Here is a 41,130-nt window from a genome sequence, read left to right on the forward strand (position 1 = left end):
TGTCCACAAACCTTTGGAGAACTGGATTTTAGCGGGTTTATGAAGGATATGTTAGGGGAAGCCGCTGTCGCCGTGATTCTGGCTAGCAATTATAACGGCTCCGGTTTGCTACTCAAAACTAAAAAGGAAACGCGCGGATAATTGTCTCATTTTGCGAATGGCATTTCGCTCGGGCCTTTTTCTGCGATGCTGTCAAGGGGGTAAAACAGGAAAACAATTAGGAAATTTGCAAGCATTTCACGCATTATTCCGCTTGCTAGCAAGAAAATAATCGCTGCCAATCCCGCGCGCCGAGATAATACAGGCGATTTAGGCAAACAAAAATGTTAATTTGGGTAATTTGACTGTTATTTTTCCATGAGGAAAGCTTGTCACTCCAAAATGTCTAGGTAAACTGTGGGAACTTTTCCGGATTCTCATTTTGAGTTTTTAATCCCCACTTTAAGGAGAACTAACTATTCCTGAGTAACGGCTGAGGTGTGCGAATCTGATCAAGCCACGCTTTTGTCTCGCCAAGCGTTGGCCCACCTCGCCGCCCCGTGGACAACCTTGTTTAACTTCTCCCTCGGGGAAGTTCCCACCGCTTTAGGTTTGTCCTTACCCAGTTTGACAATTTTTAAGGAGATTTCTTGTGTCCACAGTAGCTTTGTTGATGATGAACATGATGCTAGCCAGCGAACAGCCCCGCACTTATGCCGAGGCTTATCGCCAAACCAATGAAAATGGCAAGCCTCTGGTGGTGTTGGTAGGAACCAAATGGTGCCCCGGTTGCATCAAGATGAAGGAAGAAGTCATTCCACAAATGCAAGAGCATGGAACCCTGTCCAAGGTCAACTTTACAGAGGTCGACGCCGAGACCGACACCGAATTGGCCGGACAATTACTAAACGGCCGCAAATTGCCCCAATTGGTCATGTTTATCAAAACTGATTCCGGCTGGAAAAAAACGCAGATGGTCGGAGCCAAGTCTGAGGCCGAAATCGACGCTTTCTTACAAAATAACATGGCCAAACCAACAGTCCGCTTTAGCAGTGTGCAAACTCCAGCTAGGTAATCGCCCTGTTTAATGTCTCAAAATGCGACTTCCGGAAAAGATGTAGCATTTCTGGTACTGACCAGGACAACTGATTAAAAAAACAAAGAGGAACTGGCCAAAAAAAGCCAGTTCCTCTGTTGTTAATGCCATCGACAAAAAATGTTTGACCGTAACGCCTGCAAACACCCCAAAATAATCCAACGCCTAAGCGTCATGTGGAAATTAAATTCTGGAGGGAAAAACCAACTCTGGGGCGACAGGCGGTCTTTTAATCAAGCGTTTACACTAAATCCAGCTTGCGCTTTCTTTGCTTTGAGATTCGGCATTCCAAGCAAACACCCGTGATAATCCAGCGGTGGCCGCTTACACGAAACTGGTACTGCTTGGCGACTGATTCCCTCAATTCCTGTAGTTCGGAACTTTGGAATTCAATTAATTTATCACAATCCGTGCAGTGGAGATGATCATGTTGGGGGTAGCCGTAGTCATGCTCATAGACGGCCCGCCCATTCAAGGTCATCTTGCGTAAGAGCCCGGCATCGACCATTTCCGAAAGTGTCCGATAGACAGTGGGCCGGCTGACATGTTCCTTATGTTCTGTTTGCAATAAGTCCGCCAAGAGTTGATCCGCGTCAAAATGCTCATGTCGCGCAGCGACCTGTTGCACGATGATTCTTCGCTGCTGGGTGACTCGTTTTCCACGACTTTGCAAAAACTCTTCAAAACGAGCCAAAGGTGTCAACGCAACCTGCACCGTTTCTAATTTGTATTCTGTCGTCATAATAATCCTAACTATCTGTTAAATATAGAGTTGCGCAAAACAAGCCTATTCCTCCACGGTTGATCGCTCATTTCCATTTTAGGCGATCAAACCGAGGTTACAAGCTTAACAAAAATTTGCCCTTCGTCCTGGGCGATTCTCTTTATAAAACCCAGACAGAAGGCCAAAAATGAGACCAGGAGATATTTTTCAAATATCTTATTGTCAAAAATGCCAAAAGTCCTAGAATATAGTTACAAGATCGATTTACATGAAAACTGTGCCAACAACCATCGAAAGTTCTGACGCCGGACTGATTTGCCTGTTGCGCAATCAGGGTCCACAGAGTATTTCACAAATCTCGCAGTCCATGAATGTTACAGCTACGGCTGTGCGTCAGCGGTTGGCACGACTGATGAGTTTGGGTTTGATTGTCAGAAAACCTTGGAAAGCTCCTCGCGGACGTCCTGGGCATCATTACACCCTGACCGAAGAAGGATTACGGAGCGGAAGTAACAACTTTGCCGATTTAACGATCGTCATTTGGCAAGAAATTCGGGACATCCGTGACCCCCAAATTCGCACGGGCTTACTCCAGCGTCTGGCCCAGCGATTTGCCAAGGAATATGCCCCGCGGGTGCAAGGATCATCCCTTCGGGAACGATTAGAGTCGATCGCCCGCATTTTTACCGAAAAAAGCATTCCTTTTAACGTGGAGACCGCCACCTTCGAGTCACCCAGTAAAAACAACGTTATTAGCACAAGTGATCCAGATAATAAGGTTAGCGGGACAAATAGTGCATCGCTAACCCCAAATTCATCCGCTTTGCCGATCCTCACCGCCCATGCATGCCCTTACCCGGCACTGGCAGAACAGGATCGGGGAATTTGCGCGGTGGAAAATTTGATGTTAAGCGAGTTAGTGGGCCAACGGATGAAACTAACAGAGTGCCGGTTAGACGGCGGGGCCTGTTGCCGCTTTGAAACCTCGCCTTAGGCGTCTATAATGCCGGGCTGGGTTTGTGTGGAATAAATGCAATTTTTACAACATTTTATGAGGATTACGTCAAACATGACACTCCCCTGGATTGAAGGCCGGTTTGAAGAAAACGTCATCACCACCACGGTAGAACAAGCGATCAATTGGGCCCGGCAATCCAGTTTGTGGCCGATGACCTTTGGGCTGGCGTGCTGCGCGATTGAAATGATGGCCGCGGGGGCCAGCCGGTATGACCTTGATCGGTTTGGTGCGGGTGCGTTTCGCGCAACACCCCGCCAGGCGGATTTGATGATTGTGGCGGGAACGGTCACCTACAAAATGGCCAGCCGGGTGCGCCGTTTATACAACTTGATGCCCGATCCCAAGTACGTGATTGCCATGGGTGCCTGCACCACGGGTGGCGGTCCCTACTTTAAGTGGGGTTATCACGTGGTCAAGGGCGTGGACTTGGTCGTGCCCGTTGATGTTTACGTGCCAGGTTGCCCGCCGCGTCCCGAATCGCTTTTGGAAGGGCTAATGCGGATTCAGGACAAGATCATGGGACATAAAATTGCCAAGCGTTTAGAGGGTCCGGGCAAAATAAGCGATGAACTGCCTGTGCCGCACCATTCCGGGTATGTCAGTCCCCCCTTTGACACGGATCTGGTCTTTGATCATCAAAAAATTACCGGCTAACGGCCAAACATTAACATTCGAAAACCCGTTACATTCCGGCCAGGAATTGTGATTATTGCCAATGACCCGCCTCATCGCGGACGTCTCAAATGATCCCTGGCATTTGATTCACCTATCTTACCTTGTATTGACGCACGGAAAACATGAAAGAAGTTTTACGCATTTCGAATTTGCATGTCAGCATCGATGGCAAGCCCATACTAAAGGGGGTTGACCTGGAAATTGGCCGCGGAGAGACCCACGCGCTCATGGGACCCAATGGTTCCGGCAAGAGCACGTTAGGCTATGCGATCATGGGCCACCCCAACTACGAAGTGACCGACGGCTCCATCGAGTTGATACTGGAGGATGGCAGTGCGATCAATATTTTGGAACTAGAAGCCGATGCCCGTGCTCGCCTGGGAATCTTTTTGGCCTTTCAGCGGCCAATGGCGATTCCCGGCGTCAAAATGGCGGACTTTTTGCGTCATGCCACGACCAACGTTCGCCGCCCTGATCGCAAGGAAGGAGAGGAGCTTCTCCCCATGAAGGAATTTCGCCAAGACCTGCGCGGAAAAATGAGTCAATTAAAGATGGACGCCGAATTTGCCCGCCGTTATGTCAACGAGGGCTTTTCCGGCGGCGAAATGAAGCGATCGGAAATTTTGCAACTGGCCATGCTGGCCCCGAAATTTGCGATACTTGACGAGACTGACAGCGGTCTGGACGCCGACGCCGTACGATTGGCCAGTCAAAGCATTGCCGAAATTGGCGGCTCCAACATGGGCATCTTGATCATCACCCATCATGAGCAACTGCTGGAACATAACACACCGGACAAGACCCATGTGATGATGGGAGGCCGGATTGTAGAAACTGGCGGCCCGGAATTGGCGGCGGAATTGCATAAGCAAGGTTACGAGCGGCTTCGTTCGGCACATCCCGAAGCGGCCGCCGCTGAACGAGAAATGCTGGCCGCCTCCTAGGGACCGCTGTTGACCGTTCTAAGGATTAGCCATTTACAGCAACAATTTTGGCAGCGCGGACAGCGATGCGAATCGGATGGCGCTTTAGCAAAGCTGTCAACTAACCTGATGATCTTAGCCTTAACATGTTATTGCTAAGGGAGATCCATCTTGATTGCATTTACTGCGTTGCCCGGATTTCAATCACTCATATTTGCACCACTATAAATAAAAGTAGGTACTCCCATGGCTGCTGACACACTCACAACCACTTTGCCTCCGACCGAGTCGGACCAGATTGGTGAAATCAACAAGTATGATTTTCGCACCGTTTCTACCCCAATTTTTAAGGCGCGTAAGGGCTTGGACGCCGAGATTGTCAGTCAAATTTCGGAAATGAAGAATGAGCCTGACTGGATGCGGCAATTTCGGTTGGAGGCCCTGCAAACTTTTTTTGATAAGCCGATGCCTAATTGGGGGGGAAAGATCGACCTGGATTTCCAGGATATCTTTTACTACCTCAAGCCAGCCGATCATCAGGGCAAATCCTGGGACGATGTTCCAGAGGAAATCAAAAAGACGTTTGACCGCCTAGGAATTCCCGAAGCGGAAAAAAAATATTTGGCCGGGGTTAAGGCCCAATTTGAAAGCGAAGTGATATACGGTTCGCTTAAAGAAGACCTTGCCGAAAAAGGGGTCATCTTCACCGACACTGACACCGCCGTGCGGGAATATCCCGACCTGGTTCGGGAGTATTTTGCGACGATCATTCCCCCCGCGGACAACAAATTCGCCGCGCTCAACAGCGCCGTATGGTCCGGAGGTTCGTTCATTTATATTCCCAAAGGGGTCAAAATTGACTTTCCCCTGCAGGCGTATTTTCGCATCAATGCCGAAAGCATGGGCCAGTTTGAACGGACACTGATCATTGTGGACGAAGGGGCCCAAGTTCACTATGTGGAAGGTTGCACGGCCCCCATGTACACCACCGAAAGCCTGCATTCGGCCGTGGTGGAAATCGTGGTTAAAAAGAACGCCCGCTGCCGCTACACCACCATCCAAAACTGGGCGAACAACATTTACAATTTGGTGACCAAGCGGGCGGTCGCCTATGAAAATGCCCTGATGGAATGGATCGACGGCAACCTGGGGAGCCGACTCACGATGAAGTACCCCGCGGTGTACATGCTGGAGCCCGGCGCCCGGGGGGAGATACTGTCGATCGCGTTTGCCTCCTCCGGCCAGCACCAGGACGCCGGGGCCAAGCTGGTCCACGGCGCGCCGCGAACCAGTGGCCGGATCATTAGCAAAAGCATCAGCAAAAACGGCGGGCGCGCCAGCTATCGTGGACTGGTCAAAGTGGAAAAAGGAGCCGAAAAATCCAAAAGCAATGTGGTTTGCGACGCTTTGATCCTGGACTCTAAAAGCCGCAGCGACACTTATCCGTACATTGAACTTGAGGAGCAGGATGTGGCCATCGGCCACGAGGCCAGCGTGTCGCGCATTGGCGAGGAACAACTATTCTACTTGATGAGCCGCGGCCTAACCGAGGCCGAGGCCAGCACCATGATCGTCAGCGGCTTTATCGAGCCTTTGGTCAAGGAACTTCCCATGGAATACGCGGTCGAAATGAATCGTTTGATCGAATTGCAAATGGAGGGTTCGGTGGGCTAGGCCGGCTTCCGCCAATGAACCTTGGTATTTTCCCGTAGCATGTTTGGATAACTTTTAATGACGCCCACGACTCCTATTGGCCCGCATTCCACCGAATCCTTTGAACAGTTCCTCAGTCAACGCTCTGAGCCGGCATGGCTTACCGAACAGCGCCGGCAAAACTGGGCGTTGTTTGAACGTCTCCCCCCTCCTTCACGGCGTGACGAGGAGTGGCTGCGGACCGATATTCGCTTATTTCGCTGGGATCAATATCCCCTGCCAACAGCCGGGGCCAGTAGTTCTAAACTGACTGCGACACCATTATTGACCGATGGCGTTGACCTGTGCGGGCGCACGGTGGCATTGGATAGTCACTTGATCACATCGGAACTAGACCCCGCTCTCTCCCGCCAGGGGGTGATTTTTTGTGGCCTGGAACAAGCGGCAGCCAGCCACCCCGAATTGGTCCAGCGTTATCTGGGATCGGTCGTGGCGGCGGATACGGATCGCTTTTCGGCATTGCAGGGGGCCTGCCATAGCGGTGGCACGTTTCTATATGTTCCCCGCGGGGTAAAGCTCTCCCAACCGCTGCACACGTTGACGGCTCTTAGCCCTCAAAATTCCGACTTTAGCCATTTATTGGTCGTGTTGGAGGCCGGGGCCGAGGCCACCTTGCTTAGCGAGACCGCGGGGGACCAGCATGCCGGTGGACTGCATAACGGAGCCATCGAACTGATTTGTCATCCTGGGTCAAAGTTGCGTTATGTCAATTTGCAAAATTGGGGCCAGGGAACCTGGCACTTTGCCCAGCAAAAGGCGCTCGTCCATAGCGGCGCCCAACTGCAGTGGACGATCGCTGCGCTTGGCTCCCGCTTGGCCAAGGTCAACCAGCATGTGGCGCTCATTGGGCCAGACGCGCAAACACAGGTCAATGGCGTCATGTTTACCGAGGGAAAGCAGCATTTATCCTACAATACGCTGCAGCACCATGTGGCCCCCCATTGTCAGAGCGATCTCTTATATAAAGGCGCGCTCCAGGATAAATCGCGACTGGTCTGGCGCGGAATGATCAAGGTTGATCCCGCCGCGCAAAAAACCAACGGCTATCAGCGTAACGATAATCTGATGCTCTCGGACGAGGCCCGGGCCGACTCTATCCCCGGTTTAGAGATCGAGGCCGACGACGTCCGCTGCACCCACGGCGCGACCGCCGGACGCGTTGATCAGGAACAAATCTTTTATTGCCAAACCCGCGGCCTCACCCGCAAAGAAGCCATTCGCACCGTCGTCACCGGCTTTTTTCAGCAGGTCTTTGACCGGATTACGATCGAAAGCGTCCGTAATGCCCTGGGCGGGGCGATCAATCGCCGCATTCGTGAATTTGCCTAAATTCGGGTATGTCCGGCGAAATTTAGATAATTGCAAAATAGCATTCTCATACAAACGATAGAGGGGAATCACCGTCATGGCGGAATATATGAGAGTTGCCGCGGTGAGCGAGATCGCCGATCCAGGCAAACTATTGATCGAGGTGAATGGCGAATTGCTGGCGCTTTTTCACGTGGGTGGAAAATTTTACGCCCTGGACGATGTTTGCACTCATGATGGCGGCCCCCTGGCCGATGGCAAATTGGACGGTCTGACCATTGCATGTCCACGACATGGGGCCAAATTTGATATTTGCACCGGAAAAGCCCTTACAATGCCCGCTACCCGGGCCACCCGCGCCCATCAAGTCGAAGTGCGTGGCGACGCGGTTTATGTTAAACTGGCGGAATAGGCACATACTAAAGTTTAACGGCTATTCCAACGGGGGTATTACTTTATGTCCACCGTCATCTTGACAGAATCGCCCCTAACCACGGCTCCCCCCGCGGACGACGATGGTGTTTCTCCGATAGTGGTGCGATTTGCGCCTCTTATCACCCTGGATGACCAGGCCTTCATGCAGTTCGCCGACCAAAATCCCGAATATCGCTTTGAACAAAATTCCGCCGGAGAATTGGTTATCATGGCACCCACGGGGATGCAATCGGGATCATCGAATTTCGGCATTATAGGCCAATTGTTTCTGTGGAGCCAAAAACATCGTTTCGGCAAATGCTTTGAATCCTCGACGATGTTCAACCTGCCCAATGGCGCCCGCCGCTCGCCGGACGCCAGTTGGATTACGCAGGAAAAATGGGATCAATTATCAAAGAAACAACGCCAACTATTTGGGCCATTTTGTCCCGACTTTGTTGTGGAGCTGCGCTCGCGCACGGACCGGCTACGCGATCTGCAAGCCAAAATGCAAGAGTACCTGGCCAATGGCGCGCAACTGGGTTGGCTGATCGACCCGCTAAACAAAACCGTCCACGTTTATCGACCTGGACTACCTGTTGAGATTTTGACCAATCCCCTTATGGTCTCCGGAGATCCGCTCCTTCCTGGATTTGCGCTGGAACTAAATGAAATTTGGGAACCCACCTAGAGGTGCCTTATGGCTACTGTCACAATAAACGCTGTCCCATCCACAACTCTCGCGGATAATGACGGCATTGCCCCTATGGCGGTCCGGTTAGCACCGCTTATTCAGTTGGATGACCAGGCCTTCATGCAATTGGCCGACCAAAACCCGGATTACCGCTTTGAACAAAATTCCGCTGGAGAACTGGTGATTATGGCCCCCACGGGAGGAGATTCAGGTAATCAAAATTTTGATCTATTGTTACAACTGGGCATGTGGCATAAGAAACATAAATTGGGCAAATGCTTTGATTCCTCAACGATGTTCGTCTTGCCGAATCGAGCACGTCGCTCGCCCGACGCCAGTTGGGTGGCAAACAGTCGTTGGAACGCTTTGACAAAAGAGCAACAAAGATCATTTCCACCTATCTGTCCAGACTTTGTGATCGAGTTACGGTCCCCATCCGATCAACTCCATGTATTGACAGACAAAATGGCCGAATACCTGGCCAATGGCGCGCAACTGGGCTGGCTGATCGACCCGCGAAACAAAACCGTCCACGTTTATCGACCTGGCAGCGAACCGGTTATCCTGCAATCTCCGCCGTCCGTTTCCGGTGAGCCGCTGTTGCCGGGGTTTACACTTGATACCACGGAGTTATTCTCTATTTCAGTGGAATAACCTTGTCATCACGCGTGGGCCTCTCCGTGTATTGATAAAACTCATTCCCTATCACATTAAAATTATGCCTCTCACCGAAGAACTCATCCGCGAATCACTCAAGCAGGTCATCGACCCGGAATTGTTTGTCAATATTATTGACCTGGGCCTGGTGTATAACGTCACAACCGCCCCGGCAACCAGTATTGCCCAACCCGCGACCGTCGACGCACCGCATGGGACTGCGGCCATCGATGCCCATCATCAGCCCGCCATCGTGCCGCACGTACATTCCGCCGATTGCAACCATCATGGCCATACCGCGCACACCACTGGCCAAGCGGGCGATATTGCCGCAACCTCAAATCTATCTTCAGTGACAAACACGGCCACGACCACCAGCATTCCCGCCACGCCCCCCGCGCAACCCGCGGTACTGGATCTGGCCTCGGCGGTCGCCGCGGGGCAGGGGACTGCCGACGCCCCATTGACCGGAACTTGTGGAGGCGAATCACTTTCCACTTCAGGAGATTGTTGCGCGTCAGCCGACGGTAATAATGCCACGCCGCATATTCAACCAGAGTTCGAAGATATCTTTATCGAAATGACGCTGACCAGCCCCGCCTGCCCCGCGGGTCCGCAACTGATTGCCAATACCAAACAAGTCCTCGGCCGTCTCGAAGGTGTCAACAAAGTCGAAGTCCGCCTGGTCATGATTCCTCCCTGGACGCCGGATAAAATGACCGAGGCCGCCCGTGATCAATTGGGTATTTTTTAAAATGGTCGCCAAACTTAAAAATTATTTTCATAACGAATAATTATCTTTGGCTGCAACTTAGGCGTAGCGCATTTTGACTGGCGCGCTTTTCCCTGCGCTTCCAGAAAATTTCTTGCATTTCCGCGCGCAGAGGCCTAAACTACAACTTCTTATCCGATTCGCCTGGTCATTCAGCATAATACCCGGGCTATGTGTCGCTTTCTCCTTTATTGTCCTTATTCCCCTTAAAAACCATGCCCCAGTTCCAACTTGACCGCCGCGCGTTTGTCTCCACCAGTCTCGCCGCCAGCGCCGCCCTGGCCGCGTCCGCCAATGCCATCGCCCAGGCCGATCCAAAGAAGATCAAGGTCGCGGTCATTGGCTGCGGCAGCGTGTCAAATATGTACCTGCCGCATTTGTCCAAATCTCCCCATGTGGAACTTGTCAGCGCGTGCGACATCATCCCCGAACGGGCCGCCGACCAAGCTAATAAATTCAATATCCCTAATCACTATCCCCATATCGATAAACTGCTCGCCGGCGCGCCGTTTGATTTGCTGGTCAATCTGACCGACATGCAGGAGCATGAGCGGCTTAACAAAATCGCGATCACCGCCGGTAAACACGTCTGGAGCGAAAAACCGCTGGCAAACTCCCTCGCCGCGGGACAGGACCTCTTGGCCCTGGCCAAAAAACAGGGCGTGCGCATCTGGGGCGCCCCCGCCATGGTCATGAGTCCGCAGTTCGCCTTTATGGCCCAATCCTTTAACGCCGGCAAGTTGGGCCGTCCCGCCGCCGCTCATGCCACCTATGGGCACGAAGGCCCCGGCTGGTCCGCCTTTTTTTATGAGGCTGGCGGCGGCAGCATGCCCGATCTGGCCGTGTACAACTTTACCACGCTGACCGGCATCCTTGGCCCGGCCAAATCAGTCGTTGCCATGACCAGCATTGTCACGCCCGAACGCCATGTGACCAAGGGGGGGACCATCAAAGTCGCCGCCGAGGATAACGCCATGGTTCTCATGGAGCATAACAACGGCCTGATCTCCCACGTGCAAAGCGGCTTTAACTACTTTAACCCCCACGGCCACGACGGCAGCCAGGAACAGCGGCACACCGTCACCATCGTCGGCAGCAAGGGACACATGGGCCTGGTGGGATACGACTGGGCGCCCCAAGGGGTCGATCTGGCGACGGAGGACCAGCCCCAGCCCCAGCGGCACGCGACCGACGCGGGGGATTTTGTGTGGCAAATGGGGGCTTCCCTGGCCGCCCGCACATTGGCCACCGGCGAAAACCTGCTGATCACGCCGGAGCACGCGCTGCACGTGCTAGAGATCATGCAAGCCGCGCGGGAATCGCAAAAAAACGGCCAGCGAATCAAGCTAACGTCAAACTTTAAATGGCCGGTGGTGGAATAGGGGAAAAAAGTAGTAGGCACGGTCCTCCGTGCCGTAAATGCATGGGTGATTCAAGCACTTGCGGTTTTAAGTTGTGCCATTGCGCATTCTGCCAGGAACCGGGTACCCCAGGAACTTGTTCCTGTGCCGCGCAGCGGCAAGAAGCAATTTCCTTGCCAACACACTTGAATCCCAACATACCGGGTACCCCAGGAACTTGTTCCTGGGCGGCGCAGCCGCAAGAAGCAATTTCCTTGCCAGCACAGTTGAATCCCGTTAAACTTATTCCATGTCCGACAAACGGCGGATCACCGATGATGAACTATACGCCCACTTCCTCAGCTTTTCAGTCGCACGGCGGCGAAAATTGTTCAGCCTCGACCATCCCAAGCGGATCCTCCTGGGCGTGCTCAATCAACAACTGGAAAACTGGCAGGCACGCTGCGTGGGCTTTGTCATCATGCCGGACCACGTGCATGCCATCATTTGGTTGTCCCAAATTCAGCAGCTTTCGGATTTCATGCGGGACTGGAAGCGGCACTCCAGCTTTCACATTCGCAACTGGTATCGCGACACGGCTCCCAAGTATTTTGCGGAATTCAGCCTGGGGGACAAATTCTGGCAGGCAAAGTACTATCCGTTTGCGATCTATACTCGCAAAAAAATGGAAGAGAAGCTCACTTACATGCACCAAAATCCCGTCCGCGCGGGACTGGTCGCCAAAGCCGCCGATTGGCGGTGGAGTTCCGCGCGTTGGTATCATGGACGCCGCAGCGTGGGCGTGCCGATCCGCTGGGTGGAATGTGACTAGAATTGCGAAAGGTGAATCAAATGGGATACATACTCCCGGAAATGCTTCTTGCGGCTGCGCCGCCCAGGAACAAGTTCCTGGGGTACCCGGTTAAATTTAAGCGGTCAACTGGCGATGCGACTGAAGCAAATACCAATTTTGTGGATATTGGGCATCAACTGATTCCCAATACACCATGACTGTTTTTACACGCACAACTGTAACCCTTACCCGGTGAGTCAATGCTTTATATTTGTGCCGGAACGATTCTACTAATATGCAGATGCACGCTATCACGATCACGGGCCATCGTTCGTGTAAGTATGCACCGATTGGCATTCCTCATTTTGTTGAGTTGTATAATGTTACCCGCAGCGGAAATCAACAATCAGACAATTGATTATTATAGAGCAAAAGTCAATCAAGCAAAGTCCAGTCTTCCTGATTACGAAATCAATTATATTTTTTTAAAGTTAATGTTACAAGACATTAGTTCAGCGGTTACTGAAGCGCATATCCATCAATGCATCGATATGTTAATGGAGCTTAAGTCACCGATTGCAATAGATCTTTGTGTCAAACATTTGCTTGACAAACCTGCGTTTAGCGGTAAATTTATTTTTGTGTTCGCCAACAATCCGCCCACCACATATAATAAATTATGTGATTATCTGCTTACAACAAACGAGGAAGGTCTGCATAAACTGATAGATTATATATCCAAAAATGAACTTCCTGCTAAAGCTCGTGAAAAATATATCTATTATGCCGCTTGTTGTTTAGTTCATAGTCAAGATAAAAAGCCGTTGCAAATCCAAGCCTATCTGCAATACCTGTACTCCCGTTATGAAGAAAAGCTAATTGATGATATAGGAAATGCCATACAAAAAGTTAAGATCGAGAGTCCCAGTGGTAGAGGTCGTTAAGATACACTCCCCATGCATCTTGCCTTTCTTTGGGAATATGGCGCGGGATTGGGGCACCTTGCCCAGATTGTGCCCGTTGCCGCCGCCTGCGCCGCGCAGAGCCTTCACGCAAATGGCAGACAGCCGTTATAATTTAAGGGCTTGTCAGTTTTTTTACGTATTGCCTGGCTGCGTGCCTTTATGAATTGTAATTTTATCGTTCGCGCGCTTGTAATGGGGGTGCTTGGCAGTGGAGCTTTTGTGGGGATTGCCACCACATCCAACAGGACGGATTCCCAGCCTGTTTCACGACAGACTCCATACGCGGAAATTCAATGCCTGGACGCCGACACCGGACGCGGCATCCCCCTGGTCGAGTTGGAAACCGTGCATGGACTGCGCTTTGTTACCGATAACGCGGGGCGGGTGGCGCTCCATGAACCTGACCTGCTCGATCAAGAAATCCACCTTTCCATTCACGCCCACAATTATCACGTACCCGCAGACGGATTTGGCTTTCGCGGCGCGCGAATCACACCCCGTGTCGGCCAACCCGCCTTGATCAAACTCTCCCGCAGTCAACCAGCCGAGCGGCTATGTCGTTTGACGGGGACGGGGCTTTTTCGCGATAGCCTGCTGTTGAAATATGACATTCCCCCACAATCGGCGGCCCCCTCGGGCAACGTCGCTGGACAGGATTCCATTCAAGCAGCCCGTTACGGCGATAAAATTTTTTGCCTGTGGGGGGACACGCTACGCCTGGCGTATCCCCTGGGGCTGTATCGCATGGCCGGTGCCACACTGCCAATTCCCAACCCCACCGATCCGGAAAGCGACCCGGCCGACGGGTTGGCTTATCAATACGTTACCGACGAAAAGTCCGGCTTTGTCCGGGCCATGATGCCCTTGCCCGAGCGACCCGCGGGGGTTATCTGGATCTTTGGCCTGGGCGTGGCGCCGGATGCCAGCGGCAAACCTCGGCTGTTTGGCCATTACTCGCGGCGCAAGGGTCTGGATGGCGAGTACGAACAAGGGATAGCCGTCTATCATGATGAACTAAAAATCTTTCAGCCCGCTTATGAACTCCCCTTGGGGGAAGTCTGGCGGCGACCGTCGGGCCATCCGCTGCTGCATGAGGAAGATGGCCAAAAATGGATATATTTTGGCAGTCCCACTCCGAATGTCCGCATACCTGCCAAATGGGAAGCCGTTATCGACCCCGCCCAGTATGAGGCGTACACTTGTTATGACCCCCAATCGGCGGGAGGAAAGTGGCGTCCACTGTTGAGTTCAAATGGTGAGCCACAGTGGCGTTGGCAGCGAGACTTGCCCCCGGTTACTTCAAAGCAAGAAGCCGAGTGGGTTGCCGTGGGAATCATCAAGCCGGAATTTACCCGCTATTTGCCTGTGAATGTTGCGGATGGCATGGAACGGGTGCAACTACATAGCGGCACTGTCCGCTGGAACGCTTACCGGCGGCGTTGGATTCTTATTGCCGGCCAAATCCAGGGCACCGCATCGCATTTAGGCGAAGTCTGGTATGCCGAGGCCAAGCATCCCACCGGACCCTTTAGCAAAGCCAGCAAAGTTGCCACGCATGACCGGCAGACATTTTATAATGTGTGCCACCATGACTGGCTGGATAAGCAGGCTGGCCGGGAGATCCACTTTGAAGGGACCTACACCAACGAGTTTTCCGGCAATCCACACAAAACTGCCCGTTACAATTATAATCAAGTGCTCTATCGCCTGAACCTGGATGCGCGGGAGTTGCGGGAAGCACGGGTGGAATAACCCATTTAGCGATCGATGGTGAGTCGTGGGTTTAGACAGCGTCGAACTTGTCATGAGTGTTGAAGAGCATTTCGGTATTCGACTCAAAGGGGACGAATGCGCTGAAATAAAGACGGTGGGTGATTTAGTACAACTATGCCAAAAATATTTGCTCGCCGCCCATGAGCCCCGTTGCCGACATATCGGCGCTTTTTATCAATTGCGCGAACTGGTGCGGCAGATTTTGCATGATCCGTCAGCGCGCATTCGCCCACGCGAGAGCATCGCCGCCCGACTGACAATTAGGCATAGAAAGATTTTGTGGCAAAGATTATCAACAGTGTTAAAGGGGGAACCCCATTCACTCCGCCGACCGCCACTGCTGCGTCGGGCACTCATCATGCTCTGGGCGATATTGGCGGCGGTGTGGATCTGGCCGGCTATGGCGTGGGATGTGCGAATATTGCCCCTCTCGCTCCTGTTTTGTGTTGCCACGGTATATGTCCTGCACATCATCACTCTCCCCCTACGCTGGCATCCCCCGAAAGATTATCAAACTTTTGGCCAGGTAACCTTGCAAGCCGTGGCAGCCCAGGCGGCGACAAAGTCGACTGACAGGACGGATTTTGTCTCAACTTTTTTGCAGGTGCGCGGGATTATTCTTAACAACCTGAACGTCAAGCCAGATGCCGTCACCCCCGCCACGCGGTTTGTGGAGGATTTGGGCTTTTGAACCCGCCTGTTTACATGGAATTGCGGATCATACGGGGTTTGTGGACACTCGGTTTGATTTTGTGCCACGGGTTGTGCTAAGGTAATTGGCGGGAAATATTTTTTTGTATATTATTGCCAAGATTTTTGCACCAAACGCGAAACACCAATTATCCACACGCGGAGGGCGTGTCGCGGTGATCTTGGGCGGGCTATTTTTGCATAGGAATGAATCATGGACATTGGCGATCAACTGCAAAAGCTGCAAAAATTGTATGAAAGCGGCGGTCTGTCACACGCGGAATACGCCAAAGCGAAGGATCTGCTGCTGAATTCGGCGGCGGCCTCCACCACGCCCAATTATTATCAAGCGCCGGATTTTTCGGCCGCGGCGGAGAATTTTGTTCCAGAAGCGCCCTTACCCGTGGCGCAGCCGGTGATCACCGATGCGGAGACGCGACAATGGGGGATGTTTATCCATTTTTCGCTTTTGGCCGGGTTTTTAGTCCCCTTTGCGGGGTTGATCCTGCCGATTTTGATATGGCAGGTGAAAAAGAACGAATTGCCCGGCGTGGATATTCATGGCAAGATCGCGGTCAATGCGATCATCACATTTTTGATATACGGCATATTCAGCATCCTGCTTTGCTTTGTGCTGATCGGTATTCCACTGCTATTTGCGTTAGGCTTGGCGGGGATCATTTTTCCCATTATCGGCGGCATTAAGGCCAATAACGGCGAGGCCTGGAAGTATCCCCTGCTGATTGAGTTTATTTAGTAATGGGATGATCAGGCAGCGCGACATACAGCCAATGGCGAACCCCGGCTCATTGACATTAATTCTTTGCGGGATAACAATCTGGGAACTGTGTGGGTGACTATTCCCATTTGATTCTCAACTAAGCGGCCAATATGCCCTGGCGCGAGAAATTGTTGTGCTGGTTTGGGCCTAGCTTGTTTGCGGGAATATCCTCGGGCGATTGGTGGGCGCTATTGCGTGAAAACCGCTTGGCAGTTGATCCGCCCTACTGGCTGCGCGCCGCAATCATTAGCGGCGGTAGTCTTTCCAACGCCCTTTTGCGCCGCCTTGAAGACTGGTTGTACAGCGCACGCATTTCCGCGACACAGATTCAACCGCCGTTGTTTGTCCTGGGGATTTGGCGGAGCGGCACCACACATTTGCATAATTTGTTGGCCGTGGACCGCCGGTTTGCCACACCAAATTGGTATCAGGTCTCGTATCCGCACACTTTCCTTACGACCGAGGGGATTTACTCCAAGGCGTTGGGGGTTTTGATGCCCCGGCAGCGGATGCAAGATAACATGCGTTTCGGGTTGGAGTTGCCAGCCGAGGAGGAAATGGCCCTTTGCATACTGACGCGATATTCACCGATGCTCGGTTGGGTCTTTCCCCGCAATGCGGATCGCTATAACCGGTATGTCTCTTTGCGCGGCGTACCAGAGACGGAGATTATGGCATGGAAAGCCGCGCTGCTGGGGTTGGTCCGAAAACTTACTTATAAGTATCAGCAACCACTACTGCTTAAATCCCCCAGCCACACCGCGCGCATTAGGCTGCTATTGGAATTGTTTCCCGATGCCCGGTTTGTGCATATCCACCGGCATCCGTACGCGGTGATTCGCTCGACGCGGCACACGGTGCGACGGTTTCACGAATTCCTTAGTTTGCAGCGTACAACCCTGGACGCTGATGAATGGTCGATTAGCCAATACCGAAATGTATATGAGGCGTTTTTTGCGGAGCGTGATTTAATCCCGCCGGGTCGCTTTTATGAAGTGCGGTATGACAAACTGGATACCGATCCCCTCACCACGATTCGCGACATCTATTCGGCGCTAGGCCTACCAGATTTTTCCACGGTCGAATCAAAGTTGCGTAGTTATCTCGCATCACAGGCAAACTACCAAAAGAATCGTCACGAGGAGTTAGACAGCGAAACCAAAGTACGCATCGCCCACGAGTGCCCTCGCTGCTTTGACGAATGGGGATATGAGCGGTAAATCGCCTGTAGAATGAGAGTTAGCATTTCTGGCTAAGTTATGTAAAAAAACCACCCTAGCTGTTAAATCATACTATTCCCCGCACCGCCCATCGTGCATTAACATATCATGCCGCATGCGGTACTCTATCACGAAAGAATGCTAGCATTCGCGCGGGAAATTCGCCTTGACCACGCTTGCCGGTTCATCTTATTTTAGTATTGCTGAATTATGGGAAGGGACTCCCACCGCTCGCGCTGGGCGCTGCCGACAGGATGTTGGCCAGCACCCAGGATATTTACTTTTTTTTGGTATGGAGACCCGCCATGTTAGTCCTTTCCCGCAAGGAAAACGAAGAAATTGTCTTTCCCCATCTGGGCATTACTGTGGAGATTTTGCGTGTCGCGGGCAAGACTGTCCGCGTCGGCGTAAATGCCCCGCAATCCGTCGAGATCTTGCGCGGGGAGCTGGCCAAGCTGCAAGAAAACGCGTCCGCATTGCATGCACGGACGACGCCGCACGCCACGCCCGCCACCCCGCTCAGTCACGCCACGCGCAACCAATTAAATAAAGTTAGCCTGGCCCTGGGTCTGATGGCCAAACAACTAGAAAAAGGTTTTACCGCCCAAGCGGAAGAAACGCTAGAGCATGCCATTTTGTTGATGCAGCAATTGGACGATTCCGTGGGATCGGAAGCGCCCGCAAGCGCGATAGCCGCGGATCGGACAAACACATTTGCCAATCCCGCCAACAAGCGGGCCCTGTTGGTGGAGGATGACCCCAACGAACGGGAGCTGCTGGCAGGTTATTTACGATTAAGCGGCTACGAAGTGCAAACCGCGGAAGATGGCATGGCGGCTCTGGCCTGCCTGCGCGAGCGGCCCGCGGATTTGGTGGTGTTAGACATGCAAATGCCTCGTATGAACGGGGCCGAGACCGTGCAAGCCATTCGAGCCAACCCGCAGCTTGACCATACCGAGATCGTGGTTGTAAGCGGTCTGGCCCAGCACGAGACTAAACTGTCGAACGATGAGCGCGGGGTGCAGGGCTGGCTACAAAAACCGCTTGATCCCGCAAAATTGACCCGACATTTAGAGAACACCCTTGTGCGTCATCCTACCGGCAAATCCCCCGCTGGTCAAAAATCCCCGGGCAATCCCAGGCCGGCATTGACGGGACATATTTAACTTGACGGCAATCAACGGGTCGCCGCCAGCGGCGCTGGCGGCTTGCGTTGGGTCCACCTTTCGGCCAGGATTTTTCGCAAGTGATCCACGGTGATCGGCTTGACCAGATGCGCGTCAAAGCCCGCCTGCAATGCTTGTTCGATATCCCCCGCCTGGCCAAAACCGGTCAGGGCGATCAAGTGGATGCCAGCGAATGCGGCGTTCTGGCGTATGTGGCGGGCCACTTCGTGCCCATTCATTCCGGGTAAGCCGATATCAACCAGCGCGACTTGCGGTTGCCAGGTCTGAAGCTGGACCAGGGCTTGCTCTCCGGTGGCCGCGGCCAAGACCTGATGGCCGTCAAGTTCCAGAAGGGCTTGCAGCATTTTGCGATTATCCTCGATATCTTCCACGATTAAGATTTTAAGCGGTTGGCCCGGGGAACGCAGCGAAATGTGGGCGGAATCCAAATTGCCAAGATGGGGCTGATGGACGGATAACGCGTTGTCGGCGGCGACCTCGCCATTGCCGGATTCCGCCACCGCCGGCAGCCAGACATGAAACGTGCAGCCCAGGCCCGCCCCGGGACTTTCAGCGCGGACTTTTCCTCCGTGGCTTTCGACCAAAGTTTTTACCAGGGTCAATCCCACACCCAGGCCACCTTCGCTACTTCCGCGGGATTCGGTAAGTTGGATAAAAGGCTCAAAAATACAGTCTAATTTATCGTGGGGAATTCCCACCCCCTGGTCAATCACGGCCATATGGACCCATTCGGCTTCTCTGCGCAGGACGACGCGGATGGGAGCGGCGTGACGAGAGTATTTTGCCGCGTTGTGAATTAAATTCACCATGACTTGAATTAAGCGCGTGGCGTCGCCGCGTACTAAAAGCGGTTCGGACGGAGTGTCAAAAAACAACTCGCTGGCGTGCTGGCGTAATTGTGGTTCGACGGTCTCACGGACAATATCGCGCAACCCGCGAAGATCGACCAGTTTAAAATTGAGATTAATCCGATTTTCAGAGATTCTGGCCACATCCAACAAATCCAACAGCAGATCGCGCATGATCGAAACTTGACGCGTGATCGTGGAAACCGCGTCCCCGCGCATGGCGTCGGGCGTGCGCTGATCGCGTAAAAGCTGGCTGGCATTGAGGATCGCGTTGAGCGGATTGCGCAATTCGTGCGACAGCATGGCCAAAAATTGCTCGCGCTGGCGGACTTGATTGCGAATTTCCCGTTCCATGGCGATGCGCGGGCCAATATCGCGCGCGATCTTGGAAATGCCGATGACCTTGTTCGCGGCGTCCACCACGGGAGAGATCGTGACCGAAACCTGCACCAACTGGCCCGATTTGTGCACGCGGACGGTATCGATCGCCAAGACCCGCTCGCCATTTAATATTTTGGCCTGATTGGCGGGTATTTCCCCTTGTCTGTCCACCGGCACCAACAATGTAATGGGTTGGCCGATCATTTCGGCGGCGGTGTATCCATACAGCCGCTCGGCTCCAGCGTTCCAACTGGTGATAGAGCCATCGAGCGCGTGGCCAATAATCGCGTCATCCGTGGATTCCACGATTGCCGATAGCCAACGCAGTTTGCCGCGTAGCATTTCCAGTGAGGAAACATCCACCCACATGAGCACGATGCCATCCACCTGATCCCGCGAAAAATACGGGAGCAGCCGCATCAGGTACATGGTGCCATTGTCAGAGGTGGTTTCGGATTCGTATGGTTCGCCGGTGCGCAGCACATCTTGAAGACGTTGATCCAGGTTATCTAGTCGAATTTTTGAGGAAAAAGTATGGATCGGCCTGCCGATGTCGCGTTCCATTAGTTCAAATATGCTATGTACCCTGGAGGTAAATCGTCGAATCCGCAATTCACGGTCTAAAAACACCGTGGCTACATCGGTATTTTCCAACAGGTGGTGCATATCTCGATTTAGTTCGGCCAGTTCCTCGTTCTTGCGTTGATGCTCGGCATTGACGGTGTAAAGTTCTTCATTGAGGGAATGCAATTCCTCGTTGGTGCTTTGCAATTCCTCGTTGGAGGCGATTAACTCCTCGTTTGTCGCTTGCAATTCCTCATTGCTGGTCTCCAATTCTTCCACCGTGGCCTGCAAATTTTCCTGTGAAAAACGCAAATCACTTTCCAGTTGGCGAATTTGATCGCGAGAGGCGTCTAGTTCGGCGGGCGCGGCTTCCATCGCGGGGGCAGCTAGCGGGAGAACTTGGACCGGCTCAAACGAGATTAAAAAATACCGGTCTTGGCCGCCGGACTGCTTTAGCGGAGCAACCGTCAAATTAAAATTTTGCGGACCATCGTCCCCCGGAATGCCAATATTGCCAAATCGCACGCTGCCACGATCCTTGATCGCGCGCTGTAGCGCACCTGACAGCGTGGTCCGAATCTCCCTGGGTATCAAGTCCAACACATCAAGCGTGGGCTGGCGCGAAGGAAACCGTAAAAACTTTTCTGCTCCGCCAAAGGTGTCAATTAAGGCCCGCGACTCGTCAATGAGCAGGCTGGGCGGAATGTACAGTTGCAGCAGTTCATCATAAATGGGTGCAAGCCCATGGGACATACGGGAACCCATGGCCCGCGAACGCCGTTGCTGAACCTGCTGGACCACGCCCAGGGCCGAGGTTACCGGTGCGCGTAAATTGTGGGCCAAACGGACATCGCGGATTTTGCGATACAAGCGCGCCCGATCATTGAGCACCTCGAACTCGCCGCTCAGTTCTCCCGGTGATTCACTCCCGCCTAACAGTAATTCGCCACCCACCCGGAGCCCATAATGAAACAGGGAAATAGCCCGGGATTGGGCCGCTGGTTGAAAATAAATCAATAGGTTGCGGCAAGACACAAAATCGAGATCGGTAAAAGGGGCGTCCCGCAGCACATTATGGGGAGCAAATACAATCAGCTTTCGCAGATCCGCGGTTACCTGATATCCATCCGCGCGGGGCAAAAAGTATTTTCTAAGGTAGTCAGTGGGGATACCACGCAGCACCTCCGGGCGAAAAAAGCCGCGGCTGGCATGTTCCAGGGACTTTTTATGGACATCGGTGGCAAAAATTTTCAAGGGCACGACGCAATTCGTGGCCAGCATCGCCTCTTGCCAGGCAATCGCCAGGGAGTAGGCCTCCTCGCCGGTGGCACAGCCCGCCACCCAGGCACGGATTCCCATCTCGCGGGTATCCTGCCGCAATATGCGGGGAAAAACCGTTTGAATCAAGAGTTCAAATATTTCGGCATCGCGAAAAAACTGCGTCACGCCAATGAGCAAATCACTGTAGAGCAGGTCCAGTTCCGCGGGATTAGTCGCGATTTTTTCGGCATACTGGTCGAGATTTTCCGCTCCCGCCATGGTCATGCGGCGGTAGATGCGCCGCATGACGGTGGTTTCCTTATAGACGGAAAAATCGATTTCATACGTTGTGCGAAATTGCTGAAAGATCGAGTCCAAACCATGCAAATGGTTGCCGCCATCCTCCGACGGCAATTTCTTTTTGCGACTCGCCAGCGGGTTGTCCGCAAAATTTAACAGCTCTTTGCCAATATCGCCCGGGGGCAAAATCAAGTCCACAAAACCCGATGCCTGGGCGCTGGCGGGCATGCCGTCAAACTTGGCAGTTTCCAACGACTCGCTAATTACCAAGCCCCCTTCGCGATGGATATGGGCGATCCCCCGTGTGCCATCCGAACCGCTGCCGGAAAGGATGATCCCTATCGCATGTTTGCCCGCCTCTCGCGCCAGGGACTCAAAAAAATGATCAATCGGCAGTGTCAGTCCCCGAGTCAAATCCTTATCCGTTAAATGCAACCGTCCGTCGGCAATGATCATTTCCTTGCGTGGGGGCAGCAGATAAATCGAATTTGCCTCCACTAGCATGCCGTCTTCCACCACATGGATGGGCATAATGGTGTCCCTGGCCAATAGCTCATACATCATGCTCTTAAAGTCGGGGGACAAATGCTGGATAATAATGAAGGCCATCCCCGTGTCTGGCGGAACTTTGCGAAAAAAAAGTTCGAGTGATTCCAGACCGCCAGCAGATGCGCCAATCCCCACGAGGTAGCGGGGACGTTTCCATCCGGAATTTTCCCCAGCATCTTCCGTGGCGACGGTTTCAGCATTAAAATCTTGTGGCATTATTCATTCCTCCACCGCTTGTATTTGCATATTTAATCTCTTCAGAATCCTAGGCGACAGCAAGAAATGGGCCATATCACGAACCGATTTTGGCATCCGAAAACTTAGTCAGCCATTGTTTGGCTCTACGTGCAAGAAAATAACTTCGTTCTATAAATAATTCTAAATTATTTTGTATTTAACGTTAAATATTTTTTAAATGACACACACCTTATTTCCTCCACTGGCGGCAGCTGGGTGTCATTTTTGCAGTCCCTGTGGATCTCGAGCGTAAGATTACTTTGCGGACTGAGGAACCATAGGTTTTTTTGCAAAGAGGGACCGCCTATCACGGTCCAGAACGAGGAGGATCATTAGTATTCTTGAATCAGATTACCATCACGCGTCAAGAGCGTCATTAGCTGGGGATGGACAAAAAGCTTTTCTTTGCGAACGGTGGGTATCTGACACTTTGTTACTTATGTCGTCGGCAACGACATGTCACCAAAATATGTCGTCAAAACGCGATTTTAGCGACATGACCCCCTAAAAACACCGATTTTTACGCTAAATCTGATAGTCGTACTCGCTCTTTAATACGGTTTCTTGGCCGCGGATTTGCAAACGCGGTTTTTCCATGACCACGGTGCTATGCGGTTCCACGCTTTTGGTAAGCCACACGCTGGAGCCAATGACCGAATGATGCCCCACCACCGTGCGGCCCCCCAGGACGGTCGCGTTGGCATAGATCACGACGTAATCCTCGATCGTGGGGTGCCGCTTGGTTCCCCGGACCAGATTGCCGCTATCATCGGTCTGAAAACTTAGCGCCCCTAGCGTCACCCCCTGGTACAGCTTTACATGGTTGCCGATTTCGCACGTTTCGCCAATCACGACGCCCGTGCCGTGATCAATAAAAAAGTGTGTGCCGATCGTGGCGCCGGGATGTATGTCAATTCCCGTGCGGGAATGCGCGGCCTCGGTCATCATCCGGGGAATAAAGGGGATACCCAACTGATGCAGCAGATGCGCCAGGCGGTAAATGGTGATTGCCTCCAACCCCGGGTAGCAAAAGGTGATTTCATCGATATTGCGGACGGCCGGGTCACCTTCGTAGGCGGCCTGCACATCCAAAGAAAGTTCCTCCCGCAATTGCGGCAGTTGCTCTAAAAATTGGATCGCCTTGGCCTGGCCCAGCGCCTCAAAGTCGCGGTCGTCGGTACACATGTCGCTGGCGCCGGCGTCATGCCGCAACGCCCGACCTATTTGCTGGGTCAGTTTGTCATGCAGACCGTCAATCAAATCGCCGACATGGTACAGCACGTTCCCCAAATGCAGTCCTTCGCGGCGGCGAAAGCCCGGGTACAAAATTTCTTTTAAATCCTCGCAACAGCCTAGTATCACCTCGGTGCTAGGGAGGGGGCAATGACCCAAATGATGGATATGTTGCAGTTCGGAATAAGTCTGCACAATCCGTTGGGTCAAATCAGGCAGCATTTCCTTCAAACGGATATCAGTGGACATGAGGCATTTCGCGCGGATTGAATTTTGCAAACAACTGTTAATATAGGTGATCTGCAAAGAATTTGCAGGTGCGTTCCCAACCCTCCCTGACAAATGCCATCGGCTGCATGCTCGCGCGATTGCAGCAAAATCGCTAGAGGCCGCAGGGCTTAACAATATCGCATGGCCTTGATTATCCCGAAAAATCCCGCAAACTAAATTCCAGCACACCCTGTGAAAAAATTTTTTGGGGCCAGCGGGATTTATCCAACCTTTTGCCACTTATCAATTTAGGACGACTCACATCTTATGACAAAAATTGCCGCCATCACCGCTGCCTACCAATTTAACCGGGCAAAGACACTCGAACTGCTGACCAAGGTGGAGCAATTGCCCGATCCGCAAGGGATGTTAATTTGGCGTCCAGGCCCGGGTCGGGCACATCTTGCCTGGCAATTGTTACACGTTGCAATTACCGAGGAGATTTTTGCCACAGAACGTCTGGCTCCACAAAAAAAGCCACCATTTGCCCAGCTTTGGCCCAATTACCGGGGTGGCAGTACACCCGTGGATAGCGCTCCCCCTGTGTCCGAAATCCGCGATTTACTGAATAAAACCCGCCAGAATTTGCAGGATACGCTATCCCAGTTACCGGATGACCAGTTAGGGGTTGTTCCCACGACGATGGCTGCCCGCGGGCTGACGCTGGAACAAGTGCTGCACCTACTGAGCTGGCACGAGGCCCATCATCAGGGGCAGGCGCATTTAACGTTGAATTTATATAAAGCGGCATACGGATTAGTGTAAAATGTTGCGGATTTTGACTATAATGCTTTTCCCGCCCAGATATTTCTCTACCCGCCGCAAATCAGGATTATTATGCTCGTCATCCGGTTGCCTCGTGCCAGCCTCATCATGAGCTGGTTATTGTTTACGTCTTGGGTCGGAATTTTTTCCGTTTCTGCGGCGGAAGTCGACCCCCAGGCCGTTCCCAAGGCGATCGCTGCAGCCGCCATCACGACACAACCTGTCCCAAACCCGGCCGCCGAGGCGCGGACCGCCGCGCAGATGCAGCCCTATGACGAGCCGATCCACGGGACGGATGTCAAATTCAAGATGCTACCAATCCCCGGTGGCAAGTTTACGATTGGCAGCCCCGAGAATGAACCAGGCCGCAAAGCGGACGAAGGCCCCCAACAAGAGGTGACGATCGCTCCTTTTTGGATGGGAAAGTGCGAAGTAACTTGGGACGAGTACGAACTCTTTGCTTATTCCATGGATTGCACATTGCAAAAGGCGAACAACATTGCCTCCAATCCCAACGACCAGCAAGCGGATGCCTTGGCCCGCCCGACAAATCCTTACACCGATATGACATTTGGCATGGGTAAACGGGGATATCCGGCGATTAGCATGACACACTATGCCGCGCGGATGTATTGCATTTGGCTATCGATTAAAACCGGCAGGTACTATCGACTGCCCACCGAGGCGGAATGGGAATACGCCTGCCGTGCGGGGACAACCACGGCGTACTCGTTCGGCGATGATCCGGCGGAGCTGGATGATTACGCTTGGTACGTGGACAACAGCGAAGAGACCTACCATAAAGTGGGCAAGAAAAAACCGAATCCGTGGGGCCTGCATGACATGCATGGCAATGTCAGCGAGTGGTGCCTGGATCAATATGACGCCGATCGCTATCGCCAATTGACCGGCCCGGCGGCAATTAATCCGCTGTTGCCGACGACCAAGCTATACCCCCATGTGTCGCGCGGGGGGGCCTGGACCGATGACCCGGTATTATTGCGCAGCGCGGCCCGGTTGGCGTCGCACCCCGACTGGAAAGATCAAGACCCGCAAATCCCCCGCAGCGTTTGGTATCATACCGACGCACAGTTTAGCGGGTTTCGCGTGGTGCGACCGCTGACGGAACCGACGGCGGAGGAAAAGAAAGCCCTGTGGAATCTAGGGATCGATGTCGAAGCGGTCAACGCCAAGGTGCAGTATCCCTGCATCGGCATGCCACAAAAGGAGGAAGAAGAGTGAGTAACAATTAAGAATTAAAAATGAAGAATTAAAAATTGATATTCAAACATCAATCAGCGTTATTTCCCGTCCAGGATTTTAGAGCTTTTAAAGATTCTCGCTTGCTTATCGCGTTTTTTCCGGTCGATCATAGCTGGAGTGTTATTCGAAGAGCTTGATCAACCAACGTCATATCCGGTATTTTTCCTAATGTACGAATGAGATGTGTATGCAAGATGGTCCTAAGATTATCGGTCATAATAATAGAGTCCGTTAAAAGTCCGCTTACATTGCCAGGAAATCCTGAAAGCGGAATAAATACCCGACATGGATGATTCGCACGTGTCAAGTTACTTGTTATCATTGCCACGACTAGTTGCGGTAACCCAGTCCGCAATTCATTTGCTTGTACAACCAATACGGGGCGGGGCTTGGCTGTTACTAAATTTGAGTCGGGGTATAAAGCCAAAGTAATATCACCGCGTTTATAAGTCATTGTAACAATCCATTTCCGGCTGATCCCAGTCAACGGCTGCCGCACCGAAACCATAGCGTAATTCAGCGGCTTGAGCCGCATCCACCCCCATTGAGCTTAGGTCTATTGGCCCAGGCCGTGATTCAGCTGGTTCTAAAATGGTCTCTGGATCTAAAAAAGTTACAATCACCCGCGATTCCTGCACATTATCGGGCTTTTGAAGCAACTCGATTTTGCCATTTCGGAAAATTCCTTCGACGGATGTAAGCATGTTAATACTTTACAGATAAATCAAGTCTGATCATTACCCCCCCAATTTTACCCTAGGCGATATTTCTTGTTTACGCAAGACGCAAAGTTAAATCAGACTGCCTCGGATTGTCAACCTGCGTCTTCTCCATCCGTTTTTGACGGCATATTTGATAAAATCTCAGGAATTCTGCTTGCTAGCATTGCGTTTGAACGGCAAAATTGATTTTCGGGGAGTAAAAATGCTTCATTTCGCCGACGTGATCAAGGTGTTTACAATTACGGCATGCTCCGCGATTTCCAGAGCATTTGTGACTAGCCCTAAGCTGGATATATTCCGCACATAGCCGAATACACGGACGTAACAATATTTATCAACCCAACATCCCAATACAAGTTTTTTTCCATCACACAGGAGCACCTATCGTGAGTCAGCCTTCCCACCAGTCCCAATCCCGCCTCATCACCCCCCGCCGCGATTTCCTGAAAGCCGGCTCCGTCATTACCGCCGGTAGCGTGCTGGCAGGTGTTTCCACTGCGGCCCGCTTCGCCCACGCGGCGGATGGCTCAGACATCAAATTGGCCCTCATCGGTTGTGGCGGACGGGGGACCGGCGCCGCCAGCGACATGCTCAGCACCACCCATCCGGTTAAATTGTGGGCGATGGCCGATATGTTTTCCGACCGGTTGCAGGGAGCATATAACTCGCTGAGCGGCGAGTTCCAGGAAAAAGTCAACGTGCCAGAGGATCGCCGGTTCACGGGCTTTGACGCTTACAAACAAGCGATCGACAGCGGCGTCGATATTGTGATTTTGGCAACGCCGCCGGGCTTTCGGCCGATCCACTTTGAACACGCGGTCAAGGCCAACAAGCACGTCTTTATGGAAAAGCCCGTCGCCACCGATCCCGCTGGCGTGCGCAAGGTGCTGGCCGCCGCCGCCGAGGCCAAATCCAAAAAGTTGGGCGTGGGGGTCGGCCTGCAACGCCGCCACCAACAAGGTTACATCGAAACAATCTCGCGCCTGCAAGAAGGGGCCATTGGCGATATCGTTTGCACACGCGTGTACTGGAATGGCGAAACCCCTTGGGTTAACCGCCGCGAGGACCTGGAACGCCAAAAGGGGGGCAAACTGACCGAAATGGAATACCAACTGCGCAACTGGTATTACTTTGTGTGGATTTGCGGCGATCACATTGACGAGCAGCACATTCATAATCTGGACGTGAGCAACTGGCTAAAGAATGCCGCGCCGGTCAAGGCCAACGGCATGGGGGGTTGCCAGGTTCGCAAAGGAAAGGACTATGGCGAGACCTTTGACCACCACTGTGTCGAATTTGAATATGCCGACGGCACCAAGATGTTCAGCCAGTGCCGCCACATTCCGGGCTGCTGGAATAGCGTGAGCGAGTTTGCCCATGGCACGGCCGGGTCATGCAATATCGGCGGGCACGATATCAAGAGCAAAAGCGGCAACTGGCATTACGACCAAAAGGCCGCCAAAAAGGGTACTCCCGGCAACCCGTATCGGATCGAGCACCAGGATTTGCTGGATAGCATCACCTCGGGCAATCCGTACAACGAAGGGGAATACGGCGCCATGAGCACCATGACCGCCATCCTGGGCCGTATGGCGACCTACTCTGGCCAGGAATTGACCATGGACGCCGCGCTCAATTCCCAGATTGACCTAATGCCCAAGGAATTCAGCCTGACGGCCAATCCCCCCAGCATGCCGGGTCCGGACGGGATGTACAACATTCCTATGCCAGGCAAAACCAAGGTGGTGTAGGCTCTAGAGAGGCATTCCAACCCCTTCATCGAATGTTGAAAATTTAGGACAACAGGCGGACGGAAATAAGAAATTCCGCTCCGCCTGATTTATTTCGGAAGTTCATTTTTGAATACATCGAGTAATAATTGCTGTGGGTAATTAGCCAATGTATCCACCTTACTTTCTACATGAAAGTAATATCCCTGGATTTGGAAATACGCTATGAAAACAAATTTGGTTGCCACGCTTGATGACCTTGCCCAACTGTCTGAACACCAAAAGGCGGAACTGATAAACGGAGAATTGGTGCTGATGTCTCCCACAGGTGGAATGCCGGGGTATGCTGCGGGTGAAATCTTTGCCAGCTTGCGGGAATATGCCAAACTTACTAGGTCCGGTCATGCCCTGGCCGATAACATGGGCTTTGTGGTGAACTTGCCCCATCGGCGTTCGTTCAGTCCCGTTGCGGCATATTACGTTGGGAAACTTACGATGAATTTTTTGGTAGGAGCGCCAAGCTTTGCCGTGGAAGTGCGTAGCGACTGCGATTATGGCACGGAAGCGGAACGCGCAATGGCTGAAAAACGGGCGGATTATTTTGCGGCGGGAACAGCCGTGGTGTGGGATGTCGATTTATTAGGTCCGGAAACTATCCGTGTGTATCGTGCGAGTAACCCCTACCAGCCCACTGTCTTTTATCGGGGCGACATAGCCGATGCCGAACCCGCGCTCCCTGGCTGGCGATTTGCGGTGGATGAGTTGTTTGTGTAAATGATTTCGCCTACCAGCTATTGCCAATCAAGGTGAGGAGGGCTACTAAAGCAAAGTACGTCAAGAGACTCAAGACTGAGACAATGATCCCCAAAAACCATTTTCCGAAAGTTGGCAACTTTGATCTAGCAAGTAGCAAATTGACATTAAAGCCGATAACACCCACAACCGTTCCCAGTACCTTATCTAACATGATGAGCAACAAGGGAAGGCCCCAGAAAAGTATCTCATACCACTGCAATCGTTTTACGGCTCCATAAGAAACGCCTTCGATAACAATTCGCGGTACATCTAACATTGCAAAAAAATCTTGTTCCCACTTTGCTGTGTATTTTTTACCCGCACTGGATTCCAACAAAAATCCTCCGTTTTTGGTTTCCTTCGCCATTGGTTGGTTGTTTACAAATAACTCGGGACCAGTGAACCACTTTCCCCGTTCAATTTCAACCACGTCATTTTCAAAACCAGGAATATGCAGTCTATATCGCATGTTGATACGCCCGATTACTGTGCGGAAATTCACCTTACACAACCTTGAACCTAACTAACTTATCAAAGTCAGCCAACTATAAAAGCCCTGGCAATCTGCGCAATCTAGCTAAACCCTGGCGCGTATTCCGCTTATGCTCATATTAACGGACCTAACGCTCCGAGAATCTCTTACGAAGCGGTAAGGTGTGCTGGATTTGCCGAATTTGCGGCAGACAACGCGGGGACTTGTGGAAAATCTATCGCGATTTGACCCAGTTGCGATATTAAATTCCCTGTCCAGCCCGCGCACAGGCTTACCCTTATAGCCAGCTTGCTAGCAAAAATCGTCTAGCATGGCTCTTATCCACAATTTGCTCGGACCCTGTTGGGAGGAATTATGTCCTGGTCCCGTTTTCGGCTTTCCGCCGCGATTAGTCTGTCGCTGTTAACCGGTACTTGGCTGGGGGCGTGTTGCGCTCCCGCAACGGCGCAGGCCGCCATTGGTGAAGCGAGCGTCGGCGACAGCGAGGATTTTGCCCAGGCAGGGCAACCCCCCGCGCCTTTGACCGATGCCGTCGACGAAGAACAGCCTGTTCCTTTCGCCTTGCCTGGTACGAAACGCCAAGCTCAAGTTGCACCCGTCCCCTCAGCCGCGGCGGGCACGATATCCGCGCCAACCACAGTAGCCCCCGTAAATCCCCCGGCCGCGGAGACTAATGCTTCGGTGGATTATGACCCTAGCGCCTCTTCCTGCACCGATGCTGGCTGTACCGCCGCTCCCACTTGCACTAGTGAACCAACTTGTACCAGCGAGCCTTATTGCGACACTTGCGGCCCTAGCGGCTGCGAACTGGAATGCCCCGAACCAGAAGACCCCTGGCGTCTCTTTGGTCATTGTTGCTGCCTCAAAGACCACGGCCTGGATATCCGCGGTTGGGCGGCGGGTGGTATTTTTACCAATTTTGACACACCCGCCAGCAACTTTAATGGGCCCGTGACATTCAACGACCGCGACGCCGAATTTCAACTCAATCAACTCTATATGATCGGCGAGAAGACCATCGACACCAGCGAATCGGGCTGGGATCTGGGGGGTCGTGTCGATCTGCTGTACGGCACGGATTACCGCTACAATATCGCCCGCGGTTTTAGCGCGCGTGATAATTTTACCTCCAAGTGGGAATCCGGCCGCTTTTATGGCCTGGATGTGCCGCAGTTTTATGGCGAACTTGGCGTACAAGACCTTAGCGTCAAAGTTGGCCGTTTTTACACCATCATTGGCTTTCAGGTGGTCACCGCGCCGGACAACTTCTTTTACAGCATTCCCTATACATTCCAATACGGCGAGCCCTTCACCCATACCGGAGCCTTGGCCACCTGGACGCCAAATGAACAGCTGTCGTTGATGGCGGGGGTAACGAACGGCTGGGACAATTTTGAGGATGTGCTGGGTCACCAGTCACTGCTGTATGGGGCTACATTTACCAGCAGCGATAGCCATGACAAACTCGCCTTTGCCATGCATATCGGCAAGGACGAAACCACTTTTGGCAACCCCGACGGCAACCTGGGCCAACGCTGGGTTTATAGCGTGGTCTACACCCGCGTTATTACCGATCGCCTATCCTATGTCGCCCAGCATGACAATGGCCGCCAGGATAACTATAATAACACCGGCGAGGTGGGGCACTGGTATGGCGTGAATCAATATTTATTTTACAAAATCAATTGCTGCTGGACCGCCGGTCTGCGGGCGGAATGGTTTCGCGACGATGACGGATTTCGCGTGGCGGCCCCCGGTGATTACGCCGCCCTGGGCATGAGCAATAATCCCGCCTCTGCGGGAGGTTGGGCGGGCAACTTTTATGATGTCGCGCTAGGTCTGAACTGGAAGCCAACTAGCAACCTGACCGTCCGGCCGGAGATCCGCTATGATTGGTATGACGGCCCGGATAACGCTGGCGGCAATGAGCCTTTCGAAGACGGAGCCGACAACCAACAGTGGCTGGCGGGCTTTGACATTATTTATCTGTACTAAAGCTTCGGCATTTTTTGCCCCCTCATCAAAACGCTTTTCGACAGTGTGCTCGTTAGTTTTTGAACGGGCATTGTTGATACCTGGCAACGCTTTGTGGATCTCCCGCACGATCCACAAAGCGTTTTTTTGGCTTTATAGAACGGCCACGCCAGCGGTTTGCACACATTTTCTACACGACTTGCTAATCGGGTTAGCTACTGCTTGTCTCTTTAATGGCAGAGAGTCTCAAATTATTTGCTTAACGCCATTTAAAAATTTCCCTAAACCCATTCAAATTTTGGACTTGCGCAAATCAACAATAATTCGCCAAGCGTCCTTTAGCTTGGTTGGCACAGTGATTGCGTTACTAAATAGCCGTGATAGCAGAAACAACTAGGGTTTAAAAACAACCCTGATCTGCACCCCAAAATATTATTCAGACGCGTGTGTGGGGGGTGTCACGAACTGTTTACAGAAGAAGAGTTGGGCCTTCTTCTGACAGTCCTTCGGGATTGGGCCAGTTCGTGACACCCTGTTTTTTGCAAGAGGCGGTCGATTGTGTCAGGCCCGACATGCTTACCCCCCCAATCCAGGTGACTCTTTGTGTGACCGTAAGGATGCCCCAACGGCTTGGGAGGGTGCTCCGCCTAACCCCCCAGGCCGGGGCGTCTTTTTTCTGTAGTTGAGATCTCTTAACACCGGTTAGGTCAGTTACTACTGCACCATTCCTGTTGTTTTATCTTTCAGCTTCATCGCGGAAGCGAAATGGTTTACCATAATAGATGTTCGCACCGGGCAATATTTGCCTTGGGGGGCAGCTATTTCTTCTGAACCATTGTTGACGGCTAAACATTCGCATGAAACTGATTCTTGCCATCATTCAACCCAGCCGCCTAGAGGCTGTCAAAACCGCCCTGACCGAAGTCGAGGTCTTTCGGCTGACAATTATGGATGTACAGGGTTTTGGCCGCCAAAAAGGGCACGCCGAAGTCTTTCGCGGACATGAGATCTCCGTCAATCTGGTCCGCAAAGTGCAACTCATGATTGCGGTTAATGATGACTTTGTGGAGCCAACGATCGAAGCCATCATCAAAGGGGGGCGCACCGGCAAGCAGGGGGAAATAGGCGATGGCAAAATTTTTGTCCTGCCGCTTGAGGACTGCATTCGCATCCGCACCGGCGAACGGGGAGGCGAAGCGATTTAATCGCCATTGCTGTTACGCCAGCATGGTATTCCAACGCTTGATCGACTTATCAAAGCGAACATTCGGGGGTGATATTTTCGTCAATTTCCCCCAGGGCCACGCTAGCACATAGGTGTTTTCCCGCTTGGTAACCGAAGATTTTACCTAAAGCAATTAAGTCGATTCCCCCGCAAAGCCGATGCAAACAACAGAGTGACTGTCCGGGGCATTTGCCCTGTTTCTTGTTTAACCGGTTTCCGCACAAGGACGTGTTATGCAGCGGTTTACGGCGACTTTGTTGATCGGATTAGCAATCACCCCCGCACTGGTTCAGGCCCAACAGCCCGCGGATCAACTGCCGATTAAGCCGACTATCTCCAGCGGCAGCAGCACGGTGGAAGTGACTCCCACCCCGGAAATGTGGTTTTATGACCAGGAACGCCGTCGGCAAGAAAATCCTGTTATTCAGTCGCAATTGCGGGCGATGCAAATCGCCGAAGCCCGCCAAGCGCGGTTAACCGCCTTGCGCTGGTTTGGGTATTCAAACTCCCGTCCCCGCGCCGGGACCGATCCCGTGCATGGCAGCTATGCTCCGCGCTGGGTGGGGAATGGCGAAGTTCCCGGTGAATGGCGCGGAGTCAACGCCGCTGGTCAACCAAACATTGGCGGTTTGTGGCTGTATGACCTGCCCCGTCGGCATTATTAAACCACATGCGGGCGGGTGGACATGGCGAGCAAATATTGTTGCTTTAAGGAATGAAAAATCTGCCACCCAGGTAAACCAAAGTTACCCGCCATGGCGGCGAAGGAGAAAATGCCAGAATTGCCACAAGATAAGCTCTGCCGTGGGTGGCAGGATGGGAAAAAGTAATAGAGCCGGGCGAGAAGCGAAATAAATGCTAAAAATAATGCGGCTGTGTGCGATTGATAAAGCCAGCCGTAAGTTCAAAAACCATACGAATATCAGACTGTTGTTACGCTAAACGCGGATAGCGACAACGTGCAAAAGAGTGGCCGCCCGGGGACTCGAATTACCCCAGAAAATGCGGCAAATTCTCATAGTTCCCCCTCAGGTAGCGCACAAGGTAGCGCACTTGCTACTATCTCCCCCGAAATTTGCGATAGCGATCTAGCAGACCTGATCCGCCAGTTAGTGGCCGTCTGGCCGTCCCTCGATTCAACCGCCAAGGATTCTATTCGTGGCGTCCTGGCCGATCTGTCTCCCTCTCGCGCCGTCCCGGCAGATAGGCGGGTGCGCGGAAAGCACTAGCAGATTTTCAGTTTTCTGGATTTTTATTTGACCCCCCGATTAGGAGATTTTTCAATGAGCAGTTATCTGGCCCAGTGGAATGACAAGGTTACCGAATTAGCCAAGAGCCGTTTTAACGGCGACCGTGCCAAGGCAACTAGTTGGCTAGTTAAGAACGATGCAAAGCTTCACGCCCTGATGCTGGCAGAGGGTAACGGCGGCAACGCCCAAAAGGCAATGGCATACGCCAACAGCAAGTGACAACCCAGGGGCTTGCCCGCCACTTTGGCCAGCGGCCCCACAATTTTGAATCAACCCCCAAATTTTAGGAGATTTTTCAATGACAACGTTTTTAGAAACCCCCCGCGCAATTTGTCTGGCCAGCATTGGCCGGGAACGGCTAGCCAGTCTGCGAAAGCTACTGTCCCCAGGCGAAATTAGTTGTTTGATTTGCGTGCCGAACAGGCAGCAAACTAACTTGCTCCCGGTGACGATGCAACTAATCAACCTCATCGACGAAAGCACGTTGTTTGTCGGCGACCTGGACCCCAAGAAACTGGCGGATTGTGCGAGCGTGAACGGAGCGGACCTGCGGAGATTGTACCACGTCGATTCGCTTAACTGCGATGACCTGGAATGTTTCGCCGACCAATTCCAACAGGTGATTTTGTGGCTCCCGCCAAACTCGCAACGCGGCCATGAAACTTTGCAACTGGCTCAGAAGCTTGCATCGGCGGGTGCGGGGGGTTTGGTTTGCGGCTACGCGACTGTTTCAACCGACCGGCACATGCAAACTATCGCACGCTCGCCGATAGCTGGCATCACCGAACAGGCGGCAAGAACGTGGCTCTTGTGCGATCCCACACGAAGCCGAACCCAGGTTATTCAACCGAAAGTTGACCCCGAATGTGATCGGGGGTTTGCCGTCGTCATCGATGGGGACAAAGCCACAATCGGCGACCAGTTGCCAGCGGGACACAACGCACTAGGTAGCGTCCGGTTTTCGGATAGGGGGTGCAATCATGAATGACTACCGCGAAAGCCGACACATGCCAACGCCAGCGGCCAACAGTTGGCACAAGCCAAGCCCCCCGCCGTTCAGCCGACGCAAGCCGGTTGATGGGACTGCCAAACGGGTGGCGGAACTGGAATCCTCTGGCATGTCCAGAATTGACGCCCTTAAGAAATTGGTGCGGGAGCTAAAGACCCCGCCACCTCGACGAACTTAAACGGCGGGGAACATCCCCCGCAAGCTAGCTTGGTTTCGATTTGCACGGCTGTTTGGTTGTTTTAAAGCTTTGCAATGGGTTAAAGCCAAGTGCGCCCCGTGTCCCGCCTCTTGCCGGGATGCGGGGTTTTTTCGTTTAAGGCAGACCCCCCCCTTACCCCCCAGGGGTGTCAAATATTTCTTGGAAAGAAAGTATTTTGGTTCGGGGGGTAGGATGCTTAGCGACCGCAAATTGAGATTCTTTGCGGAAGAACCTAGCAAGGGGGGGTACCCTATTGTAGGTACTTTCTGGCCGAAAGTTTCAATGCGGTCGAAAAAAATCGCGGAATCTCTTGCGACTTTCCACCTCCACGATTGAGTTCCTTTGCGGTGCGGGTTTGGGGGGTGCTGGCGGGGGGTGACTGTAACCTTTGTCCAGTAATGGACATAATGTAAGTAGCGGTGATCGTCGATGGTTAGCTACCTCGGCGATGTAATCAACCGGCGCGGCGTGTGGACTCTCTTTGCCTACCGCACAGACATTCGCCGCGCTGGTATCCGCTATCTCTCTAGGCAAAAGGCAGGATGCGATGGCACAAGTCACGGAACGGCTGTTGGACGCGCTCACCCATGCGCAAGAGTTACGCCATAAGGTAATGCTAACCGGCGGGCTACTGGCCACAGGTGGCAAGACCAAACAGGTACAGACGGCACAACGGCAATTAGCCGATGAGTTGCACGCCATACAGCGAATATGGCCGGTGGTGGACTCTCCCGCCATGAAGTCCCGGCTAATGAAGCTGGCGACGATGAACGCCAAGGGTGATGATCGTCCGGGTGTAGTCGGCATAAGTTTTCATTCGTGGCACGCTGCGGGTATCCATGCCGTGGCCGTTGCGATCCGGTTTGCCTATATGTCACTAAAGCCGTCCAGTGAAGTCCCGTTTGACGATGATCTGCTAGGACAAGTGGAACCCCTCGACGCGATCACCCTCGACACCGTGGCCGAGTTGGGACGGCGGCTAACGTCGATCCATATTCAACCCCTCATCGTGGCCGTGGAACGGGAATCGCTTTTGCTTGGTGGCAAGCTATCCGGCGAGCGCAAGAAACGTGGCGTCAAAGGCGCGGGCGTGGCCGTCGAAAGGCGGGAGGAATCTCTTTATTGGAAATACCGCGATTCTGGCCAAGGGGTGGAGGCATACGGACGCGCCCACCACAAGGCAGGGGTGCCTGCTTTTAGAAAATTGGTTAATCGGGTAAAGGCCCGGATCAAGCGTGGAACGTGTTATTATCCCCAAAAACGGCAGAAATACGCGGACGTGTGACACCCCCGTCAAGCGAAAAACAATTGTCACCGCTAAAATTCTCTAGGCGATTCCGTGCCGTTAAACGCGGCACTCTCTTGTTCGCCGCCGGTGACAATTAAACATCCTTGAAATTGTTTTGGTGGAACTACTGGTAAAAACTCATTACCGCCAAAGCTGGCATATCGCCAGCGGCAAGGATAAGGAGTTTTCTCATGGAACCGGCAGTTGAATTTAGGACGCTATTCACGCGTCGAACCGCCGCAACGCGGTTAGGACTCTGTACCAAGTCTGTTGATAACCTGGTGCGCGATGGACTCTTGAAGGTGGTGCGGATCGGTAAAGCCGTCCGCTTTGATCCCGCCGACATAGACGCATTTATCGAAAGCCGCAAGTGTGGAACAGGGGGTGCGCGATGATTGCAACCCCCCAGGTACGCGATCCCGCCTATCACTTGCGGCGAATTGAAGCCGTCCCCGTGGATCGTCTGGCCGTAGATGCCGTCGATCTGGCCAAGCTGATTGCGGTCAGTGAATCCACGATCCGGCGCTGGACTGCCAGCGGCACGATCCCCAGCGTGCTAATTGGATCGGTGCGAATTTACCCCCTCGAACATATCCGCCAGTGGTTGGCGGAAATGGTTAGTTCCCCTTGTGCCGCACAGCGGCAGGAAGCGAGTCAGTCATGAACTGGGAAGATTTTGATGAGTACAGCCGCCTGGTGTACGACAGCCTCAAGGATGACATCAAAGAATCCTCAAAGCGTGCTGAAGATCGGACCATCGCAGATGTTGAATTGAATCGTATCCGGTTTTTGTTGTCCTACACAAATTCTGAAATTGACGATTCTTGCGTGGATGTGGGATTCGCGGAATGTGTGTTGGGGATCGACCTCGACCAATGCAATCCGTATGAGATTTGCAGCGATGATGGACACCGCCAGTTGCTTCCGTACAGGCGTCGAACGCGCGACGGTGACTGGGTCGTGCCAACTGTAGAAGTGGTGATTTGTATTCGCGAAAACTTTAAGTGGGACCACCGCGAATTGCATTTTGTAAACAGCAACGGCCAAGGTGTTTAACCCTGGCCGTGCCGTCTGTAATCAACCCCTCTTAGCGGTGGACGTGTTAGCGCACGTCCGCCGCGATTCATAAGGATTATAGCCAGTGGACAAGGCACAAGATAGATATTGTTGGATCGTTTCACGCCTACTCAAAAATCACGCTGTAAACGGTGAAATTGGCCGTTTAACAGGCGATTACCGCACTCAGGCGGAAAAGCTGCGCGACCTGCCATTCACGGATCGGCAAGCTTTTTTTGAGACAAAGATTCTCCCCGATGACTCCCTCGAGCGCGACCGGATGATCCGGCTGGTGCTGGCGGCTGATCCGTGGAAAGACCCGGATCAACCGACCACATTCGCTGATTTATCCGGTAAGATTGCCGCGACGGAATGGGAATGGCAGGACTGGCTCCCGCGTGGATTCTTAACCCTCCTGGTGGCTGAACAGTCTATTGGCAAGTCCTACTTTGCATTAACCGCCATAGGCCGTGCAATCCTTTGTGGCGGTATCTGGCCAGACCGCACGCCAGCACAGCACGATCCCAAGAGCCGGATTCTTTGGTGCGAAAGCGAAGGTATGTTAGCCGCGCACTTGGAACGCGCCAGCAAGGCCGGATTACCTCTTAGCCGAATTCTGATTTGGAATGACGATCCATTCTCCATTCCAAATTTGCGCGATCCCCGCGACGCCGACAAGCTGCGGGATGTCGTGGCGATCCATAAGCCGCGATTGCTGGTGCTGGATTCATTCAGCGGTGCCCACAACGGCAAGGAAAATTCCAGCGATGAAACATTGCCGGTTACCCGACTGTTGGCAGAGATTGCGGCACGTAATCAAATAGCTGTCCTGGTTATTCACCACTTACGAAAACAGACCAAAGGCGATGACGAACTAACCCTATCTCGAATTCGTGGATCGTCTGGAATCACGCAATTTTGCCGCGTCGTGTGGAGCCTCCACAAAGCCGACAAGCGCAAGGCCGAAATCGAACTGGCTCAGTTAAAGAATAACTTGGCCGTACCGCCGGAACCGGTAGGCGTCCGCATGGATCAAGGCCAGTTTGCCTATTGCGATCTACCACAGGTCGCGCCGACCGCCGGTGCTAGTGCAACGGACTGGCTGCGGGATTATCTGTCCAATGGCGGAAGGCGACGGCAGGACGCTGTCGACGCCGGAAAAGCTGCGGGACATTCCCAGCGAAATATCGACCGCGCCAAGACCGCGCTTGATTTGGTGGCTACTCAGGACGGCAAGGAAACGATCTGGACTTTACCTGAATTTTGATCCCTCAAGGGAACCTTTGCCAACGTTCCCCCCCTAGGGTGCAAAAGCTTGGCAAACGTTCATTTTTTCGACGTAACCCTTTACCAAATAACAACTAATGTTTTGCCAAGCAGTTGGCAAACGTTCCCCCCTTGGCAAACGTTTTGGCAAACGTTCATTCCCATGCAAACGGACTTGCAATCCCTCATCGAAAACGATCTTGGCCCTGGCCGTCGATCCGGTAACCGGACATTTTGGATTTGTCCGTTCCATGAGGAAAAATCTGGCAGTCTGACCGTCACGCCGGACGGCGAAAGGTACAAATGTTTCGGGTGCGGTAAATCCGGCGACGCTATCGCTTGGCTAATGGATCGGCACAGTCTCACATTCAGGGACGCCGCCGACCGGGTAGGGAAAGTCCTGGATCGGCCAAAAAAACTGAGTCTGAATTCAGACGCAGTTAATTCACCCCCACAACCCCGATTCAAGGCCGCTAGCACGCCGCCAGAAGCCGACTGGCGGGACAAGGCCATAACGATCATCAAACAGGCGGAAACACGTCTCCACAGCCGCGATGGATTTGACGCGCTCAATTATCTTTTCCTGCGCGGACTGACCCTCGACACGATCAAGGCAGGACACCTTGGACTGACCGCCGACGGCGGCATATCGATCCCCTGGTTTGACGCCAGCGGCACGCCGGTATTTATCCAAGTGCGGCAATTACGGAAACTACCCAAATACAAGGCGATCCCTGGCGGCAAGCGTGTTGATTTTTACCCGCGACGTCCGCGTCCTGGTCGGCCATGTTTGATCGTGGAAGGGGAGTTTGACGCGCTCTTGGCGGCACAGGACATAGGCGATTGCATCGACGTTTGCACTCTTGGCGGCGCGGCTGACAGCCTATCCTCGAGCGCGGCAATGGCATTGTGTTCCGCCAGTGTGGTTTTGATTGCGACCGACAGCGATAAAGCCGGGGATTTGGCGGCTGAAACGCTACGCAACGTGGTCCTAAATTCGATCCGTGTTCTCTGGCCGGTAGGCAAAGACGCGACCGAATGTTTCGGATTGCGCCGCACGCTGCGGGTAATGCAGGCCGACCTCCCCCGATGTTCCGCCGGGAAATGTGACTCTTGGTGGATCGGGGACAAAGGACGTCTGCATTGTGGCGTTTGTCGGCCCTACGGAGATGCCTACGAAGGGATCGTCCTACTGGCCGATGGCGCGGTGGTGGAAAGATGAAAACAACCAAACGCAAGGCGCGCCTAGGGGAAGTTCAGCTAGAACTATTCCCGGAACCGACCCGCCAGCAGGTGGCCGCGACGATGACATTCGTGGCTATCCCCCAGCGGGAACCTACCGATGCCGACCGGGAAGGGATTGCCAGATTTGTGGCCGAAGCCAGAACATACCGCGACCGTCCGCCTGATCCGCATACACTACCCTTTTAGCAAAATTCGACCGCGTAATAGGCCGCTACGCTGCGATTCGTGGCGTCCCTCGACTAGGAACACCATGACAGCAACTGGCCGTTATAACGCAAATTTGAACGCCAATTGTTAGGGACTGGCAGGGGGTGTTATCTGCTTGATAAAATTGCAAGCAACCCATATAATTCCAATATGGCAAAGTTTCATTCATTTACCGAACAGCTAATACGGATCATCAAACGATCCAAGTTATCGCGGTATGCAATTTACAAACGCACGGGAATTGACCAAGCGGTGTTGTCACGTTTTGTTAGTGGCAAG

At 52.9% G+C, this 41,130-nt stretch carries 40 protein-coding genes; 35 read left to right on the top strand and 5 right to left on the bottom strand.

All coding sequences use genetic code 11. From position 1 onward, the window contains the following. Positions 1–631 precede the first annotated feature (631 nt). Positions 632–1,054, top strand: a complete 423-nt coding sequence (locus SFX18_10010) for a thioredoxin family protein (GenBank protein MDX1963477.1) — start codon at positions 632–634, stop codon at positions 1,052–1,054. 262 nt (positions 1,055–1,316) lie between these two features. Here SFX18_10010 and SFX18_10015 read toward each other — a convergent pair whose 3' ends face one another. After that, positions 1,317–1,817, bottom strand: a complete 501-nt coding sequence (locus SFX18_10015) for a transcriptional repressor (GenBank protein ID MDX1963478.1) — start codon at positions 1,815–1,817, stop codon at positions 1,317–1,319. A 250-nt stretch (positions 1,818–2,067) separates the two neighbouring features. Between SFX18_10015 and SFX18_10020 the strand changes: the two genes are divergently transcribed. From SFX18_10020 to SFX18_10100, 17 genes are all read left to right on the top strand, one after another. Further along, positions 2,068–2,793: a winged helix DNA-binding protein gene (locus SFX18_10020; protein MDX1963479.1), complete on the top strand. Its 726-nt coding sequence runs from the start codon at positions 2,068–2,070 to the stop codon at positions 2,791–2,793. Positions 2,794–2,868: 75 nt separating this feature from the next. Continuing rightward, the gene (locus tag SFX18_10025) at positions 2,869–3,471 is read left to right on the top strand and encodes an NADH-quinone oxidoreductase subunit B family protein (GenBank protein ID MDX1963480.1); all 603 of its coding nucleotides are present in this window, start codon (positions 2,869–2,871) and stop codon (positions 3,469–3,471) included. A gap of 143 nt (positions 3,472–3,614) precedes the next feature. Next, entirely contained in the window at positions 3,615–4,436 is an 822-nt protein-coding gene (gene sufC / locus SFX18_10030; protein MDX1963481.1) for a Fe-S cluster assembly ATPase SufC, read from the top strand. 225 nt (positions 4,437–4,661) lie between these two features. Next, a complete protein-coding gene (gene sufB, locus SFX18_10035; protein MDX1963482.1) occupies positions 4,662–6,089 on the top strand; it encodes a Fe-S cluster assembly protein SufB in 1,428 nt (475 codons plus the stop codon). A gap of 57 nt (positions 6,090–6,146) precedes the next feature. Next, a complete protein-coding gene (sufD, locus tag SFX18_10040; protein ID MDX1963483.1) occupies positions 6,147–7,457 on the top strand; it encodes a Fe-S cluster assembly protein SufD in 1,311 nt (436 codons plus the stop codon). 76 nt (positions 7,458–7,533) lie between these two features. Next, on the top strand, positions 7,534–7,848 hold the full coding sequence (locus tag SFX18_10045) for a non-heme iron oxygenase ferredoxin subunit (GenBank protein MDX1963484.1): 315 nt from the start codon (positions 7,534–7,536) through the stop codon (positions 7,846–7,848). Positions 7,849–7,893: 45 nt separating this feature from the next. After that, entirely contained in the window at positions 7,894–8,541 is a 648-nt protein-coding gene (locus SFX18_10050) for a Uma2 family endonuclease (GenBank protein MDX1963485.1), read from the top strand. Positions 8,542–8,550: 9 nt separating this feature from the next. Next, the gene (locus tag SFX18_10055) at positions 8,551–9,198 is read left to right on the top strand and encodes a Uma2 family endonuclease (protein ID MDX1963486.1); all 648 of its coding nucleotides are present in this window, start codon (positions 8,551–8,553) and stop codon (positions 9,196–9,198) included. 64 nt (positions 9,199–9,262) lie between these two features. Next, positions 9,263–9,955, top strand: a complete 693-nt coding sequence (locus SFX18_10060; GenBank protein ID MDX1963487.1) for an iron-sulfur cluster assembly protein — start codon at positions 9,263–9,265, stop codon at positions 9,953–9,955. Between the two features lie 233 nt (positions 9,956–10,188). Further along, on the top strand, positions 10,189–11,355 hold the full coding sequence (locus SFX18_10065; GenBank protein ID MDX1963488.1) for a Gfo/Idh/MocA family oxidoreductase: 1,167 nt from the start codon (positions 10,189–10,191) through the stop codon (positions 11,353–11,355). A 268-nt stretch (positions 11,356–11,623) separates the two neighbouring features. Further along, the gene (locus SFX18_10070) at positions 11,624–12,145 is read left to right on the top strand and encodes a transposase (GenBank protein MDX1963489.1); all 522 of its coding nucleotides are present in this window, start codon (positions 11,624–11,626) and stop codon (positions 12,143–12,145) included. A gap of 341 nt (positions 12,146–12,486) precedes the next feature. Next, positions 12,487–13,050 carry a hypothetical protein gene (locus SFX18_10075; GenBank protein MDX1963490.1) on the top strand — a complete coding sequence of 188 codons (564 nt, stop codon included), beginning with the start codon at positions 12,487–12,489 and terminating at the stop codon, positions 13,048–13,050. Between the two features lie 180 nt (positions 13,051–13,230). Further along, on the top strand, positions 13,231–14,823 hold the full coding sequence (locus tag SFX18_10080) for a hypothetical protein (protein MDX1963491.1): 1,593 nt from the start codon (positions 13,231–13,233) through the stop codon (positions 14,821–14,823). Positions 14,824–14,875: 52 nt separating this feature from the next. Beyond that, a complete protein-coding gene (locus SFX18_10085; GenBank protein MDX1963492.1) occupies positions 14,876–15,535 on the top strand; it encodes a hypothetical protein in 660 nt (219 codons plus the stop codon). A gap of 213 nt (positions 15,536–15,748) precedes the next feature. Then, positions 15,749–16,291, top strand: a complete 543-nt coding sequence (locus tag SFX18_10090; GenBank protein MDX1963493.1) for a DUF4870 domain-containing protein — start codon at positions 15,749–15,751, stop codon at positions 16,289–16,291. 134 nt (positions 16,292–16,425) lie between these two features. After that, on the top strand, positions 16,426–17,535 hold the full coding sequence (locus SFX18_10095) for a sulfotransferase (GenBank protein ID MDX1963494.1): 1,110 nt from the start codon (positions 16,426–16,428) through the stop codon (positions 17,533–17,535). A 305-nt stretch (positions 17,536–17,840) separates the two neighbouring features. Beyond that, entirely contained in the window at positions 17,841–18,701 is an 861-nt protein-coding gene (locus SFX18_10100; protein ID MDX1963495.1) for a response regulator, read from the top strand. A gap of 11 nt (positions 18,702–18,712) precedes the next feature. Here the strand turns inward: SFX18_10100 and SFX18_10105 are convergent, their stop codons facing one another. Both SFX18_10105 and epsC read right to left on the bottom strand, forming a co-directional pair. Then, on the bottom strand, positions 18,713–22,840 hold the full coding sequence (locus SFX18_10105) for a chemotaxis protein CheB (GenBank protein ID MDX1963496.1): 4,128 nt from the start codon (positions 22,838–22,840) through the stop codon (positions 18,713–18,715). Between the two features lie 546 nt (positions 22,841–23,386). Beyond that, positions 23,387–24,343: a serine O-acetyltransferase EpsC gene (gene epsC / locus SFX18_10110; GenBank protein MDX1963497.1), complete on the bottom strand. Its 957-nt coding sequence runs from the start codon at positions 24,341–24,343 to the stop codon at positions 23,387–23,389. Positions 24,344–24,631: 288 nt separating this feature from the next. On the opposite strand from epsC, the gene SFX18_10115 reads away from it, so the two are divergent. Then, entirely contained in the window at positions 24,632–25,129 is a 498-nt protein-coding gene (locus SFX18_10115) for a DinB family protein (protein MDX1963498.1), read from the top strand. Positions 25,130–25,237: 108 nt separating this feature from the next. Next, positions 25,238–26,371: a formylglycine-generating enzyme family protein gene (locus SFX18_10120; GenBank protein MDX1963499.1), complete on the top strand. Its 1,134-nt coding sequence runs from the start codon at positions 25,238–25,240 to the stop codon at positions 26,369–26,371. A gap of 464 nt (positions 26,372–26,835) precedes the next feature. On the opposite strand, the gene SFX18_10125 is transcribed toward SFX18_10120, so the two are convergent. Next, complete coding sequence (locus SFX18_10125) at positions 26,836–27,096, bottom strand: hypothetical protein (protein MDX1963500.1); 261 nt, start codon at positions 27,094–27,096, stop codon at positions 26,836–26,838. Between the two features lie 404 nt (positions 27,097–27,500). Here SFX18_10125 and SFX18_10130 point away from each other — a divergent pair, with 404 nt between their 5' ends. Together SFX18_10130 and SFX18_10135 are read left to right on the top strand one after the other, a co-directional pair. Next, positions 27,501–28,865, top strand: coding sequence for a Gfo/Idh/MocA family oxidoreductase (locus tag SFX18_10130; GenBank protein ID MDX1963501.1), 1,365 nt, complete (start codon positions 27,501–27,503; stop codon positions 28,863–28,865). A gap of 204 nt (positions 28,866–29,069) precedes the next feature. Beyond that, entirely contained in the window at positions 29,070–29,618 is a 549-nt protein-coding gene (locus tag SFX18_10135) for a Uma2 family endonuclease (protein MDX1963502.1), read from the top strand. A 10-nt stretch (positions 29,619–29,628) separates the two neighbouring features. On the opposite strand, the gene SFX18_10140 is transcribed toward SFX18_10135, so the two are convergent. Then, the gene (locus tag SFX18_10140) at positions 29,629–30,108 is read right to left on the bottom strand and encodes a hypothetical protein (protein MDX1963503.1); all 480 of its coding nucleotides are present in this window, start codon (positions 30,106–30,108) and stop codon (positions 29,629–29,631) included. A gap of 378 nt (positions 30,109–30,486) precedes the next feature. On the opposite strand from SFX18_10140, the gene SFX18_10145 reads away from it, so the two are divergent. From SFX18_10145 to SFX18_10205, 13 genes are all read left to right on the top strand, one after another. Beyond that, positions 30,487–32,127 (top strand): outer membrane beta-barrel protein, encoded by a 1,641-nt coding sequence (locus SFX18_10145; protein ID MDX1963504.1) that lies wholly within the window; start codon positions 30,487–30,489, stop codon positions 32,125–32,127. A gap of 836 nt (positions 32,128–32,963) precedes the next feature. After that, positions 32,964–33,311, top strand: a complete 348-nt coding sequence (locus SFX18_10150) for a P-II family nitrogen regulator (GenBank protein ID MDX1963505.1) — start codon at positions 32,964–32,966, stop codon at positions 33,309–33,311. Positions 33,312–33,564: 253 nt separating this feature from the next. Continuing rightward, the gene (locus SFX18_10155; protein ID MDX1963506.1) at positions 33,565–33,996 is read left to right on the top strand and encodes a hypothetical protein; all 432 of its coding nucleotides are present in this window, start codon (positions 33,565–33,567) and stop codon (positions 33,994–33,996) included. Between the two features lie 618 nt (positions 33,997–34,614). Beyond that, entirely contained in the window at positions 34,615–34,800 is a 186-nt protein-coding gene (locus SFX18_10160) for a hypothetical protein (GenBank protein ID MDX1963507.1), read from the top strand. 79 nt (positions 34,801–34,879) lie between these two features. Continuing rightward, a complete protein-coding gene (locus SFX18_10165) occupies positions 34,880–35,569 on the top strand; it encodes a hypothetical protein (protein MDX1963508.1) in 690 nt (229 codons plus the stop codon). Beyond that, complete coding sequence (locus tag SFX18_10170) at positions 35,562–35,768, top strand: hypothetical protein (protein ID MDX1963509.1); 207 nt, start codon at positions 35,562–35,564, stop codon at positions 35,766–35,768. Before SFX18_10165 ends, SFX18_10170 begins: the two co-directional genes overlap by 8 nt. Positions 35,769–36,336: 568 nt before the next feature. Then, positions 36,337–37,074: a hypothetical protein gene (locus SFX18_10175; GenBank protein MDX1963510.1), complete on the top strand. Its 738-nt coding sequence runs from the start codon at positions 36,337–36,339 to the stop codon at positions 37,072–37,074. A gap of 194 nt (positions 37,075–37,268) precedes the next feature. Continuing rightward, positions 37,269–37,472 carry a helix-turn-helix domain-containing protein gene (locus SFX18_10180; GenBank protein MDX1963511.1) on the top strand — a complete coding sequence of 68 codons (204 nt, stop codon included), beginning with the start codon at positions 37,269–37,271 and terminating at the stop codon, positions 37,470–37,472. Beyond that, entirely contained in the window at positions 37,469–37,741 is a 273-nt protein-coding gene (locus tag SFX18_10185; GenBank protein ID MDX1963512.1) for a helix-turn-helix domain-containing protein, read from the top strand. The genes SFX18_10180 and SFX18_10185 overlap by 4 nt, the downstream gene beginning before the upstream one ends. Then, on the top strand, positions 37,738–38,133 hold the full coding sequence (locus SFX18_10190; protein ID MDX1963513.1) for a hypothetical protein: 396 nt from the start codon (positions 37,738–37,740) through the stop codon (positions 38,131–38,133). The genes SFX18_10185 and SFX18_10190 overlap by 4 nt, the downstream gene beginning before the upstream one ends. An 85-nt stretch (positions 38,134–38,218) precedes the next feature. Next, positions 38,219–39,400, top strand: a complete 1,182-nt coding sequence (locus SFX18_10195) for an AAA family ATPase (GenBank protein ID MDX1963514.1) — start codon at positions 38,219–38,221, stop codon at positions 39,398–39,400. Between the two features lie 162 nt (positions 39,401–39,562). Beyond that, positions 39,563–40,621, top strand: coding sequence for a CHC2 zinc finger domain-containing protein (locus tag SFX18_10200; protein MDX1963515.1), 1,059 nt, complete (start codon positions 39,563–39,565; stop codon positions 40,619–40,621). Beyond that, positions 40,618–40,830, top strand: a complete 213-nt coding sequence (locus tag SFX18_10205; protein ID MDX1963516.1) for a hypothetical protein — start codon at positions 40,618–40,620, stop codon at positions 40,828–40,830. The genes SFX18_10200 and SFX18_10205 overlap by 4 nt, the downstream gene beginning before the upstream one ends. The last annotated feature ends 300 nt before the right edge of the window (positions 40,831–41,130 follow it).

It is taken from the genome of Pirellulales bacterium (assembly GCA_033762255.1).
Taxonomy (GTDB): domain Bacteria; phylum Planctomycetota; class Planctomycetia; order Pirellulales; family JALHPA01; genus JANRLT01.

Bases quoted from the DNA above. Each gene is read 5' to 3' on its own strand.
- SFX18_10015 (MDX1963478.1), bottom strand. From the start codon at position 1,817: ATGACGACAGAATACAAATTAGAAACGGTGCAGGTTGCGTTGACACCT.
- SFX18_10020 (MDX1963479.1), top strand. From the start codon at position 2,068: ATGAAAACTGTGCCAACAACCATCGAAAGTTCTGACGCCGGACTGATT.
- SFX18_10025 (MDX1963480.1), top strand. From the start codon at position 2,869: ATGACACTCCCCTGGATTGAAGGCCGGTTTGAAGAAAACGTCATCACC.
- sufC (MDX1963481.1), top strand. From the start codon at position 3,615: ATGAAAGAAGTTTTACGCATTTCGAATTTGCATGTCAGCATCGATGGC.
- sufB (MDX1963482.1), top strand. From the start codon at position 4,662: ATGGCTGCTGACACACTCACAACCACTTTGCCTCCGACCGAGTCGGAC.
- sufD (MDX1963483.1), top strand. From the start codon at position 6,147: ATGACGCCCACGACTCCTATTGGCCCGCATTCCACCGAATCCTTTGAA.
- SFX18_10045 (MDX1963484.1), top strand. From the start codon at position 7,534: ATGGCGGAATATATGAGAGTTGCCGCGGTGAGCGAGATCGCCGATCCA.
- SFX18_10050 (MDX1963485.1), top strand. From the start codon at position 7,894: ATGTCCACCGTCATCTTGACAGAATCGCCCCTAACCACGGCTCCCCCC.
- SFX18_10055 (MDX1963486.1), top strand. From the start codon at position 8,551: ATGGCTACTGTCACAATAAACGCTGTCCCATCCACAACTCTCGCGGAT.
- SFX18_10060 (MDX1963487.1), top strand. From the start codon at position 9,263: ATGCCTCTCACCGAAGAACTCATCCGCGAATCACTCAAGCAGGTCATC.
- SFX18_10065 (MDX1963488.1), top strand. From the start codon at position 10,189: ATGCCCCAGTTCCAACTTGACCGCCGCGCGTTTGTCTCCACCAGTCTC.
- SFX18_10070 (MDX1963489.1), top strand. From the start codon at position 11,624: ATGTCCGACAAACGGCGGATCACCGATGATGAACTATACGCCCACTTC.
- SFX18_10075 (MDX1963490.1), top strand. From the start codon at position 12,487: ATGTTACCCGCAGCGGAAATCAACAATCAGACAATTGATTATTATAGA.
- SFX18_10080 (MDX1963491.1), top strand. From the start codon at position 13,231: ATGAATTGTAATTTTATCGTTCGCGCGCTTGTAATGGGGGTGCTTGGC.
- SFX18_10085 (MDX1963492.1), top strand. From the start codon at position 14,876: ATGAGTGTTGAAGAGCATTTCGGTATTCGACTCAAAGGGGACGAATGC.
- SFX18_10090 (MDX1963493.1), top strand. From the start codon at position 15,749: ATGGACATTGGCGATCAACTGCAAAAGCTGCAAAAATTGTATGAAAGC.
- SFX18_10095 (MDX1963494.1), top strand. From the start codon at position 16,426: ATGCCCTGGCGCGAGAAATTGTTGTGCTGGTTTGGGCCTAGCTTGTTT.
- SFX18_10100 (MDX1963495.1), top strand. From the start codon at position 17,841: ATGTTAGTCCTTTCCCGCAAGGAAAACGAAGAAATTGTCTTTCCCCAT.
- SFX18_10105 (MDX1963496.1), bottom strand. From the start codon at position 22,840: ATGCCACAAGATTTTAATGCTGAAACCGTCGCCACGGAAGATGCTGGG.
- epsC (MDX1963497.1), bottom strand. From the start codon at position 24,343: ATGTCCACTGATATCCGTTTGAAGGAAATGCTGCCTGATTTGACCCAA.
- SFX18_10115 (MDX1963498.1), top strand. From the start codon at position 24,632: ATGACAAAAATTGCCGCCATCACCGCTGCCTACCAATTTAACCGGGCA.
- SFX18_10120 (MDX1963499.1), top strand. From the start codon at position 25,238: ATGAGCTGGTTATTGTTTACGTCTTGGGTCGGAATTTTTTCCGTTTCT.
- SFX18_10125 (MDX1963500.1), bottom strand. From the start codon at position 27,096: ATGCTTACATCCGTCGAAGGAATTTTCCGAAATGGCAAAATCGAGTTG.
- SFX18_10135 (MDX1963502.1), top strand. From the start codon at position 29,070: ATGAAAACAAATTTGGTTGCCACGCTTGATGACCTTGCCCAACTGTCT.
- SFX18_10140 (MDX1963503.1), bottom strand. From the start codon at position 30,108: ATGCGATATAGACTGCATATTCCTGGTTTTGAAAATGACGTGGTTGAA.
- SFX18_10145 (MDX1963504.1), top strand. From the start codon at position 30,487: ATGTCCTGGTCCCGTTTTCGGCTTTCCGCCGCGATTAGTCTGTCGCTG.
- SFX18_10150 (MDX1963505.1), top strand. From the start codon at position 32,964: ATGAAACTGATTCTTGCCATCATTCAACCCAGCCGCCTAGAGGCTGTC.
- SFX18_10155 (MDX1963506.1), top strand. From the start codon at position 33,565: ATGCAGCGGTTTACGGCGACTTTGTTGATCGGATTAGCAATCACCCCC.
- SFX18_10160 (MDX1963507.1), top strand. From the start codon at position 34,615: ATGAGCAGTTATCTGGCCCAGTGGAATGACAAGGTTACCGAATTAGCC.
- SFX18_10165 (MDX1963508.1), top strand. From the start codon at position 34,880: ATGACAACGTTTTTAGAAACCCCCCGCGCAATTTGTCTGGCCAGCATT.
- SFX18_10170 (MDX1963509.1), top strand. From the start codon at position 35,562: ATGAATGACTACCGCGAAAGCCGACACATGCCAACGCCAGCGGCCAAC.
- SFX18_10175 (MDX1963510.1), top strand. From the start codon at position 36,337: ATGGCACAAGTCACGGAACGGCTGTTGGACGCGCTCACCCATGCGCAA.
- SFX18_10180 (MDX1963511.1), top strand. From the start codon at position 37,269: ATGGAACCGGCAGTTGAATTTAGGACGCTATTCACGCGTCGAACCGCC.
- SFX18_10185 (MDX1963512.1), top strand. From the start codon at position 37,469: ATGATTGCAACCCCCCAGGTACGCGATCCCGCCTATCACTTGCGGCGA.
- SFX18_10190 (MDX1963513.1), top strand. From the start codon at position 37,738: ATGAACTGGGAAGATTTTGATGAGTACAGCCGCCTGGTGTACGACAGC.
- SFX18_10200 (MDX1963515.1), top strand. From the start codon at position 39,563: ATGCAAACGGACTTGCAATCCCTCATCGAAAACGATCTTGGCCCTGGC.
- SFX18_10205 (MDX1963516.1), top strand. From the start codon at position 40,618: ATGAAAACAACCAAACGCAAGGCGCGCCTAGGGGAAGTTCAGCTAGAA.